At 65.5% G+C, this 56,900-nt stretch carries 52 protein-coding genes (2 of these 52 only partly in view); 20 read left to right on the top strand and 32 right to left on the bottom strand.

All coding sequences use genetic code 11. The features are described 5' to 3' along the window. The 3 genes in view from LX70_RS14085 to LX70_RS20780 are tightly spaced (at most 8 nt apart) and all read left to right on the top strand, a layout consistent with a single transcriptional unit that may run on beyond the window. Positions 1–853, top strand: the 3' portion of a protein-coding gene (locus LX70_RS14085; protein ID WP_105515419.1) for a sulfurtransferase. The gene continues 74 nt to the left of window position 1, outside the view; the window shows 853 of its 927 coding nt (coding positions 75–927); the start codon falls outside the window, past its left edge; it ends in the stop codon at positions 851–853. A gap of 8 nt (positions 854–861) precedes the next feature. Beyond that, positions 862–1,989 (top strand): YeeE/YedE thiosulfate transporter family protein, encoded by a 1,128-nt coding sequence (locus tag LX70_RS14080; protein WP_425430594.1) that lies wholly within the window; start codon positions 862–864, stop codon positions 1,987–1,989. Beyond that, a complete protein-coding gene (locus LX70_RS20780) occupies positions 1,986–2,150 on the top strand; it encodes a hypothetical protein (RefSeq protein ID WP_170076201.1) in 165 nt (54 codons plus the stop codon). Before LX70_RS14080 ends, LX70_RS20780 begins: the two co-directional genes overlap by 4 nt. 6 nt (positions 2,151–2,156) lie before the next feature. On the opposite strand, the gene LX70_RS14075 is transcribed toward LX70_RS20780, so the two are convergent. From LX70_RS14075 to LX70_RS14065, 3 genes are read right to left on the bottom strand one after another with little or no spacing between them, the layout of a single operon-like run. Next, the gene (locus tag LX70_RS14075) at positions 2,157–2,915 is read right to left on the bottom strand and encodes a sulfotransferase-like domain-containing protein (protein WP_105515417.1); all 759 of its coding nucleotides are present in this window, start codon (positions 2,913–2,915) and stop codon (positions 2,157–2,159) included. Beyond that, positions 2,912–5,329, bottom strand: coding sequence for a GcvT family protein (locus LX70_RS14070; RefSeq protein ID WP_105515416.1), 2,418 nt, complete (start codon positions 5,327–5,329; stop codon positions 2,912–2,914). Before LX70_RS14070 ends, LX70_RS14075 begins: the two co-directional genes overlap by 4 nt. Continuing rightward, positions 5,326–7,716 carry a GcvT family protein gene (locus tag LX70_RS14065; RefSeq protein ID WP_105515415.1) on the bottom strand — a complete coding sequence of 797 codons (2,391 nt, stop codon included), beginning with the start codon at positions 7,714–7,716 and terminating at the stop codon, positions 5,326–5,328. The genes LX70_RS14070 and LX70_RS14065 overlap by 4 nt, the downstream gene beginning before the upstream one ends. A 160-nt stretch (positions 7,717–7,876) precedes the next feature. On the opposite strand from LX70_RS14065, the gene LX70_RS14060 reads away from it, so the two are divergent. From LX70_RS14060 to LX70_RS14050, 3 genes are all read left to right on the top strand, one after another. Continuing rightward, positions 7,877–8,872 carry a LysR family transcriptional regulator gene (locus tag LX70_RS14060; protein ID WP_105515414.1) on the top strand — a complete coding sequence of 332 codons (996 nt, stop codon included), beginning with the start codon at positions 7,877–7,879 and terminating at the stop codon, positions 8,870–8,872. Between the two features lie 98 nt (positions 8,873–8,970). Next, entirely contained in the window at positions 8,971–10,518 is a 1,548-nt protein-coding gene (locus LX70_RS14055; protein WP_105515413.1) for a trimethylamine methyltransferase family protein, read from the top strand. Continuing rightward, the gene (locus LX70_RS14050; RefSeq protein ID WP_105515563.1) at positions 10,518–11,840 is read left to right on the top strand and encodes an aspartate aminotransferase family protein; all 1,323 of its coding nucleotides are present in this window, start codon (positions 10,518–10,520) and stop codon (positions 11,838–11,840) included. Before LX70_RS14055 ends, LX70_RS14050 begins: the two co-directional genes overlap by 1 nt. A 40-nt stretch (positions 11,841–11,880) precedes the next feature. On the opposite strand, the gene LX70_RS14045 is transcribed toward LX70_RS14050, so the two are convergent. Next, entirely contained in the window at positions 11,881–12,621 is a 741-nt protein-coding gene (locus LX70_RS14045) for a class I SAM-dependent methyltransferase (protein ID WP_105515562.1), read from the bottom strand. Between the two features lie 159 nt (positions 12,622–12,780). Between LX70_RS14045 and LX70_RS14040 the strand changes: the two genes are divergently transcribed. Next, positions 12,781–13,734: a phosphoadenosine phosphosulfate reductase gene (locus tag LX70_RS14040; protein WP_105515412.1), complete on the top strand. Its 954-nt coding sequence runs from the start codon at positions 12,781–12,783 to the stop codon at positions 13,732–13,734. Positions 13,735–13,794: 60 nt separating this feature from the next. Here LX70_RS14040 and LX70_RS14035 read toward each other — a convergent pair whose 3' ends face one another. Beyond that, positions 13,795–15,636, bottom strand: a complete 1,842-nt coding sequence (locus LX70_RS14035) for an FkbM family methyltransferase (RefSeq protein ID WP_105515411.1) — start codon at positions 15,634–15,636, stop codon at positions 13,795–13,797. Next, positions 15,633–17,771 carry a sulfatase-like hydrolase/transferase gene (locus LX70_RS14030; protein ID WP_170076200.1) on the bottom strand — a complete coding sequence of 713 codons (2,139 nt, stop codon included), beginning with the start codon at positions 17,769–17,771 and terminating at the stop codon, positions 15,633–15,635. Before LX70_RS14030 ends, LX70_RS14035 begins: the two co-directional genes overlap by 4 nt. Before the next feature lie 200 nt (positions 17,772–17,971). On the opposite strand from LX70_RS14030, the gene LX70_RS14025 reads away from it, so the two are divergent. Continuing rightward, complete coding sequence (locus tag LX70_RS14025) at positions 17,972–20,230, top strand: hypothetical protein (protein ID WP_105515409.1); 2,259 nt, start codon at positions 17,972–17,974, stop codon at positions 20,228–20,230. 12 nt (positions 20,231–20,242) lie between these two features. Here LX70_RS14025 and fahA read toward each other — a convergent pair whose 3' ends face one another. From fahA to LX70_RS13990, 7 genes are read right to left on the bottom strand one after another with little or no spacing between them, the layout of a single operon-like run. Further along, positions 20,243–21,478, bottom strand: a complete 1,236-nt coding sequence (gene fahA / locus LX70_RS14020; protein WP_105515408.1) for a fumarylacetoacetase — start codon at positions 21,476–21,478, stop codon at positions 20,243–20,245. A gap of 7 nt (positions 21,479–21,485) precedes the next feature. Further along, complete coding sequence (gene maiA, locus LX70_RS14015) at positions 21,486–22,124, bottom strand: maleylacetoacetate isomerase (RefSeq protein WP_105515407.1); 639 nt, start codon at positions 22,122–22,124, stop codon at positions 21,486–21,488. Continuing rightward, positions 22,121–23,476, bottom strand: a complete 1,356-nt coding sequence (gene hmgA / locus LX70_RS14010; RefSeq protein WP_105515406.1) for a homogentisate 1,2-dioxygenase — start codon at positions 23,474–23,476, stop codon at positions 22,121–22,123. The genes maiA and hmgA overlap by 4 nt, the downstream gene beginning before the upstream one ends. Before the next feature lie 6 nt (positions 23,477–23,482). Beyond that, positions 23,483–24,793, bottom strand: coding sequence for a TRAP transporter large permease (locus tag LX70_RS14005; RefSeq protein WP_105515405.1), 1,311 nt, complete (start codon positions 24,791–24,793; stop codon positions 23,483–23,485). Between the two features lie 9 nt (positions 24,794–24,802). Then, positions 24,803–25,294, bottom strand: a complete 492-nt coding sequence (locus LX70_RS14000) for a TRAP transporter small permease (RefSeq protein WP_170076199.1) — start codon at positions 25,292–25,294, stop codon at positions 24,803–24,805. A 1-nt stretch (position 25,295) separates the two neighbouring features. After that, entirely contained in the window at positions 25,296–26,324 is a 1,029-nt protein-coding gene (locus LX70_RS13995) for a TRAP transporter substrate-binding protein (RefSeq protein WP_245885095.1), read from the bottom strand. 42 nt (positions 26,325–26,366) lie between these two features. Further along, the gene (locus tag LX70_RS13990; RefSeq protein WP_105515403.1) at positions 26,367–26,843 is read right to left on the bottom strand and encodes a DoxX family protein; all 477 of its coding nucleotides are present in this window, start codon (positions 26,841–26,843) and stop codon (positions 26,367–26,369) included. A gap of 176 nt (positions 26,844–27,019) precedes the next feature. Between LX70_RS13990 and LX70_RS13985 the strand changes: the two genes are divergently transcribed. Then, positions 27,020–27,508: a MarR family winged helix-turn-helix transcriptional regulator gene (locus LX70_RS13985; protein WP_105515402.1), complete on the top strand. Its 489-nt coding sequence runs from the start codon at positions 27,020–27,022 to the stop codon at positions 27,506–27,508. 6 nt (positions 27,509–27,514) lie between these two features. Here the strand turns inward: LX70_RS13985 and glpK are convergent, their stop codons facing one another. From glpK to glpD, 9 genes are all read right to left on the bottom strand, one after another. Next, entirely contained in the window at positions 27,515–29,005 is a 1,491-nt protein-coding gene (gene glpK, locus LX70_RS13980; RefSeq protein ID WP_105515401.1) for a glycerol kinase GlpK, read from the bottom strand. A 105-nt stretch (positions 29,006–29,110) separates the two neighbouring features. Further along, on the bottom strand, positions 29,111–30,847 hold the full coding sequence (locus LX70_RS13975; RefSeq protein WP_170076198.1) for an ABC transporter substrate-binding protein: 1,737 nt from the start codon (positions 30,845–30,847) through the stop codon (positions 29,111–29,113). A 74-nt stretch (positions 30,848–30,921) separates the two neighbouring features. Next, entirely contained in the window at positions 30,922–31,194 is a 273-nt protein-coding gene (locus LX70_RS13970) for a DUF2160 domain-containing protein (RefSeq protein WP_105515400.1), read from the bottom strand. Position 31,195: 1 nt separating this feature from the next. Next, a complete protein-coding gene (locus tag LX70_RS13965; RefSeq protein ID WP_105515399.1) occupies positions 31,196–31,465 on the bottom strand; it encodes a hypothetical protein in 270 nt (89 codons plus the stop codon). Beyond that, entirely contained in the window at positions 31,465–32,301 is an 837-nt protein-coding gene (locus tag LX70_RS13960; protein WP_211301724.1) for a carbohydrate ABC transporter permease, read from the bottom strand. Before LX70_RS13960 ends, LX70_RS13965 begins: the two co-directional genes overlap by 1 nt. Next, the gene (locus tag LX70_RS13955) at positions 32,301–33,173 is read right to left on the bottom strand and encodes a carbohydrate ABC transporter permease (RefSeq protein WP_105515397.1); all 873 of its coding nucleotides are present in this window, start codon (positions 33,171–33,173) and stop codon (positions 32,301–32,303) included. Before LX70_RS13955 ends, LX70_RS13960 begins: the two co-directional genes overlap by 1 nt. Then, entirely contained in the window at positions 33,173–34,249 is a 1,077-nt protein-coding gene (locus LX70_RS13950; protein ID WP_105515396.1) for an ABC transporter ATP-binding protein, read from the bottom strand. The genes LX70_RS13955 and LX70_RS13950 overlap by 1 nt, the downstream gene beginning before the upstream one ends. A 12-nt stretch (positions 34,250–34,261) precedes the next feature. Continuing rightward, on the bottom strand, positions 34,262–35,350 hold the full coding sequence (locus LX70_RS13945; protein ID WP_105515395.1) for an ABC transporter ATP-binding protein: 1,089 nt from the start codon (positions 35,348–35,350) through the stop codon (positions 34,262–34,264). A 13-nt stretch (positions 35,351–35,363) separates the two neighbouring features. After that, positions 35,364–36,962: a glycerol-3-phosphate dehydrogenase gene (gene glpD / locus LX70_RS13940; protein ID WP_245885094.1), complete on the bottom strand. Its 1,599-nt coding sequence runs from the start codon at positions 36,960–36,962 to the stop codon at positions 35,364–35,366. 267 nt (positions 36,963–37,229) lie between these two features. Here glpD and LX70_RS13935 point away from each other — a divergent pair, with 267 nt between their 5' ends. Continuing rightward, positions 37,230–38,003: a DeoR/GlpR family DNA-binding transcription regulator gene (locus LX70_RS13935; RefSeq protein ID WP_105515393.1), complete on the top strand. Its 774-nt coding sequence runs from the start codon at positions 37,230–37,232 to the stop codon at positions 38,001–38,003. A 14-nt stretch (positions 38,004–38,017) separates the two neighbouring features. On the opposite strand, the gene LX70_RS13930 is transcribed toward LX70_RS13935, so the two are convergent. The 3 genes from LX70_RS13930 to LX70_RS13920 form a co-directional block, all read right to left on the bottom strand. Further along, positions 38,018–38,806 carry a 3-methyl-2-oxobutanoate hydroxymethyltransferase gene (locus LX70_RS13930; RefSeq protein WP_105515392.1) on the bottom strand — a complete coding sequence of 263 codons (789 nt, stop codon included), beginning with the start codon at positions 38,804–38,806 and terminating at the stop codon, positions 38,018–38,020. A 1-nt stretch (position 38,807) separates the two neighbouring features. Then, entirely contained in the window at positions 38,808–39,116 is a 309-nt protein-coding gene (locus LX70_RS13925; RefSeq protein ID WP_105515391.1) for a MocE family 2Fe-2S type ferredoxin, read from the bottom strand. A 63-nt stretch (positions 39,117–39,179) separates the two neighbouring features. Further along, positions 39,180–40,259, bottom strand: coding sequence for a fatty acid desaturase family protein (locus LX70_RS13920; protein WP_105515390.1), 1,080 nt, complete (start codon positions 40,257–40,259; stop codon positions 39,180–39,182). Between the two features lie 142 nt (positions 40,260–40,401). Between LX70_RS13920 and LX70_RS13915 the strand changes: the two genes are divergently transcribed. Together LX70_RS13915 and LX70_RS13910 are read left to right on the top strand one after the other, a co-directional pair. Continuing rightward, positions 40,402–41,433, top strand: coding sequence for a LacI family DNA-binding transcriptional regulator (locus LX70_RS13915; protein WP_105515389.1), 1,032 nt, complete (start codon positions 40,402–40,404; stop codon positions 41,431–41,433). Between the two features lie 55 nt (positions 41,434–41,488). After that, positions 41,489–42,007: a trimethylamine methyltransferase family protein gene (locus tag LX70_RS13910; protein ID WP_281260451.1), complete on the top strand. Its 519-nt coding sequence runs from the start codon at positions 41,489–41,491 to the stop codon at positions 42,005–42,007. A gap of 48 nt (positions 42,008–42,055) precedes the next feature. Here LX70_RS13910 and LX70_RS13905 read toward each other — a convergent pair whose 3' ends face one another. From LX70_RS13905 to LX70_RS13880, 6 genes are all read right to left on the bottom strand, one after another. After that, positions 42,056–43,318, bottom strand: coding sequence for a TRAP transporter large permease (locus tag LX70_RS13905; protein ID WP_105515388.1), 1,263 nt, complete (start codon positions 43,316–43,318; stop codon positions 42,056–42,058). Next, complete coding sequence (locus LX70_RS13900) at positions 43,315–43,848, bottom strand: TRAP transporter small permease (RefSeq protein ID WP_105515387.1); 534 nt, start codon at positions 43,846–43,848, stop codon at positions 43,315–43,317. Before LX70_RS13900 ends, LX70_RS13905 begins: the two co-directional genes overlap by 4 nt. A 63-nt stretch (positions 43,849–43,911) precedes the next feature. Beyond that, complete coding sequence (locus LX70_RS13895; protein WP_105515386.1) at positions 43,912–44,895, bottom strand: TRAP transporter substrate-binding protein; 984 nt, start codon at positions 44,893–44,895, stop codon at positions 43,912–43,914. Between the two features lie 35 nt (positions 44,896–44,930). Continuing rightward, the gene (locus LX70_RS13890; RefSeq protein ID WP_105515385.1) at positions 44,931–45,494 is read right to left on the bottom strand and encodes a 3-hydroxyanthranilate 3,4-dioxygenase; all 564 of its coding nucleotides are present in this window, start codon (positions 45,492–45,494) and stop codon (positions 44,931–44,933) included. A gap of 129 nt (positions 45,495–45,623) precedes the next feature. Further along, positions 45,624–46,517, bottom strand: coding sequence for a DMT family transporter (locus LX70_RS13885; protein ID WP_245885093.1), 894 nt, complete (start codon positions 46,515–46,517; stop codon positions 45,624–45,626). A gap of 10 nt (positions 46,518–46,527) precedes the next feature. Further along, on the bottom strand, positions 46,528–47,481 hold the full coding sequence (locus LX70_RS13880) for a dihydrodipicolinate synthase family protein (protein ID WP_105515558.1): 954 nt from the start codon (positions 47,479–47,481) through the stop codon (positions 46,528–46,530). A gap of 142 nt (positions 47,482–47,623) precedes the next feature. Between LX70_RS13880 and LX70_RS13875 the strand changes: the two genes are divergently transcribed. The 3 genes from LX70_RS13875 to LX70_RS13865 all read left to right on the top strand — a co-directional run bounded on the left by LX70_RS13875 (position 47,624) and on the right by LX70_RS13865 (position 50,903). Beyond that, positions 47,624–48,397: an aspartate dehydrogenase gene (locus tag LX70_RS13875; protein ID WP_105515384.1), complete on the top strand. Its 774-nt coding sequence runs from the start codon at positions 47,624–47,626 to the stop codon at positions 48,395–48,397. 3 nt (positions 48,398–48,400) lie between these two features. Then, positions 48,401–49,372: a LysR substrate-binding domain-containing protein gene (locus tag LX70_RS13870; RefSeq protein ID WP_105515383.1), complete on the top strand. Its 972-nt coding sequence runs from the start codon at positions 48,401–48,403 to the stop codon at positions 49,370–49,372. Positions 49,373–49,466: 94 nt separating this feature from the next. After that, positions 49,467–50,903: an NAD-dependent succinate-semialdehyde dehydrogenase gene (locus tag LX70_RS13865; protein ID WP_105515382.1), complete on the top strand. Its 1,437-nt coding sequence runs from the start codon at positions 49,467–49,469 to the stop codon at positions 50,901–50,903. Between the two features lie 14 nt (positions 50,904–50,917). On the opposite strand, the gene LX70_RS13860 is transcribed toward LX70_RS13865, so the two are convergent. Then, a complete protein-coding gene (locus LX70_RS13860; protein ID WP_105515381.1) occupies positions 50,918–51,925 on the bottom strand; it encodes a LacI family DNA-binding transcriptional regulator in 1,008 nt (335 codons plus the stop codon). Positions 51,926–52,055: 130 nt separating this feature from the next. Here LX70_RS13860 and LX70_RS13855 point away from each other — a divergent pair, with 130 nt between their 5' ends. The 5 genes in view from LX70_RS13855 to LX70_RS13835 are tightly spaced (at most 15 nt apart) and all read left to right on the top strand, a layout consistent with a single transcriptional unit that may run on beyond the window. Then, entirely contained in the window at positions 52,056–53,114 is a 1,059-nt protein-coding gene (locus tag LX70_RS13855) for a sugar phosphate isomerase/epimerase family protein (protein WP_105515557.1), read from the top strand. Between the two features lie 3 nt (positions 53,115–53,117). Then, the gene (locus tag LX70_RS13850) at positions 53,118–54,248 is read left to right on the top strand and encodes a Gfo/Idh/MocA family protein (RefSeq protein ID WP_211301723.1); all 1,131 of its coding nucleotides are present in this window, start codon (positions 53,118–53,120) and stop codon (positions 54,246–54,248) included. Beyond that, a complete protein-coding gene (locus LX70_RS13845; protein WP_105515380.1) occupies positions 54,245–55,741 on the top strand; it encodes a sugar ABC transporter ATP-binding protein in 1,497 nt (498 codons plus the stop codon). Before LX70_RS13850 ends, LX70_RS13845 begins: the two co-directional genes overlap by 4 nt. After that, positions 55,734–56,711: an ABC transporter permease gene (locus LX70_RS13840; protein ID WP_105515379.1), complete on the top strand. Its 978-nt coding sequence runs from the start codon at positions 55,734–55,736 to the stop codon at positions 56,709–56,711. The genes LX70_RS13845 and LX70_RS13840 overlap by 8 nt, the downstream gene beginning before the upstream one ends. 15 nt (positions 56,712–56,726) lie before the next feature. Next, positions 56,727–56,900, top strand: the 5' portion of a protein-coding gene (locus tag LX70_RS13835) for an ABC transporter substrate-binding protein (protein WP_105515378.1). It continues 792 nt past the right edge of the window; only the first 174 of its 966 coding nucleotides appear in the window; the start codon lies at positions 56,727–56,729; the stop codon falls past the right edge of the window.

The raw sequence follows: 56,900 nt of genomic DNA, 5'->3' as shown, positions 1-56,900 counted from the left end.
CCCGCTGATCGACCCCGCCACCCTTCAGGCCGATCTTGACGCCAACCCGCCGCTGGTCCTCGACATTCGCGGCAAGGCCTATGGCGAAGGCCATATCCCCGGTGCCGTCTCGGCCCCCTATGGCGATTTCCGGGGCCCGAAGGACAACCCCGGCCAACTGGTCCCGGAAGACCAGCTTGAGGCGACCCTGCGCGGCCTTGGCGTAACCTTCGACCGCCCCGTCGTGGTCGTGCATGAAGGCGATACCGACAGCGATTTCGGCGCTGCGGCGCGGGTTTACTGGACGCTCAAATCCTCAGGCGTATCGCAGCTTGCGATCCTGAACGGCGGCATGACGGCGTGGGAGGCGGCGAAGCTGCCGCTGGACACCACGGCAACCGCGCCCACCCCCTCTGACATCGACATCAGCTTTTCGGACAAATGGCTGGCCGATACGGATGAGGTCGTCTCCGTCGTGAACGGGCAGGAAACGGCAGTGCTGGTCGATGCCCGCCCGGCCGCCTTCTATGAGGGGAAGAAAGCGCATGACGCCGCCGCGCGACCCGGCACGCTGCCCGGCGCGGTGAACCTTGCGCATTCCTCCTTCTTCAAGGACGGCACCAAGGTCGTCGATGGCACCTCGGCGGCGGAGATCGCGCAAACGCTGGGCCTGACACCGGGGCAAGAGGTCGTGTCCTTCTGCAACACCGGCCACTGGGCCGCGACCGACTGGTTCGCGCTGTCCGAGCTTGCGGGGATCGAAAACGTGAAGCTCTACCCCGACTCGATGGTCGCCTATTCGAAGACGGATAACGAGATGGCGAACACGCCGGGCCTGATCGGCAACCTGCTCCGCCAGGTCACGGGCAACTGATGAGCGCGCTGACCGATACCACCAGACCCGCCCCCGTTCTGGGGCGGGTCCTGCGGCGCGGGGGCCTTGTGCTTGCCGCGCTGGTCGCCGTGATGGCGGTCGCGGTTCTGGCGGGCGGGCGTTTTGGCGTGATGCTGGCCATCGGGCTTGGCCTTGGGATCACGCTGGAAGGCTTGCGCTTCGGTTTTGCCGGTCCGTGGCGGGCGATGATCCTGCGGCGGGAACCGGCAGGCCTTCTGGCACAGCTTCTGGCCATCGCGCTGGTCGCCACCGTCGCGATCCCGCTCTTGCAAAGCCATTCGGGGGAACTGGTGGGCGCGCTGGCGCCGGTCGGCTGGGCCATGGTCGGCGGCGCCTTCGTCTTTGGCGCGGCGATGCAGGTTGTCCTTGGCTGCGGCTCGGGGACGCTGGTGAACGCGGGCAGCGGCAACCCGGTCGGCCTGCTGGCCCTGCCCTTCTTCGCCATCGGCAGCTTTTTCGGCGCCTATCACCTTCTGTGGTGGACCGATCTCGGCGCGCTGCCGATCATCGTCCTGAAAGGCCCGCAGGGGCTTGCCATCACGCTGGGCCTTCTCGGCGCGGTCGCGGCGTTCCTGCTGTGGCGCGCGGCCCCCGGCACGCGCAAACTGCCGCCGCGCCTGATCGCGGCCGCGCTGCTGCTGGCCGTCTTCGCCATTGCCAACCTTCTGGTCGCGGGGCAGCCCTGGGGCGTGGTCTATGGCCTTGGCCTTTGGGTCGCGAAGGGGGCGGTCGCTGCCGGGGCCGACCTTGGCGGGTCGGGCTTCTGGTCCGCGCCGGGCAATGCCGCGCGGCTGGGGGAAAGCATCCTGACCGACTACACGTCGCTGACCAATTTCGGGCTGATCGCGGGGGCCTTCCTTGTCGCGGCATGGCGCACGGGTGGCCTTTCCACCCCCCTGCCCCGGCTGCCGATGCGGGCATGGGTGGCGACGGTGGTGGCCGGGCTGCTGCTGGGCTATTCCTCGCGTCTGGCCTTCGGCTGCAATGTCGGGGCGTTCTTTTCGGGCATCTCGACCGGCAGCCTGCATGGCTGGGTCTGGTTCGTGGCGGCCTTTGCCGGGTCCTGGCTGGGCATCCGCCTTAGACCCCATCTCGGGCTGGAGGCGCGGACATGACCCGCAAAGTGACCGCATCGGCCGCGATGGCGTTGCTGCTTCTTGTCATCGCCTTCGACATCAGCGTGGCGAAGCCGAACCCCTACGCCGCCCCGCCGCTCTTCGCCTTCGGCTCCGGTCAGGCGCAATCGGGCGGGTTCTGCGCCGCGCTGCCGGACTGACGCCGCTCAGGGTTTCAGCGCCTGTGCCGCAAGGTGCCGGTAGAACGGCCGGTGGTGATCGAGGAAGTCGCGCATCCGGGGGGCCTTCGCGGCCAGCGCCGCGAATTTCTCCTCCTGCGCGGCCAACTCTTGTTCGCCAAGCGGCCGGATACCCGTGGCGCTGCTGACCGCGCCATGCCAGCCGCCGACCTGCTCCCAGTCCTTCGGTGCCTCGCGCTGCCAGTCGAAGGCCTCGGGCCTGTGCGTCAGCCCGATGGCGGCCCAAAGCGCGCCCATGACGCCCTCGGTATCGGCGCGGACATCCTCTGCCGTGATGACCGGCGGCGTCTGCCCCGCCGCCCGCAGCGCATCGTAATGGCGGGCCTGCGCCTCAAGCCCGATCTCTTCCAGCGTCAGATCGGGGTCAAGCTTGTGGTAGGACGGGATCGAGGCGACGGGATCGCGGACCAGAAAGACATTGGTCAGTCGGCCGGCGAAGGCGGTATCGCCAAGGATATGCGGCATGACGTAATAGGACATGTCCTTGAAGAAGACCGGCCCCTTTTCGGCGCGCGCAAGGATCATGTCGCGGATCGCGGCGTAGCTGGTCGGGTGGTCCTTCTGCACCTCGAAATGCGGCATCACGCGCACCTGCCGGTGGACATAGTAGTCATACATGAAGGGTTCGTGCAGACAGTCGAGGTCGCCGCGTTCGCGCATGATCCGCTCGATGGCCGTGGACATGGAGCGGGGATGGGACCACATCGCGATGATGGGGTGGATCATGCCTTCATCCTTTCGTTTGTCGGATCATAGGGCGGCGTGTCGAGAACGCGCGCGGGCCGGGGCCTGCCGAGGATTTCAACCGTCAGCCCGTCGCGCAGGTCCCGCTGGCGCAGATAGGCAAGCGCCAGCGTCTGCCCGGTGCGATGGCCATAGGTGCCAGAGGTGACGATCCCGACGGGCTTGCCGTCATGGAGAACGGCATGGCTGTAGAACGGGTCGACGCTGTCTGTCTCAACCGCCAGCAGCACCATGTCCCAGCGGTCCTCTGCCGCCATCCGGCGCAACAGCGCCTCGCGCCCGACAAAACCGCGCCCCTCGGGCCGGATCATCGGCCCGGCGCCGGTTTCGGCCGGGCTACGTTCGGTGGTGAAGTCGGCACCCCAGGCGCGATAGCCTTTCTCGATCCGCATGGAGTTCATCGCATAGGCGCCGAAGAACCCCATGCCGTGCGGCTTGCCCGCCTTTTCCAGCGCGTCGAAAAGCGCAGGCATGTCGCCACGGCTGGCGTGCAACTCCCACCCCAGCTCGCCGATATAGGATACGCGCAGCGCCCGGACGGGGATGCCCGCCACCGTGATCTCCCGCACGCTTAGCCACGGGAAGGCGGCGCCAAGGTCGGCCTCTGTCAGGGCCGACAGGATCGCGCGGGACTTCGGACCCATCAGGGCGATGACGCCAAGGTCCCCGGTCACGTTTTCGATCCGCACGTCATGCCCCGCCACCCGTGCGCGCAAAAGGTCCTCATCCATCTCTTCCGCGGCGGCGGCGGAGGTCAGGTAAAAGCGATCGTCCCCAAGGGCAGAGACGGTAAATTCCGATTGCGTCCCCCCGGCGGGGGTCAGCGCGTGGATCAGGCCAATGCGCCCTGCCTTCGGCGCGCGGTTGGCGCCAAGGCTGTCCACGAAGGCGCGCGCCTCCGGTCCCGTCACCTCGAACTTCGAGAAAACCGACAGGTCGGCGAGACCGGCAGAGGCCGTTACCGTTGCCACCTCGCGCGCGACATGGGCAAACCAGTTGGCGCGGCGGAAGGTCGGCACGGCCTCATCGCCCGCGCGATCCGAAAACCAGTTCGGCCGCTCCCAGCCATAGGCCGCACCCATCACCGCGCCCCGCGCGACCATCCGGTCATGCAGCGCCGACAGACGCTTGCCCCGCGCGGCGGGGCGTTCCTCATAAGGGTAATGGACGCCGAATTGCAGGCCGAAGCATTCCACCGCCTTCTTCACGCGATAGTCCCGGTCCGCCCAGGACCCGAAGCGGCGGCTGTCCACGGCCAGCGCATCCATCGGCGGCGCGCCATAGGTCATCCAATGCGCTAGGAACCAGCCCGCGCCACCACCCTCCATCACGCCCATGGACGACCCGGTCAGAAGCCAGGCATCGGGCAGCCCATGCGCCGGGCCAATCAGCGGATTGGCGTCGGGGGTAAAGGTGATCGGGCCGTTGACGACGGACTTGATGCCCCCGGTTTCCAGCGCCGGAATGCGGGCCATCGCGGCCATGATGATATGTTCCACCCGGTCCAGATCTGGCGGCATCAGCTCGGCCCCGAAATCGGGCGGGACACCGTCGATCGACCAGGGCTGCGCGTCTTTTTCGTAGGGGCCAAGGATCAGCCCGTCTCTCTCCTGCCGGACATACCAGCTTTCCTCCGGGTCGCGGATCATCGGCAGTTCGGGCAGACCCTTGGCGATGCGTTCGGCGACGGCGGGAACCGTGTCGGTGACAAGGTATTGATGCAGCACCGGGACGGACGGGACGTTCAACCCCATCATATGCCCGATCTCCCACCCCCAGGTGCCGGCGGCGTTGACGATATGGCGGGCGCGGATCACCTCTTTCGCGGTTTCCACCCGCCAGTGATCGCCCTCGCGCCGGATCGCGGTCACCGGGTTCTGGCGCAGGATCACCGCGCCCATCGCCCGCGCCGCCTTGGCCATGGCGTTGGTGGCAAGCGAAGGGTCGACATGGCCATCGTCGGGTTCGTAGATACCGCCAAGGATGCCCTCTGTCCGCGCCAGCGGATGCAGGTCCGCCACCGCCTCGGGCGAGGTCAGCAGGCGCAATTCGTAGCCGGTGAACCTCGAAAGGCCCGCGACATGGGCGAATTCGTCCATCCGGTCGGGGTTTGAGGTGATGCGCATCGCGCCGGAAGGGTGAAAGCCGCAGCTGTCCCCGGTCTCTTCCGGCAGGATGTCGCGGTAAAGCCGGACCGAGGTGGCGCGCAATTCCTGGATCGTCGGATTATGCGCGAAATGGGTGCAAAGCCCCGCCGCGTGCCAGGTAGAGCCATGGGTCAGGTCGTTCTTCTCGGTCAGGACGACGTCGCGCCAGCCCGCCTTGGCCAGATGGTACATCAGCGACACGCCCATCGCGCCGCCACCGATGATAAGGACCTGCGCGTCCATCGTCATGCTTTCATCCGTTCACCCTTGGGATCGAAGGGCGGGCGTTCCAGCACCCTGGCCGGGTAAAGCCGCCCCGCGATCTCGATTTCAAAACCCCGCGCCGCCGTGTCGGCGACCCGTTCCCCCGGCGCGATGGCGATCAGCCCAAGGGCAAGGCCCTTGCGGGTCCGCGCCCCCCGCGCGCCCGAGGTCGTCAGACCCACGACCCGGCCACCCTCGCGGATCGGTTCGTCATGCAGGACAAGCGGCCGCCCCTCGATCTCAAACAGATGCAGGCGGCGGGTCAGGCCATCCGCCCGTTGCCGCTCCAGCGCTTGCTTGCCAAGGAACTCCTTGCCCCAGTCCACCGTGAAGCCCAGCCCGGCCTCCATCGGCGTGATCTCTGGCCCCAGGTCGTGGCCCCAGTGGCGAAAGCCCTTCTCGATCCGGCAGCCATCCAGCGCGTAATGTCCAAGCGGCCTCGCCCCCGCGCCATAAGGCGCGTCGAAGACGGCTTTGGCGGCGTCGACCGGGACCGAAAGCTCCCACCCCAACTCGCCAACGAAACTGACCCGCGTGGCGCGGGCGGGGTGGCCTGCGACGGTCACGTCCCTTGCGGTCGCGAAGGGGAAATCGTGCCAGTCATCGGGCGACAGCGTGGTCAGCAGGTCGCGCGATCCCGCGCCCATGACGCCGATGACGACCTCACCTTCCGTGACATCCGTGATGCGCACCCGGCCGCCCGCATTCCGCCGCAGCCAGGCAAGGTCGCGCCCGCGTGTCGCCGCGCCCGAGGTCACGCGGAAACGGTCGGCGCCAAGCCGCGTGATCGTCACGTCCGCCTCGATCCCGCCCTTCGCGTTCAGAAGCGGGGTGTAGACCGCCCGCCCCTCCGCCACATCGACATTCCCGGCGGCAAGATATTGCAGCGCGTGCAGCGCATCCGGCCCGGTCACGTCGAACTTGCCGAAGGGCGTAAGGTCGATCAGCGCGGTGCCGCGGTCCATCACCGCCGCCTCACGATGCACGATCTCCTGCCAGGGCTGTTCGCCGACAGACAGGGGCAGCGACCGCTCCGCATCCTCCGCCGTGTACCACAGCCCGCGTTCCCACCCGGCGGTCAGGCCAAAGACGGCCCCCGCCGCCGCCCAGCGGTCATGCAGCGCCGAGATGCGCAGCCCCCGCCCCGCCTTCGGCTGCTTGAACGGCCAGTGGATCGCGAAGACATCGGCGACCGCCTCTTCCATCCGCGTCTCGACATGGGCGGCGGCAGCGGTCAGCGGATCGACGCGGGCGATGTCGACCTCCCACAGGTCCATCGGCGCCGCGCTTTCTGCCATCCAGTCAGCCAGCACCCGACCGATCCCGGCCGAGGACATGACGCCGACCGAATTCATCCCGGCCGCCACGAAAAGGCCATCCACCTCATTCGTCTGGCCGATCAGCGGGCGACTATCGACCGTAAAACTCTCCGGCCCGTTCATGAAGTGCGCAATCCCGGCCTGTTCCAGCGCGGGGATCAGCGCCAGCGCCGCCTCCATGAAGGGGGTGAACTGGTCCCAATCCTCGGGGAATTCCAGAAACGGCCGGTTGCCCTCCGGCCCGTGCGGGTTCCAGCATTTGGCATGCGGCTCGAACCCGCCGATCACCAGCTTGCCCGCGTCGCCCTTGACATAGATCCCCCGGTCCAGATCGCGCAGCACCGGGTAGGGATGGGGCAGATGGGGCATCGGCTCGGTCACGACATACATATGTTCGACCGCCTGCAAGGGCAGCGCGACCCCGGCTGCATCGGCCAGCTTTTTCGACCAGGCCCCGGCGCAAAGCGCCACGCGGTCGGCCAGAATCTCAACCCCGTCGGCCAGCCGGACGCCCTTGGCGCGCCCGTTTTCCACCAGAAGGGCCGCGACCTCCACGCCCTCGCGTATCTCAACCCCGCCTGCCCGCGCGGCCTTGGCATAGGCCATGCAAAGATCGACCGGGTTGACGTTCGCGTCCTCCTCGACCCTGAGGGCGCCGATGATGCCGGTCGGATCGACACCCGGCACCGCAAGCTCCGCGCCCTCAAGGATCGACGGGGTCAGGCCGAAATGCGCCCCAAGTGCCGCGATGCGGCGCAGCTCATCCATCCGCGCCTCTTCCCGCGCGAACCAGTAGCCGCCGGTCCGGCGATAGCCGGTGGACAGCCCGGTTTCCTCTTCCAGACGCGGGAACAATTCCCCCGCATACATCGCGAGCCGCGTCCCGTTCGGCGTCGCCCGCAACGGTCCGACGATGCCCGCCGCGTGCCAGCTTGTGCCAGAGGTCAGCTGATTGCGTTCCAGCAGGACGATGTCCCGCTCCCCCCGCCGCGCGAGGTGATAGGCAAGGCTGAGGCCAACCGCGCCGCCGCCGATGATAAGTGTCCGTGCCATCCGCCGCCCGAAGGAAATACCCGCGCCCACTGATCCCGCAGGATCGGCATTGATCAAGCCTGCCGAAACAGTATTAAACTTTCTAATGAAAGACAGAACCTTTCCCTGACCCCAACCGCTTCGGGCAGGGCTTCCCTTCGCGCACGGAGCGACCGGCACGATGCCAGACCAGAAGAAATACGCCAAGAAAACGGCCAGTTACCCGGACCTGAACCTGTTCCGCGCGGTCGAGGTCTTTATGGCCGTGGCAGAGATGCAGCAGGTGACGACGGCGGCCCATGCCCTTGGCATGACGCAATCGGCGGCCTCACAGCACCTGAAGAACCTTGAGACCGCCTTCGGGATGACCTTCATCGACCGTTCGCAACGCCCCATCGCGCTGACCCATGCGGGCGGTATCCTGCAACGGCACGGCTATCGCATCCTGAATGAGATCGAGGATCTGCGCGCCAATATCCGCCGCCTGAACGCGACGACCCTGCCGGTGCTTCGCATGGGGCTTCTGGCCTCTATCGCCACCACGCTGACGCCGGGCCTCTTCGACCATGTCGTGCAGGACCTGGGGGTTCCCGAACTGACCCTGTCAGCCGGGCTGGCAAGCGATCACAGGACGGCGCTGAACGCGCGCCAGATCGATCTTGCGGTCACCTCGGAACTGGTGCGCAATGACGACGACCATGTCATCCCGGTGCTGGATGAGCCATTTTATCTTGTCTTGCCAGAGGATTACGACGGCGACACCACCGATATCGACCAGATCGCCAGCCGTCTCTCGCTGGTCCGTTTCGGGGCCGCGACCCCGGTCGGGCGCCGGACAGACCAGCATCTTCAGCGCTGCCGCCTGTTCTTCCCCCGCGCGATGGAGGCCGACCGCGCATCGATGGTCGTGGCGGGGGTTGTCACCGGGAAGTGCTTTGCGATCCTCTCCCCCTCGCTTCTCATCGACGCGGTGGCCGAGGGGATGAAGCTGCGGATCGAACCACTGCCCTTTCCGGGCTTCCGCCGCCGGATACAGGTCCTGTCCCGCGCCGGGGAGTTCGAGACGATTGCCGAAGGGCTGGCGACGCAATGCCGCCGCATCCTGCGCAGCCATTTCGCCCATCGCTTCCCGCGTTTCGCGGAGGAGATCGTCTATCACGACACGCCCACCGGCTAATCGGCAACATTAGTAAAGCCGATGCTGCATTCCGGCACTATCGCGCGGCGGAATTCGCCGCTTAGACTTTGCCGGGAAGTCTTGGGCCAGGATGCGTCATGTTGCAGGACGACGAACGAAAACCGCGCACCGACCGGCGCGAGGGGCGGCGCGAACGGATGAAGGCGCGCGCCGCGCGGACGGGTCTTGCCGCGCCCTATACGCTGCGCCGCACCGGCATCGTCAGCCTGATCGACGAGGAGTCGATCGCCATCATCGAGCGTAACGCCGACCGCATCCTCGACGAGGTCGGGATGGAGTTCCGCGGCGATGCCGAAACGCTTGAGATCTTTCGCAAGGCCGGGGCGCGGGTGGACGGGCAGCGCGTCCGCTTCGATCCCGGCTGGTGTCGCGACAGGATCAGGACCGCGCCGCCGGTCTTTACCCAGCACGCCCGCACCCCCGCCCGGTCGATCCAGATCGGCGGCAACGCGCAGGTCTATTGCCCCAGCTTCGGCCCGCCCTTCGTCTATGACATCGAGAAGGGCCGTCGCTATGCCACGATCGAGGACTTTCGCAACATCACGAAGATCCACCATCAGCTTGGCGCCGTGAACCATTCCGGCGGCGTGGTGGTCGAACCCGTGGACCTGCCGGTCCCGATCCGGCACCTGCATATGGCCCACGCGCATCTGACGCTGAACGACAAGCCGTTCATGGGCGCCGTGACCGCGCCCGAACGCGCCCGCGACACGATCGAGATGTGCAGGCTGGCGATGGGGGCAGATTTCGTCGACCGGAACTGCGTCCTTTATTCCGTCGTCAACACCAACGCGCCCCTGGTGCTGGATGAAACGATGATCGGCGCGCTGAAGGAATATGCCCGCGCCGGGCAATGCACGGTTGTCTCGCCCTTCGTCCTTGGCGGCGCCATGTCGCCCGTCACCATCGCGGCGACGCTGGCGCAGGTTCTGGCCGAGGTGATGGCCTCGGTCGCGCTGATCCAGTTGATCCGGCCCGGCGCGCCCGCGGTCTTCGGCACGTTCTTTTCACCCATTTCGCTGAAAACCGGGGCGCCCACCTTTGGCACGCCAGAGGGGACGCAGTTCCAGATGTGCGCCAAGACGCTGGCCGACCGGCTGGGCCTGCCCTTCCATTCGGTCGGCGCGCTGACCGCGTCCAAGGTGCCGGACGCGCAGGCGGGCTATGAAAGCCAGGCGCAGTTGATGGGCGCGACGCTGGCGGGGGTGAATTTCATCATCCACGCGACCGGCTGCCTCGAAGGGCTGCTGACCACGGGGTATGAGAAGATCGTCATGGATGCCGACCGCTGCTCGGCCATGATGCGCTTCGTTCAGGGCGTCGATTTTTCGGAAACCGCGCAGGCGATGGAAGCGTTTCACGAGGTGCCGCCCGGCGGGCATTTCCTTGGCGCCACCCACACCCAGGCGCATTTCGAAAGCGCCTTCTGGATGGGAGAGATGTCGGACAACGGCACCTATGAACAATGGGCCGCCGAAGGTGCGCTTTGGGAACATGAACGGGCGGCCTTGCGGGTCAGGAAGCTGATCGCCGACTATCAGCCGCCGGAAATGGACATCGCGGTGCGCGAAAGCCTGGACGATTTCGTCGCCCGCCGCAGCCGGGACCTTCAAGGAGAGACATGATGACCCTGCCCGTCGACTGGAACCTTCAGGAAACCGCGCGGCGGCGCGACACCTATTACGCCGCCAGCCAGAAGAAGTTCGTCCCCTTCGCCAAGCCGATGGTCTTCAAGAAGGGGTCGATGCAGTATCTCTGGGATGAGGCGGGCAACAGATATACCGACCTTCTGGGGATGAATGTCTGCATCTCGGTCGGCCATGCGCATCCAAAGGTCGTGGGTGCGGCGATGGCGCAGGCGCAGGACCTGACCCATTGCACAACGATGTTCTACCACCCCGTCCCCGCCCATTTCGCCGAGGAACTGGCAGCCGTGATGCCGAACCCCAAAGGCGACATCGAATGGGTGGTGCATTTCACCAATTCCGGGGCCGAGGCGGTGGACCTCGCCCTGACCATGGCGCGCGACTATACCGGGAATGCCGACATCCTAGCCCTCAGGACCGCCTATCACGGCCCGACGGCGGCGGCGCAATCGGTGACCGGGATCGCGGGCTGGCGCCATGCCGGGATGCCCGGCAACGTCGCCTTCGTCGCCGAGCCGAACCAGTATCGCGGCATCTTCGGCGAAAACGCGGGCGCCGCCCCCTATCTGGATGAAATCGGGCGCACCATCGCCACCGCCACCACCGGCCGCATCGCCGGGATGATCGTCGAAAGCGTGCAGGGCTATGGCGGCATCATCGAGATGCCGAAGGGCTATCTGACGGGCGCTGCGGAACGGACCCGCGCGGCGGGCGGGCTTTTCATCGTCGATGAGGTGCAGGCAGGCTTTGGCCGCACGGGCGATCATATGTGGGGGTTCGAGGCCGACGGGGTGATCCCCGACATCGTCGTCATGGCCAAGGGGATCGGCAACGGCTTTCCGCTTGGCGCGGTGGTGGCGCAGAAACATGTCGCGGCCCCGATGGCGGAAAAGTTCATGTTCCACACCTACGGCGCGAACCCGACCAGTTGCGCCGCAGGCCGCGCGGTGTTGCAGGTACTGCGTGAGGACAGGGTGCAGGACAACGCCCGCACCGTCGGCGCGGCACTGCTTGCGCGGTTGCAGGACCTGAAACAGCGCCATCCGAAGATCGGCGACGTGCGCGGGCGCGGCCTGATGCTCGCCTTCGAGATGGTGAAAGACCGCAAGACCAAGGAGCCCGATCCCGAGACCACCGCCAAGGTGTTCGAGGCCTGCCGCGAAAGCCGGTTGATCCTGTCGAAGTCGGGACCCTATCAATCCTGCCTGCGCATGGTGCCGCCGATGTGCCTGACGATGGAGGATGTGGAGACGGTCGCCGAGGGGCTGGACCGCGCCTTCACGCTTGCCGCGCGAGGGTGAGAGGGGGCAAAGCGACGACCTGACGGGGCTTCCCTGCCCCTCAGCCGTCCCACTTCTCGACATAATCCGTCTGGTAGATGCCCCGATCCGCCTCGCGCGGGGTCAGCGGCTTGCGCACCGCATAGACCAGCATCAGGGGGGAATTCATCGGCAGCTTGCCCAGGATACGCGGGCGGACGCCGGTGACATTCGGGTTGGTGGTCTTCGCGGTCCGGTCGATGAAGTTCGGCAGCAAAGGTTGCAACGTGAGGTCGATCACCTCATAGCCCATGCCACGTTCCCAGTAGCCATACACCATCTCGGGGTTGATCTGGTAGAAGGAGTGGTTGATCCAGTTGTTGCAGGGCGAATGCCCGATCAGCACGCCGCCGGGTTTCAGAAGCGCGTCGATATTGGTGTAGGCCATCGGCAGGTCGAAGATATGTTCGGTCGTGCCGCCGTCATAGACCACGTCGAACTGGCCGGTCAGCTCCGCCGGGACGGGCTTGGTCAGATCCTGGACGATGCTTGCGCCTTCGAACCCGGAATAGTCGAGCGAATCGACCTGCGAAAACCCCAGCGCCTCAAAGAACCGCTCGCTATAGATGTCTTCGGCGTTGTGAAGGTCGGCCTCGGTCTTGCCGGGGAAGTACTTCCCGATAGCGGCCGTCAGCGCGCGGGCCGAGGCCCCCTTGCGCGACCCGACCCAGCGCTGGCGACCCAGCATGACGAAGCGCCCGCCAAGATCGTTGTCCTTCACCACCTCCATCAGACGGACAAGCAGGGTATCGGGCAACGCCATGGCAATCTCCATTCACGCGATCTTAAGGCAACTTGGGACTGCTTGGCCTTTTTGGGGCCGCCAGTCAAACGGTTACGATCGGGGCGGGCCAGCGGCATTGACAGAAGCAGGGGACCCTTGGCAAATCGCATCAGGGGCCGGAAAGGACCGGGTAGGACGTTGACAAGCAGCCAGAACACCGAATGGGATGCCACGCTGGACCGCATCACGGCGGAGGGCGACGGGTTTCACGAAGCCCTCGGCCCCCGGCACCGCGCGGTCTTCATCCGCAAGGGGCCGACCCTTGTCGTCAGCTTCGACAATCTCGACGATGTCCGCCAAAGCCCCGACCGCATGCCCTGGGGGGTGGAGTTCGTGACCGCGCAGGGCTGGTCCTCGCTTGGGCTGATGGCGCATGGCTCAACCTGGTATCGCGACGACGCGGTCCATGACTTCTTCGACCGGCTCCGCGATCAGGGGTTCTTTCGCCAGTTCGACAGGGTGGTTTTTTACGGCACCTCCATGGGCGGCTATGCGGCCTGCGCCTTTTCCCTGGCCGTGCCGGGGGCGGTGGTGATGGCCGTCAATCCGCAGGCCACGCTTGACCGTGACATCGCCGGGTGGGAACGGCGGTTCCGTCCCGCCTGGCGGCAGGATTTTTCCGGCCGCTATGGCTATGCGCCCGATTGCGTCGCGGGGGCGCGGAAGCTCTGGCTGTTTTACGACCCCACCATCGTGGCCGACAGCATGCATGCGGCGCTGTTTCAGGGCGCGCATGTCGAAAAGATCCGCTGCCCGCTGATGGGCCATGGTGTGCTGTCGGTCTGGCGCGACATGGGTGTGCTGAAGGCCATCTCCGCCGGGGTGATCGAGGGGACGGCGACGCGGATGGAGATCCTGCGCCATCTGCGCGCCCGGCACGGATCGCCCCGCTATCAGAAGCTGTTGCTGATCCACCTGCTGAAGGCGGGGCGCGACGCGCAGGTCATCCGGCTTTGCCGCTGGGTCCTGAACCGGGCCGACCGTCCGCATTTCCGCGCCGCGCTGGCGCAATCGCTGGAGAGGATGGCAAAGGCCGGGCGCCGTCCGCCGGGCAGCGAAAAGCCCAAAAATGCTGCGCAGCATGATCTTTAACAGACTGCTATCAAACAGTTTTCACTATTTACTGAAAATACGGGTTTTTGATCTCCAGCCCTATTCGGCCGCCCGTCCCGGAAAATAGGTCGCCCTGATCCACTCACGCAGTTCCGCAAGTTCCGGCCGCGTCTCGATCTCCGCAATCCGCGCTTCATGCGCCGCGACGGTCTGGCGGTGCAGATCCGCCACCTTGCCGTCGCGCATCAGCGCCGCCCATTCGGCCCGCGCCTGCGGCAGTATCCGCGCGATGTGGTTCTCGCTCTGCCCGCCGATGGACCGGCGGCGGAAATAGTGGTGATCGACATTGCGCTTCGGCGTGACGACATCGCCGCGATCGAACTTCATCAGGTAGGACTGGACCGAGCGGATCGGGTGATGGTCCAGCTGCACCAGCTCATAGCGCCCGCGCCGGTCGATGCCGTTTTCGTGCTTGGTGATGAACTCCGCCGGCACCTGCCTGCCCGACCCGTCAAGCCAGACGTACCGATCCTCAAGCCCCGCAATCGCGCCGGGGCGGTGGACCGGCCAGGTGGCAAAATTGTCGATGCCGTGGATGATCGACTTCACCCCGCGCCGCGCCTGCCAGTGGCCCGGCGCAAAGGTCTCATGCTCCCGGAACGTTTCGGTGATCCAGGTATCGGCAAAATCCCATTGCCCGGCGGAGTTGAAGTTGACCTCGGACACCGACAGCACATGGAACGGCCCGGCCGCCTTCAGCAGGTCACGCAAGTGACCTTTCCCGGCGCGGATGGTGATGAATTCATCGACATCGGTCTGGATGAAATAGTCCGCCCGGCGGATCACCGGCATCTGGACGGCGTATTTCATCGCCAGCGGCTGAAAGAAGGTCGACCCGGCCACCACGGCCGGATTGGGCAGGTGGGTGACCACCCCCATTTCATCCAGCCGGTCCAGCAGACGGTCGCTGCCATCGGTGCAATCGTTGGTGAAGACGACGAAATCCTGCACCCCTATGGCGCGGTGATAGGCCAGCCATTCAAGGATGAAGGGCCCTTCGTTCTTCATGCATGTGGCGATGGCAAAGCGCGGTTCGGCCGTGTCATGGGCCGGGTCCGACAGTCCGCGCTGCCCTACGGGGGCGACGACGGCGGGTTTCGCGATCTCGCGCGACAGGACCCAGACGCTGCCCGCAAGGTAGCGTTCATCCGGGTTGAACCCCAGCGAGGCGAGGTGGTCGAGGATGCGCTGCTCCCCCGCCTTGCCGTAAACCGCCGGATGAAGCTCGATGATGATGACCCGGACGCCGTCCAGCGCGACGCCGTCGAAGACCTCGATCTCCCCGCCCTCGATATCGGCGGAGATGACGGTGGGGTGAAGTTCCGCGATCAGGTCGGCCAGCGGCCATGGATAGAGGGACACCACCCGGTCATAGGGGCGCGACTCCGGCTCCATGCTCGATGCCCAGAAATCCGGGCGCAGGTAAAACTCCACCGGCCCGGCGCCCTCGCGCACCACCACGCCGTTGCGCAGTTCCACGTTCTCCACCCCGTTGATCCTGTGTGTTTCTCGGATCAGCGGTAGAAGGTCGGGGTTGGCCTCGATTGTCACGACCTTTTCGACGCCCGGAACCTGCGCCGCGACGGTGGAGACGAGGCCGACTCCGCCGCCCAGTTCCAGAACCCGGTCGCCCGCGCGCACCATGTCGCGGGTGGCCATGACCTCCCCCCCCTCATAGCGCCCGGCGCGCATCGGGCGTTCGATGCGCGGCGTGATGATGGCGGATACGAAGGGGATCGACACGCCCTGCACGGTCAGGGTTTCGGTATAGCTGAGCTTTGGCGCCTTCTTCGTGGGTCGCTTCGGTGCGGGTTTGGCGGCGGGCTTGGCCGCTTTGGTCGGCTTCACTGTCGCGCGCGCGGTCGTTTTCGTCTTGCTCATGCGAATTTCTCCGCCCCGGTGATCGCCGCTTCGATCTTGTCGTAGTCGCTATCGGTAAACATCACCCTTTCGGTCCCGCAGGTCAGCGCGGCACCGTTCCCCTCGCGCGCCAGCACCGGCGGCCCCATGCCGATCCAGTCAGAGATGTCGATCTCCCCGGTATCGAACCCTTCGACATATTGTGGCTGCTCGGCGCGCCGGAAGACCAGACGGTTGTTGCCCTCGCCGCACAGGATACGGTTGCGGCCGCCCTCGACCATGACCGCATTGTCCCCCGGCCCGGTCACGATCAGGTTGTCGCCCTGCCCGGAATAGATCGTGTCATTGCCGGTGCCGCCCGTGATGGTGCTGTCGCCCGCGCCGCCATGCACCTCATTGTTGCCGGCATGGCAGTTGATAACATCGGCCCCGGTGCCGCCCCATATCACGCCGTCCGAAACACCGGCATGCACCAGATTGTCCCCCGGCCCCAGCCGCACTGACAGCGCATCATGCGAGGCGGTGATGGTATCACCTCCCATCCCCCCGGTTATATCGAGGTCAAAGCGCCGATGCCCGCCGAGAAAGGCGATACGGTTGCCTTCGTCGTTGCAGGTCACGCCGAACTTTTCGACCCCGCCCGAGGCGTCGGATGCGAAAAGCAACTCCCGCACGCCGGGCGCGACGGCCATCGTGCCATCCCCGGCAAGGGTCGCGAATTGCCGCCGGTAGCCGGGGCTGGCATGGTCCGGCGCGACGCCGCCCACCGTGACCAGACCGTTCGTCGGAAGTTCCGCCGGGGACGCGGCGCCCTGATGCAGCGAATAATAGCTCGCCGCCTCGGTCGCCTCTTCCCCCGCCTCCACGATCACCAGACCGTAGTCGCGGCAGGTCTCATGCAGGGCCTGGCGCATCGGTTCATAGGCCACGTCCCTTCCCGCGAGGTTCCGGGTCAGCCAGGGATCGTCGACCACGTCATGAAACTCGGCGCTGCCGTCCTGATAAAGCGTCGTCCGCCAGCGCCCCTTGCGGATGGAGGCAGAGCCATACCAGAAGGTCGGCACCGCGCGGTCGGGATCGCGCGCGCCTTCGACCAGCGGGCGAACCGACCTGCCCGGCGAATGGCGCATCGGGCGGACGCCGGCATAGTCAAGGACCGTCGGCCCCATATCCAGCAGCGCCACGGGATCGTCGATCACCCGCCCCGGCTGGTCGGGATCATGCACGATGAACGGCACCCGCGTCGCCTCTTCCCAAAGGGTGAACTTGCGGAAACGGTTCTTGTCGCCAAGGTGGAAGCCGTGATCGGAAAAGACCACGACGATGGTGTTGTCGGCATGGCGCGACGCCTTCAGCGCGTCCCAGATGCGGCCGATATGGTAATCGACATGGCTGTAGGCAGAGAAGTAGTTGCGCACCGACGCCTTCCAGTAGTCGACCGCCTCGGCCGTCTCCATGTTCTCCTGCATGAAATTGGCGGTGAAGGCCGACAGGTCGAAACCGCCCGCCCAGTCCTGCGGCTGGATGAAGGCGTCGACGTCGTACATCGTCTTGAAGCGGTCGGGCGTGCGATAGGGCAGATGCGGGTGGTGAAAGCCCGCCTCGCGGTAAAAGGGCGCGTCGCCGTCATAGTCCTGCAAGAAGCGGATCGCGTGATTGGCCGACCGTGCATCGTAATACTTGGCATCGTCACGCGGATCGGTCGTGCCTGCGCCCCCGGTGATGCCGCCATGCTTCACATGCGGCGCGTTGCGGGGCGGGCCGAAGAAGACATGCGAGGCCGGGTGGGAATAGAGAACGTCGTGGATCTCGGGCGGCAACGGGCGGTAGCCGTGATGGATCTTCCCGGCGGTGGAACAGTAGTAACCGTCCTGCCGCAGGCGGAACTGCCACATCTGTTCCGGCGTCATCACCTCGAATATATTGGTGTAATTGTCGAAAACGCCGGTGTCATGCGGCGCCATCCCCGACATCGCCGAGGCGCGCGAGGGGCCGCAGACCGGCACCTGGCAATAGGCGGCATCAAAGACCGACGACACGGCGGAAATCCGGTCGAGGTTCGGTGCCTTCAGTTCCACCCCGAAGGCGGTGCGATAACGCCAGTAGGCAAAGGCATCATCCATGCCCAGAAGAAGGATGTTCTTGCGCCTGCTCACCGTTACCGCCTCTGCCGGACCTTGCGGCGCAGAGTAGTGGCTTCCCCCATGGCCGGGCAAGACCCGCATCGCCGCAGGGTAGACGCATCGTTGCATCACCGCACCGCGAACCTGTCCCCAGCCCCCCGGACCGGCTTCCAAACCCATGGGCTTTGTGGTCTTTTCGCGCGCAAAGCCCACCTTTCGAAGAGGCCATACCAGTGTCCGACACCCCGACCCCGGAACAGCTTTGGGCCGAACATGACCGGGTGCCGAACTGGTATGCCGAGATCTTCCCCGCAGGGAAGCACGACGGGTTTTATGAGCGTCTGGGCGAACATGCGCTGTCCTTCGTCGAACGCAGTACTCAGCAACTTGTCGTCTCTTTCGACAACCTTTCCGACGCGGGCTATCCCTATCACGACGTCACCCCCTGGGGCGAAAAGATGATCCGCGAGAACGGGTGGAGCCATCTTGGCGTCTATTCCCGTGGCCCGTCCTGGTATCGCGATGCCCGGATCATCGCGCGGCTTGAGAAACTTGCGGCGGACGGGTTTTTCGCGCGGTTCGACCGGGTGGCGCTGATCGGCACCTCCATGGGCGCCTATGCCGCGCTGGCCTTCGCCGACCTTGCACCGGGCGCGACCGTGGTGGCGCTGTCGCCGCAATCGACGCTGGATACCGGGATCGTGCCTTGGGAAACCCGCTTCGTGAAGGGTCAGGCGCGGGACTGGACCCTGCCGCGCGCCGATGCCGCGACGACGCTTGGCGGCGTCGGCAAGGCCTATGTCCTTTACGATCCGTTTTTCGGACCGGACGTGGCCCATATCGCCCGCCTGCCGCAGGACCGGCTTGTCCATCTGCGCGCGCCGGGCCTTGGCCACAAGTCGGCGGTCGTCCTGCGCCGGATGGAGAAGCTGCGCAAGGTCATGGAGGCGGCGATCGCCGGGACGCTGACCCCGGTCGGCTTCGCGGCGATGATCCGCAACCGCAAGGACGTGCTGCTGTACCGCCGCAATATCGAGGCGTATCTGGCCGAACGGGACCGGGACAGCCTGATCCCCCGCTTCACCGCCGCCTTCCGCCAGCGCCGCCTTCAGGCCGCGGCCGAGGCCGCCGCCTCGGAGGGCTGGGGGGAGGATGGCGACGACAAGGAGGGGGAGCCTGAGGCACGCGCCCCCTCCGCTCCGCCCCCTGCCCCGGCGCGTACCGCCGCGACCAGCCATAGTGCCACAGCGCCGGAGCCTTCACCCGGCCACACACCCGCCCGCGCGCCCCGGACGCGGGGGAATGTCTGGATGCTGGAAGAAACCCCCACCGGCGTGCTGCGCTTCATGTCCGATCTTGACGGGGGCCGCGTCGAAGGGTTCGAGGATCGCGGCGGCAAGGTATTGCCCCAAAGCGCCGACCTGGCGCTGGCAACGGTGCATTTCGGCGGCGGCGGCGGAAATATCCCCCGGCCCCTGCCCGAACGCTTCCCTTACCACGTCATCGACCCGGCGCTGGACGGCAACGCCCCGGACGGCGCCGCCCGCGCCCAGGGTGCGATTGCGCAAAGCTATCACCGCGCCGCCGGTCTCGCCCTGCCGACGATCATCGCGGTGGCAGGCGACCGCCCCGGCCTGACGGCGGCCGAGGCCGAGGGCAAGGCCGCGCCCTACCGGAACCTGCTGGAGGGGATCGAAAATGCCCGCCACGCGCTGCGGCCCTGGGACAAGGCGCTGTTCGTCGACCGGGTCACGCTGGCCCTTCTGGCGGCCGAGGCGCTGCGCGGCGCGGATGGCCCGGATGAGGGCGCGGCGGACGCCCATTATGCCGATGTGGCGCAGCGCCTGCGCCGCGACATCACCGCGATCACCGGGCAGGCGAGCTTTCCGCCGCTGATCGTCGCGCAATCGGCCGGCAGCCGCAAGGACGGGCGCGCGGGCGTGATCCTTGCCGAAGGGCGGCTTTCCGTCGACCATCCCCGGCTGGGCTTTATCGTGGCGACGCCGAAATACCCCTTCGCGATGTCCCCCGACCTGCCCGCCAGCCACACGCCCGAGGCGCTTCTGGCCATCGACGAGCTTTGCCACCTCGCCCTGGCGCAGATCCGCGCGGGGCGGCGCTGGCAATGCCCGCTGATGCGGTTCGCGGGCCTGTCCGCCCGCACGGTGACGGCAGAGTTTTCCGCCCTCGGCGATCTGGTGCTGGGGGACGGGCCGCATGGCTTTGCCATCGAAGGCGCGGTGAACGATCCCAGGATCACCGCCGTCCATGCCGAGGGGCGCAAGGTGAGGCTGGTCCTGAACAAGGCGCCCGAGGGAGAGGGGCTGCACCTTGCCTACGCCTTCGGGATGCAGGCCGACGGCAGCGCGCGCCATGCCGCCAATCAGGGGGCGCTGCGCGACGACTGGGGTCAGGCCAGCCTTGTGCAGCCGGGCCTGACGCTGCGCCGCCATGCGCTGTCGGCGCGGGTAAAGATCGTCCGCACCGCCTGACCGGGCGGCGCCTTATTCCGCGGGCAGAACCTGTCCGGTGCAGGTGCCAAAGCCGACGACATAGCCGTCACCCACCGCCCGGCCCGACAGGGTCAGCGTGTCGCCGTCCTGAAGGAAGGTCCGCGTCTGGCCGCCGTCCAGTTGCACAGGCTCCGTCCCGCCCCAGCTGAGTTCCAGCAGCGACCCCCGGCTGCCCTTCTCGGGTCCCGAGATCGTGCCGGAGCCGAGCAGGTCGCCGGTCCGCATCGGGCAGCCGCAGCTTGTGTGATGCGCAAGCTGCTGGGCGGCGGAATAGTACATCTCGCGGTAATTGGTGCGGATGATGGTGGTGGCGTCATGGCCTTCGGGCGCGAGGGTCACGGCAAGGTCCACATTATAGAGCATCGGCCCCGGTTCCTGAAGATAGGGGAGCAGCGGGCGGAGGCGCGGCGGGGTCGGGGCGCGAAACGGCTCAAGCGCCGCCCTGGTCACGATCCACGGGCTGATCGTGGTTGCCGTCGCCTTCGATTGAAACGGGCCGAGCGGTTGGTATTCCCAGGCCTGAATGTCGCGCGCGGACCAATCATTCAGAAGGACATAGCCGAAGATCATCCGGTCCGCGTCGGCCACCGAAACCGGCCCGTCAGACGGGATGCCGACGATTGCGCCCATCTCAAGCTCGATATCAAAACGCGCCGAGGGGGCGAAGCGCGGCAGGTCGTCCTCCGGCCCCTTCACCTGCCCGCGCGGGCGGCGCACCGGCGTGCCTGACACGACGACGGAGGAGGCGCGGCCGTTATAGCCGATGGGGATCGACAGCCAGTTCGGCGGCAGCGCGTTTTCCTTGCCGCGAAACATCGTGCCGACGTTTTCGGCATGGTGGCGGCTGGCGTAGAAATCGGTGTATTCGGACACGCGAAAGGGCATGTGCATCCGCGTCAAAGGCATCGGGACAAGGTAGGGCGAAAGCCGGTCGGCATCGGCCCCCTCGGCCAGCATCGCCTGCAACTTCGCGCGGTAACCGTCCCAGACATCCGGGCCAAGCGCCATGAAATCGTTCCAGCCGTCATCGCCCAGCACCGGCTGCGCCGCCGCCGTCAGAAGCCCCGCCGCCTCAAGCGCTGTCAGGTCGAGGATACTGTCCCCGATGGCCGTCCCGCAGCGCCGCGCTCCGTCTTCGGTGGAGAAGACGCCATAGGGCAGGTTGTTGAGGGGGAAGGGGCCATCCGGGTCGTTGGCCGAGGGGATGCAGGATCTTAGCAGGGGCATGGTTTTCTCAGGTTAACACGGAATCTGGTTGGGCTTTGGGCGCCGCGTCTCGGAAGGCGGGGATCTGCGCGGCGGCGGCGTCGATCTTCAGAAGCGTCGGATAGGGCCGCAGGTCCATCTCCCAGCGGCGGGCGTTGTAAAGCTGCGCGACAAGACAGATGTCGGCAAGGGTGGGCGTCTCGGTGAAGGCGAAGGCGGTCGCAGGGTCCACCTCGCGTTCCAGCAGGTCGAGGCCGAGCCGCATCCAGTGGCGCATCCACCCTGCCCGCTGCGCCGCCGTGGCGTTGAAACGCTGCCCCAGCGCCTGCACCACACGCAGGTTGTTGATGGGATGAATGTCGCTTGCGATCACCTGCGCCATGGCCAGAACGCGCGCGCGAAGCAGCGGATCGTCAGGCACCAGCGCGGGGGTCGGATACCGTCCCTCAAGCCAGTCGATGATCGCCAGCGATTGCGTCAGGACCGTGCCGTCCTCCAACTCAAGCGCGGGCACCAGACGGGCCGGGTTCAGGCCCGCGTAGTCCACCCGGTTCTGATCCCCGCGCGACAGATCGACGGCCACGTTGTCGTAGCGCACCCCCTTGAGGTTCAGCGCGATCCGAACGCGGTAGGCGGCCGTCGAACGCCAGTAGCCGTAAAGCTTCATTTCTTGCCCGGCGTGCCGTCGAACTTTTTCTCGATGCTTTCCCAGCAGTCGATGTAGTCGTCCTGCAACGGCGCCTCTTTCGCGGCGAATTCGGTCAGGTGCTGCGGGAAGCGGGTTTCAAACATGAAGGACATGGTGTTGTCGAGCTTTTCGGGCTTCAGCGCCGTATTCGACGCCTTGTCGAAGGCCTCGCGGTCTGGCCCGTGGGGCAGCATCATGTTGTGCAGGCTCATCCCCCCCGGCACGAAGCCCTGCGGTTTCGCGTCATACTGGCCGTAGATGTTGCCCATCAGTTCGGACATGACGTTCTTGTGGTACCAGGGCGGGCGGAAGGTGTTTTCCATCACCATCCAGCGTTCACGGAACAGGACAAAGTCGATATTCGCGGTCCCCGGCACGCCGGAAGGCGCGGTCAGGACGGTGAAGATCGACGGGTCGGGGTGATCGAACAGGATCGCGCCGACGGGGCAATAGGTGCGCAGGTCATATTTCACCGGCGCGTAGTTCCCGTGCCATGCCACGACGTCGAGCGGGCTGTGGCCGATCTTCGTTTCATGAAACTGGCCGCACCACTTGATCGTGACGGTTGAGGGCGCCTCGCGATCCTCGAAGGCGGCGACGGGGGTCTTGAAATCGCGGCGGTTGGCCATGCAGTTGGCGCCGATGGGACCGCGGCCGGGCAGTTCGAATTTCTGCCCGTAGTTCTCGCAGACGAAGCCGCGCGCCGGGCCGTCGATCAGCTCCACCCGGTAGAGAAGCCCGCGCGGCAGGATGGCGATTTCCTTCGGCTCAAGGTCGATGATGCCCAACTCGGTGCAGAAGCGCAGCCGCCCCTCCTGCGGGACGACGAGCAATTCGCTGTCGGCGGAGTAGAAATATTCGTCCACCATCGACGCGGTCACCAGGTAGATGTGGCTGGCCATGCCCACCTGGGTGTTGACGTCCCCCGCCGTGGTCATGGTCCGCATGCCCGTCAGCCAGGTCAGCGTTTCGTCCGAGTGCGGCACCGCGTCCCAGCGGTATTGGCCCAGAGAGATCACATCATCGACGACATGGGGCGCGCTTTGCCAATAGGGCAGCGCGATCTTCTCATAGCGCGAGGAATGCTTGACCGAGGGCCGGATGCGGTAGCACCAGGTCCGTTCGTTCTGATGGCTCGGCGCGGTGAAGGCGGTGCCGGAGAGCTGCTCGCCGTAAAGCCCATAGTTGCATTTCTGCGGCGAATTCATGCCCTGCGGCAGGGCGCCCGGCAGCGCCTCCGTCTCAAAATCATTGCCAAAGCCCGGCATGTAGCCCTGATGCGGGCCGGGGAGCGAGGGGGCGACGGTCATCGGGTTCAGGGGGTCGGTCATGTTACCTCAGCCTATGAGAAGAAGGGAAACCACGGGCAGTGCGATCAGGATGGCAAGGCGCAGAAGGTCCGCGATCCAGAACGGCAGGATACCCTTGAAGATAGTGCCCAGCGGCACGTCGGTCAGCACGCTGCGCAACACGAAGACGTTAAGGCCGATCGGGGGGGAGATCAGGCTGATCTCGGTCACGACCACAACGAGGATGCCGAACCAGATCGCGACATGCGACGGGTCCGACAGCCAGCCACCGCCGAAGTCGAGCGACATCACCAGCGGGTAGAAGACAGGCACCGTCAGCAGGATCATCGACAGGCTTTCCAGCACCGCACCAAGAACGATGTAGATCACGACCAGCGCGAAGATCACGGTATAGGGGCCAAGCTGCATCCCCGTGACCCATTCGAGGATCGCGGCGGGCAGGCCCGCATAGCTGACGAAGTTCGAAAAGACCTGCGCGCCGATGATGAGGGCGAAGATCATCGCCGTCGTCCGGGCCGCGTCGGTGCAGGCGCCCAGCATCCGGCCCGGCGTCATCTTCGGTGTCGTCGCCGCGATGATGGCCGAGGACAGCGCGCCGATGGCTGCCGCCTCGGACGGGCTGAAGATGCCGCCGTAAATCCCGATCATGATGACCGCGAAGAGCGCGATCACAAGGATGACGCCGCGCAGTTCATGCCCGGTCATCGGTGTGCTGTCGGCCTCGGTCGGGGCAAGGCCGGGGCGCAGGCGCACCGTGACCGCGACGGCAAGGACATACATCACCACGCCCAGAAGACCCGGCAGGATGCCCGCGATAAAAAGCTTGCCGATGTCGGCCTCGGTCAGAAGCCCGTAGATGATGAGGACGACCGAGGGCGGGATCAGGATGCCAAGCGTCCCCCCCGCCGCGATGGAGCCGGTGGCAAGGCTGTCGTCATAGCCCGATTTCCGCATCGTCGGCATCGCGACCTTCGACATGGTCGCGGCGGTGGCCAGCGACGATCCGCAGACAGCGGAAAACCCGCCGCAGGCCACGACCGTCGACATGGCCAGCCCCCCGCGCAAGCGGTGCAAGAGCCTGTGCGCCGATGAAAAGAGCGCATCCGACACACCGGAGATGGTCAGGAAGTTGCCCATCAGGACGAAAAGCGGGATCACCGCCAGCGTGAAGGACAGGACCGTGTCAAAGGCCGCATTGCCGGTCAGCGTCAGACTTGCATGCCAGTTTCTCAGCGCCGCGAACCCGGCCGTGCCGACGAGGATCATCGCGAAAGCGATGGGGATGCGCAGCAGGACGAGGGCGAAGAGCGCCGCAAAGCCAAGGATCGAAGCGAGCATGAAGGCCCCTCAGGAACGCGGATTTCGGACAAGGACCAGCACCGCCACGCAAAGCGCAGAGCCGAAGGCGGCGATGTAGCCCACATAGGCAAGCGGTATCTGGAGCGAGTTGGTGACCTGACCGTATTTCGCCATCCGGCCGGCATAGGCAAAGATCTCGACCGCCAGCAGGCCGAAGACGGCGATCCCGCTGAGTGTTGCGATCGCGCCCAAAAGGCGGCGCCTGGCGCGCGATTTGGGGTCGAAGAGTTCCACCTCGATATGTTCGCGCGCGCCTGTGGTGATCGGAAGCGCCGTGAAGACAAGGCAGGCCAGCAGGATCTCGGTCAGCTCAAACGCCCCCCGGATCGGCGCATTGAAGACATAGCGCGCGATAACATCGGCCCCGGTCAGGCACATCATCGCGACCAGAAGGAGCGCGCAGAGAAGGCCAAGTCCCTTCTGGACGGCAGGCCAGACCCTTTGGGTCCGGCCATCCCTTGTGTCAGGCGGCAGCGCCATATCAGTCGGCCGCCAGTTCGCGGATCCGGGCCAGCGCGGCCGGACCGTCAAACCCCTGCGCCGCCAGCTTTTCCGACCAGGCGGCTTCATGCGCCGCAGCGATGGTCTGGATATGGGCCAGAACCTCGGGCGGTGCGTCGTCCATGGAAACCTTGGCCGCCTCTGCTGCCGCGATACCGGCCTGATCGGCCTCATCCCAGACGACACCGGCCTTGGCCGAAAGCGTGGCACCAGAGATGCCCTCGATCGCGGCCTTGTCCTGATCGGACAGCCCGTCCCATCTGCCCTCGTTCATCACCAGAAACCAGGTGGTGTTGTAGATCCCGCCATCGACCTTCAGCGTGTTGGTCAGATGCGGGGCGAGGTTGAAGGAGTTCAGCGCCTCCATCGGGAAGGTCACGCCGTCGATGACGTGGTTCGACAGCTTCTCGAACACCTCGCCCGGCCCCATGAACTGTGTCGTGGCGCCCAGCTCGGCGACAAGATCGGCGATATAGCCGCCCGGCACGCGGATCTTCAGGCCCTGAAAATCCTCGGGCTTTTCGATCTTGCGGGCGTTGTTGTGGAACATGCCCGGCCCGTGAACCCACAGCGACAGAAGCTTTGTCCCCTGATGTTCGGCCTGCGCGTCCAGATCGCCCGCATAGACCGTCCAGAACGCGGTCGAGGTCTTTTCGGCGGTGTTGCCGAGGAAGGAGAATTGCCCGATCTCCGACCGCTGGAACCGCGCGTCCTTGGAAAAGGACTGAAGCCCGTAGGTGATGTCCGCGATCCCGTCGACGGCCAGGTCGAAGGCGGCGGGCGGCGGGCCGAGGGGGCTTGGCAGGATGCGGACGGTCACGCGGCCTTCGGTGACCTTCGCGACCTCATCGGCCCAGGGCTGCATGACCTTCGTGACCAGCGGATGCGTGGGCGGCAGCCAGGAGGACATCACGAGTTCTTCCGCATGTGCGGCGCCGACCATAAGGCCGATTGCCGAAACGCTTGCGGCCATCAGTGACCGCAGCACCCTGTTCTTTTCGTTCTTCATGTGCGTTTCCCATTGTTGAACTTTGGTGTCGTTGAAGGCTGCTCAGAACTCCCGCCCGAGCTTGCGGTCGATGGACAGGGCGCCCCCGCCCCGGATGGCGAAGAAAAGCGCGGCCATGCCCCAGAACAGCGGATATTCGAACCCCTTGGCGATCCAGAAGAAACCGTTGGCCGCATGGAACTGAACCGCGAAGGCCATGAAGATCGCCACGGCGATGGCGGCCGGGCGGGTCAGGAAGCCGAAGACCAGGCACAGCCCGCCAAAGAACTCGATGACACCGACCAGAAGCGCCATGAAAGATGGCGCGGCATAGCCGACGCTTTCGAAGAACTTCGCGGTCCCGTCCAGCCCGCCGCCACCGAAGGCGCCAAAAAGCTTCTGCGCCCCGTGCGGCAGCAAAAGCGCGCCGGTCACGACCCGAAGGCCCAGCCAGGCGATGTCCTGCAAACCCGCATAGACGGGCGCAAGCCCCGGCAGATAGAGTTGCTGCGCCGTTTCGGGCGCCTCGTTGATCGACATTCTCTCCTCCCCTGTCGCATTTGGTGGTCTGTGCCACCGTCTGACAACGGCAAAAGTAGTTTCATCTGAAACTATGTCAACAGGAAATTTCAGCGGAAACCACTTTTCAACCGGAGGGGCGACCGATAGCATCGCCGCTGGTGAGGGGTACGGGATCGGGAAAAGACCGGGTGGATATGGATCAGTCAGCGGATACGAAAAGCCACGGGGCAGCCGGGACCCCCGATTTCATGTTGCAGGCCTTCTTTCCCTATCTCGCGCGGGTCTTCTACACCCATGTCAGCGGCGCGGTGTCGGGGCTTTACGAAGAACCCTTCGGGATGAAGCGCTATGAATGGCGGACCATGGCGATCCTTGGCCAGAACCCCGCGATGACGGCCAGCGACATCGTCGCGGCGTCGAGCATGGACAAGGTTTCCGTCAGTCGCGCGATCACGGCGCTGCGCGGGCGCGGCTGGATCGCGGAACGCGCCAACAAGGCCGACGCGCGGAGCCGTCTGCTTCGGCTGTCACGCAGCGGGCGGGAGGTTTATGAGACGCTGGTCCCGCAGATGATCGCGCTGGAAGAAAAGCTTCTGGCTGATCTGAGCGATACGGAAATCGGGACTTTGAAGGCACTGATGGCGCGTGTCGCCGCCTCGGCCGCGGCGCTGCGGGACGGATAGCGCGGCCTATTCGGCGAAGGACAGGGTCGCCGCGACGGCGCGTTTCCAGGCCGCGTAGCGGACCGCCCGCGCGCCTTCCTCCATCTTCGGCTCGAACCGCGTGTCGGCGGTCCAGCTTGCGGCGAATTCCGCCATGCCGGGCAGGATACCGGCCCGCTGACCGGCCAGCCAAGCGGCGCCCATCGCGGTCGTCTCAAGGATGCGCGGGCGTTCGACCGGCGCGTCGATGATGTCGGCCAGGAACTGCATGGTGAAGGCAGACGCGCTCATCCCGCCATCCACCCGCAGCGCGGTGTCACCCGCCCCGGTCCAGTCGGCGCGCATCGCCTCAAGCAGGTCGCGGGTCTGGAAGCCGACGCTTTCCAGCGCGGCGCGGGCCAGTTCGGCGGGGCCGGAATTGCGGGTCAGGCCAAAGACCGCGCCCCGGCTTTCCGCGTTCCAGTAGGGCGCGCCAAGGCCGGTGAAGGCGGGGACGAGTATGACCTGCTGGCCAGGGTCGGCGCGTTCGGCGAGGCCTTGCGTCTCCCCCGCATTGCCGATGATCTTCAGCCCGTCGCGCAGCCATTGGACCACGGCCCCGGCGATGAAGATCGACCCTTCCAGCGCATAGGTTGGCTTGCCGTCAAGCTGATAGGCAATCGTCGTCAGAAGCCGGTTCTTCGACCGCACCGGCACCTCGCCAGTATTCAGAAGCGCGAAGCAGCCCGTGCCGTAGGTGGATTTCATCATGCCGGGCTTGAAACAGGCCTGCCCCACGGTCGCCGCCTGCTGATCGCCCGCGATGCCGAGGATCGGGATGGGGCGGCCGAAGAGGTCGGGCCGGGTTTCGCCGAAATCGGCGGCGCAGTCGCGCACCTCGGGCAGCATCGCCATGGGGATGTTCAGCCGGTCGCAGATCGTCCGCGACCAGCGCCCCTTGCGGATGTCGTAAAGCAGCGTCCGCGCGGCATTGGTCGCGTCGGTGACATGCGCCTTGCCCCCGGTCAGGTTCCACACAAGCCAGCTGTCGACCGTGCCGAACAGCAGGTCCCCGGCTTCGGCCCGCGCGCGGGCGCCGTCGATGTTGTCGAGAATCCAGGCCAGTTTCGTCCCCGAGAAATAGGGGTCAAGCAGCAGCCCGGTCCGTTCGGTCACGACATCCTCGAACCCTTCGGATTTCAGCGCCTTGCAAAGATCGGATGTGCGCCGGTCCTGCCAGACGATGGCGTTGCAGACCGGCTTGCCGGTCTTGCGGTCCCAGACGATGGTCGTTTCCCGCTGGTTGGTGATGCCGATGGCCGCGATCCGTTCCGGCCCCGCCCCGGCGCGGTCGATCGCCGCGCGGCAGGTAGAGGCGGTCGTGGTCCACAGGTCCATCGGGTCGTGTTCGACCCAGCCGCTTGCGGGGTAATGCTGCGTGAATTCTTCCTGCGCCGAGGCGACGGCTGACAGGCTGCCATCGAAAAGGATCGCCCGTGTCGAAGTGGTTCCCTGATCAATGGCCAGAATCTGGGTCATGTCTTTCCTCAATGCGCCTTTTCCCAAGGCATAGCAGACCGTCGCGCGGCCCTGGGACGAAAAGTGTCGGCCGGGACCCGATCAAAGGCCCCGGCCGGGATAAGCTTACTGCCAGGACTTGATCAGCTCATCATAGCTGACCGTTTCCGGCGTCGGCTTTTCGTTTTCCAGCTTCTCGCGCGGGGCAAGGGTGCCGTTTTCCTTCGCGACATTGGCCCAGTAGGCGAGGTCGTGTTCCTCGTTCAGCTTCGGCCCCTTGTCGCCCTGGACACCGGCACGCTCAAGCCGCTCAAGCACCTTTTCCTGATCGGCGCAGAGCGAATCCAGCGCTTCCTGCGGGCTCTTGGCGCCCGACATGGCGTCACCGATATTCTGCCACCAAAGCTGCGCGAGCTTCGGATAGTCCGGCACGTTGGTGCCGGTCGGCGACCACTGAACGCGCGCGGGCGAGCGGTAGAACTCGATCAAACCGCCCAGTTGCGGCGCGCGATCAGAGAAGTGCTGGCTGTCGATGGTGGATTCGCGGATGAAGGTCAGGCCGACGTCCGATTTCTTGACGTCCACGGTCTTGGACACCACGAACTGCGCGTAAAGCCAGGCGGCCTTGGCGCGGTCCACCGGGGTCGACTTCATCAGCGTCCAGGAACCGGCATCCTGATAGCCGACCTTCATGCCCTGTTCCCAGTACGCACCATGCGGCGAGGGGGCCATGCGCCATTTCGGCGTGCCATCGTCGTTCATCACCGGCAGGCCGGGCTTGACCATGTCGGCGGTGAAGGCGGTGTACCAGAACATCTGCTGCGCGACCTCACCCTGCGCCGGAACCGGCCCGGCCTCGGAGAAGGTCATGCCGGCGGCGGCGGGCGGCGAATACTTTTGCAGCCAGTCCACCGCCTTGGTCACGGCATAGACGGCGGCGGCATCGTTGGTCGCCCCGCCGCGCGCCACGCAGGAGCCGGTCGGCTGATCCTGATCGTTGACGCGGATGCCCCATTCATCGACCGGCTTGCCGTTCGGCTCGCCCTTGTCGCCCATACCGGCCATGGACATCCACGCATCGGTATAGCGCCAGCCAAGCGAGGGGTCCTTCTTGCCATAGTCCATGTTGCCATAGGCGCTTTTCGGGCCGCCCATATAGGACATGTCGCGCCCGGTGAAGAACTCGGCAATATCCTCATAGGCCGACCAGTTGACCGGAACGCCAAGGTCGTAGCCATACTTGGCCTTGAAATCGTCCTTGGTCTTCTGGTCGTTGAACCAGTCGTAGCGGAACCAGTAGAGGTTCGCGAACTGCTGGTCGGGAAGCTGATAAAGCTTGCCGTCCGGCGCGGTGGTAAAGCTCGCCCCGATGAAATCGGCGATGTCGAGGCCGGGGTTGGTGACATCCACACCCTCGCCCGCCATCCAGTCGGTCAGGTCGCGGACCTGCTGATAGCGCCAGTGGGTGCCGATGAGGTCGCTGTCGTTGACATAGGCGTCATAGATGTTCTCGCCCGACTGCATCTGGGTCTGAAGCTTTTCGACGACGTCGCCTTCGCCGATCAGGTCATGGGTGATCTTGATGCCGGTGATGGCGGTGAAGGCGGGGGCAAGCACCTTCGATTCATACTCATGCGTGGTGATGGTTTCCGAAACCACCTTGATCTCCATCCCCGCGAAGGGCTTGGCGGCGTCGATGAACCATTGCATCTCCGCTTCCTGATCGGCGCGCGACAGGGTGGAGACATCGCCGATCTCGGCGTCGAGGAAGGCTTTCGCCTCATCCATGCCGGCGAAGGCCGGTCCCGAAAGCAGCATGAGCGCGGCGCCCATGGCCGTTGTTGACTTGAATCGCAGTTTCATTCGTTCCTCCCGTTGAAAAGCCGTTCGTTAATTGGCGCACCGGACCGCGGTCCGGGACGCCGGGTTAAGCCCTCTCAGACCCAGCGAAAGACCGCTGCGGCGTAGATCAGGCAGACGATCAGCGCGCCCCATTGCGGCGCGCTGACAAGACCGAGCCAGGCCAGATTGATGAAGGCCGAACCCAGAAGCGTGATGAAAAGGCGGTCACCCCGCGTCGTCTCGATCCGAAGCACGCCGACACGCGGCGTTTCGGGAAACTTGATCGCGAGGATGGTGAAGGTGATGAGCAGACAGGCGATGACGGCGAAGAAGATCGCGGTCGGTACGGTCCAGGCCATCCAGTCCATTTCAAAGTCTCCGATATTTCACTTTGGAGTTCCCGATCTCGGAACCGCCTACCTCTTCGATGTGGGCCAATACCCCTTGGTCATCCTCACCCCTCACCGCCTGCCTGATGGCCTGACCGAGCATCCCGCGTTCACCACCGGCGATTTCAGTGTTCCATTCGCTCGTAAAAACCTCGCGAACGCTGAACACCCGACCCCGGCCAAGGGACCGCGTGCGTTCGGCAAACACATCGCCCCAACGACGCCAGAGCCGCTCCGCGCCTTCGTTCATCACACCCTCCCCAGGGCAAAGCCCTTGGCGATGTAGTTGCGGACGAAGTAGATCACGAGCGCGCCCGGCACGATGGTCAGAACCCCGGCGGCGGCCAGCACGCCCCAGTCGAGGCCCGAGGCCGACACCGTGCGGGTCATCGTCGCGGCGATGGGCTTGGCGTTGACCGAGGTCAGGGTGCGGCTTAGCAGCAGCTCGACCCAGGAGAACATGAAGCAGAAGAAGGCGGCGACACCGATGCCGCTTGCGATCAGCGGCATGAAGATGCGGATGAAGAAGCGGCCAAAGCCGTAGCCGTCGATATAGGCGGTCTCATCAATCTCTTTCGGGACGCCGCGCATGAAACCTTCAAGGATCCAGACCGCCAGCGGCACGTTGAACAGGCAATGCGCCAGCGCCACGGCGATATGCGTGTCGAAAAGGCCAACCGAGGAATACAGCTGAAAGAACGGCAGCGCGAAGACGGCGGGCGGTGCCATGCGGTTGGTCAGGAGCCAGAAGAACAGGTGCTTGTCGCCCATGAAGGAATAGCGGCTGAACGCATAGGCGGCGGGCAGCGCGACCGTCAGCGAAATGACGGTGTTCATCACGACATAGATCAGGCTGTTGACATAGCCCATATACCAGCTCGGGTCGGTCAGGATCGTGCGGTAATTCGCGAAAGTCAGGTCGCGCGGCCACAGCGAAAAGACGTTCAGGATCTCCGAATTGGTCTTCAGGCTCATGTTCAAAAGCCAGTAGATCGGCAAGAGCAGGAAGACGAGGTAGAGCGTCATCACCACGGCCTTGCCGTTCAGTCGCAGGCCCGTGCCACGCGCGGCGCTTTGTGCGGCCATCACTTGCCCTCCCGTTTGTCGAGGTTCGTCATCACGGTGTAGAACACCCATGAAATCAACAAGATGACGAGGAAATACATGATCGAGAAGGCGGCGGCGGGGCCAAGGTCGAACTGCCCGATGGCCATCTTCACAAGGTCGATGGACAGGAAGGTCGTCGCATTGCCGGGACCGCCGCCGGTGACGACGAAAGGCTCGGTATAGATCATGAAGCTGTCCATGAAGCGCAACAGGATCGCGATCATCAGGACGCCCTGCATCTTCGGCAGCTCGATATAGCGGAACACCTTCCAGCGGCTCGCCTGGTCGATCTTGGCGGCCTGATAATAGGCGTCGGGGATCGACTGAAGCCCGGCATAGGCCAGAAGCGCCACCAGCGAGGTCCAGTGCCAGACATCCATGACGATGACCGTCACCCAGGCATCGAGGACGTCGCTGGTATAGTTGTAGTCGATGCCCATCGCCTCAAGCGTGTGGCCCAGAAGGCCGATATCGACGCGGCCGAAGATCTGCCAGATCGTGCCGACCACGTTCCAAGGCACCAGAAGCGGCAGCGCCATGAGGACAAGGCAGAGCGAGGACCAGAAGCCCTTCTTCGGCATGTTCAGCGCGACGAAGATGCCCAGCGGCACCTCGATCGCCAGGATGATGGCCGAGAAGATGATCTGCCGACCCAGCGCGTCCCACATCCGGTCGCTGTGCAGCATCTCATCGAACCATTCGAGGCCGGCCCAGAAGAACTGGTTGTTTCCGAACGTGTCCTGCACCGAGTAGTTGACGACCGTCATCAGCGGGATCACCGCCGAAAAGGCGACGAGGATCAGCATCGGTATGACGAGGAACCACGCCTTCTGGTTCACGGTCTTTTCCATCACGCGGCCTCCCCTGCGACGCGCCAGTCATCGGCGTAGACGTTGATGTGATCGGCATCGAAGATGACGCGGTTCATGTCGGCGCTGACGGCGTCCTCCTCGCGCGCGATGATGTTGATGTCGCGGCCGAAGAATTCCGCCCGGATGATCTTGTGCCGGCCCACATCCTCGATCCGGCGCACGGTCACCGGCAGCCCTTCGGACTGCGACAGGCGGGCGAATTCCGGGCGCACGCCGATCTCAACCTTGCCGGAAAGGCCCTTGTAGCCCCGCCCCAGGGGGATTTCCGCGCCCTCGATCCGGGCGGTCGTGCCGTCGACCGTCGCCGGGATCAGGTTCATGCCGGGGGAGCCGATGAAATAGCCGACGAAGGTATGTTCGGGCCGTTCGAACAGTTCCTCGGGCGTGCCGATCTGCACCACGCGGCCGTCATACATGACCACGACCTTGTCGGCGAAGGTCAGCGCCTCGGTCTGGTCGTGGGTGACGTAGATCATCGTATGACCGAAATCGTGGTGCAGCTTCTTCAACTGGGTCCGAAGCTCCCATTTCATATGCGGGTCGATCACGGTCAGCGGTTCGTCGAAAAGAAGCGCGTTCACGTCCTTGCGCACCATCCCGCGACCAAGCGAGATCTTCTGCTTCGCATCCGCCGTCAGGCCGCGCGCCTTGCGATCCAGCATGTGTTCCATGCCGATCATATGGGCGATTTCCTGAACCCGTTCGGCCACATAGCCTTCATCCCGGCCGCGATTGCGCAGCGGGAAGGCCAGGTTGTCGCGTACCGTCATCGTGTCGTAGACGACCGGGAACTGAAACACCTGGGCGATGTTGCGTTCCGCCGTCGGCGCGTCGGTCACATCCTGCCCGTCAAACAGGATGCGCCCCTGCGAGGGCCGTAGAAGGCCCGAGATGATGTTGAGAAGCGTGGACTTGCCGCAGCCCGACGACCCCAGAAGCGCATAGGCCGCGCCGTCCTGCCAGTCGTGGTTCAGCTCCTTCAACGCGAAATCGTCCTCGGAGGCCGGGTTGGGCAGGTAGGAATGCGCCAGGTTCGACAGCGTGATCTTTGCCATTCTCGCTTCTCCTCAGGCTGCCATGGCGTAGGCGGCCGGCGTGACCAGCCTGCCATCCTCGGCAAAGACATAGACGTGGCGCGGGTCGAGCCAGACATCCAGCCGCTCCCCCAGGCGCAGGTCGTGGACGCCGTGGATCAGGCCGACCCAGCGGTCGCCGAAATGGTCGAGATGCACGAAGGTCTCCGACCCGGTCAGTTCGGTGACGGTCAGCCGGGTGACGAACTGCATCGCCTGCGGCGCATGTTGGTGGATCTCAAGATGGTTGGGCCGGAACCCGGCCGTGTAGCGGCCATCGGGCAGCGCCGCGATCTGGCCGGTGGCGGCGGCAGTCTGCCCATCGCCGAAGCGCAGCCTGTCGCCTTCCTTGACGATCTTCAGGAAATTCATCGGCGGGTCTGAGAAAACCCGCGCCGTCGTCGCATCGACCGGGCGGCGGTAGACCTCGGGCGTGGGGCCGAACTGGGTCACCCTGCCCTCCCACAGTGTCGCGGTATTCCCGCCCAGAAGCAGCGCCTCTTCCGGTTCGGTCGTGGCATAGACGAAGATGGAGCCGGAGGCCTCGAAGATCTTCGGGATCTCCACCCGCAACTCCTCCCGCAGCTTGTAGTCGAGATTGGCGAGCGGTTCGTCCAGCAGGACAAGGCCCGCGTTCTTGACCAGCGCGCGGGCCAGCGCGCAGCGCTGCTGCTGGCCGCCCGACAGTTCCAGCGGCTTGCGATCCAGCATCGGGGTCAGCTTCATCAGCTCCGCGCTTTCGCGGACCCGGCGGTCCACCTCTTTGGCGTCCACCCGCAGAAGTTTCAGCGGCGAGGCGATGTTGTCATAGACGCTCATCGACGGGTAGTTGATGAACTGCTGGTAGACCATGGCGACCTTGCGGTCCTGCACCCGCATCCCGGTCACATCCGTGCCGTTCCAGAAGATCTGCCCCGTCGTCGGCACATCAAGCCCGGCCATCAGACGCATGAGAGAGGTCTTGCCCGAAAGCGTCGGCCCAAGCAGCACGTTCATCGTGCCGTTCTCAAGCACCAGGTCGGTCGCATGGATATGCGTCTGCCCCTCGACGGCCTTCGATACGCCTTTCAGTTCCAGCGTCACTTGCGTCTCCCTCTCATTCCGCCGCGGTCGAGGCGGACCGGCATCGTGCCGCCATCCATTCGTCCAGGGTTTCGACCTGCGCGGGCGTCAGCCGCAGCCCCAGCTTGCTGCGCCGCCAGACGACATCCTCGGCAGTGCGGGCAAATTCGCTGTCCATCAGCCAGATGACCTCGGCCTCGGTCAGGGAGGCGCCGAAATCCTGACCCAGATCGGCGGCGGTGGCCGCATCACCCAGCACCAGCGCCGCCTCGGTCCCATAGGCGCGCACAAGGCGGCGGGCGTGGACATCGTCGAGGAAGCCGAAGCGCGCCTTCAGCCCGGCCACAAGATCGGCCACGCCATCAACCGGGAAATCCCCGCCCGGCAGCGGCACGCCCGCCGTCCAGGGTTGCCCGTGCGGCCCCAGATGCGCCGCGACCTTTTCCAGCGCGCTTTCGGCAAGCCTGCGATAGGTCGTGATCTTGCCACCAAAGACGTTCAGCACCGGCGCGCCGCCTTCGGCATTGACCTTCAGCGTGTAATCCCGCGTCGCCGCCGTCGCGCTGCTGGCACCGTCGTCATAAAGCGGTCGCACGCCGGAATAGGTCCAGACGATGTCGGCATCCGTGATGGATCTGGCGAAATACTGGTTCGCGAAGTCGATCAGATAGCGGCGCTCCTCGGGCGTGCAGACAGGGCGCGTGTCGGGGTCGCCATGTTCGGCATCGGTGGTGCCGATCAGGGTAAAGTCGCCTTCATAGGGAATGGCGAAGATGATCCGCCCGTCGGTCCCCTGAAAGAAATAGCACTTGTCATGATCGTAAAGCCTGCGCGTCACGATATGCGAACCGCGCACAAGCCGGACCCCTTCGGGGGAGTTGATGCGCACGGTGTTGCGAATGATCTCCCCCACCCAGGGACCGCCCGCGTTGATCAGCATCCGCGCGCGGTGGATCTGCGTTTCGCCAGAGCCGTGCCGCCGCGTCTCGATCCGCCACAGATCGCCTTCCCGCTCGGCCGCGATGACCTCGGTCCGGGTCATGATCCGCGCGCCGCGCGCCGCGGCGTCGCGGGCGTTCAGGACCACCAGCCGCGAATCCTCGACCCAGCAGTCGGAATACTCATAGGCCTTGAGGAATTTCGGGTTCAGCGGCGCCCCTTCCCGCGTGCCGTTCAGCGACAGGGTCGTGGTGCCGGGCAGGATCTTTCGCCCGCCCAGATTGTCATACATGAACAGTCCCAGCCGGATCAGCCAGGCGGGCCGCCGCCCCTTCATCCAGGGCATGACGAAGCTGAGGAGTTTCGAGGTCGGCGTTTCGGCCTCGAACCGCATGTCCTTGTGATAGGGCAGCACGAAGCGCATCGGCCAGCTGATATGCGGCATGGCGCGCAGCAACACCTCGCGTTCGATCAACGCCTCACGGACAAGGCGGAATTCGAAGTATTCGAGATAGCGCAAGCCGCCGTGGAACATCTTGGTCGAGGCAGAGGAGGTGGCCGAGGCAAGGTCGTTCATCTCGGCCAGAACCACGGACAGTCCCCGCCCCGCCGCGTCGCGCGCGATGCCGCATCCGTTGATGCCGCCGCCGATGATGAAAAGATCGGCTGTCTGACTGTCAGGCGTCTGGTTCACGAAATCCCCCCGGTCCCCTCCCAAGGACCTTTCGGCGCTAACATGACCCAAAGCGAACATTATCGCAATAGATTCGCATTCGCTTTTCTTCGCTTTTAGTAGTACATTGATCTTTATGGGAAAATCTCGCGCTACGGATGTATTCCCTGCGGCGGAGGAGCCAAATCGACCGGGAATCGCCGGAAAATTTGCGTTTCCGTGCGCCAGATGCTCTGCTGTGGTTCAAAGATTACCGAAGCGCGACTGACAGAAAGAAAGAGAACGCCCGTGTCGCAATCGTTTCGCCAGCCCGATATCCTCGAAATCGCGCATCGCGATGGCAAGGTGACCGTGGAGGGACTCGCCAGCCATTTCGGCGTGACGCTTCAGACCATCCGCCGCGACCTGACCGAGCTTGCCGAGGCCGGGCGGCTGGAACGTGTCCATGGCGGGGCCATCCTGCCGTCGAACACCACGAACATCAGGTATGAGGAGCGCCGCTCGCTCAACCCCGCCGCCAAGGCCGCGATTGCCCGCGCCTGCGCCGCGCGCATCCCGAACGGGGTGTCTCTGTTTCTCAACATCGGCACCTCGACCGAGGCCGTGGCACGCGAGCTTTTGAACCACCGCGACCTGATGGTGGTGACGAACAACATGAACGTGGCCAATATCCTTGCCGGAAACCCGGATTGCGAGATCGTCGTGACCGGCGGCCATCTGCGCCGGACCGATGGCGGGCTGATCGGCAATCTCGCGGAATCGACGATCCGGCAGTTCAAGTTCGACCTGGCCGTGATCGGCTGTTCGGCGCTGGACCGGGACGGCGACATCCTCGATTTCGACATTCAGGAGGTCAGCGTCAGCAAGGCGATCCTGAAAAGCGGGCGCAAGACCTTTCTTGTTGCCGATCACACGAAGTTCTCGCGCAGCGCGCCCGCGCGGATCGCCTCGCTGGCGGAGGTCGATACCTTCTTCACCGACGGCCCCCTGCCCGCGGGCCTTGAAACCGCCTGCGCGGAATGGGGGACGGAGATTTCGATGGCGGGGGGCGCGCGGCCCTGAAGGCCGGGGCGCGGTCAGAGGCCCGCCAGAAACGCCTCGAATTCAGCATCCTCTATCGGCACGACATGTTCCGCCGCCGGATAGGCGCCGCTTTCGACATCGGCGCGAAACTCACCGAATGCCGCGACCCGCTCGGCCTGAAGGCGCGCGTATTCGGCGGCGAAGTTCCGGTAGGTCCTTGCATGCCTCGGCCGGTGGCCGCGCGTGCAGCCCAGCACATCCTCGGCGAACAGGTACTGCGCATCGGCGCCCGACCCGGCCCCCATGCCCAGCATCACCAAGGGCGTGCGGCGGCTGATCTCGGCCGCGACGCGGTCGGGGACGACCTCAAGCTCTGCCCCGAAGGCGCCCGCCTCTTCCAGTTGCCGGACATGGCGCCAGACCGACAGCGCGCTGTCGGCCGTCTTGCCCACCGCCTTGAAGCCGCCGGTCCAGGTCGCCTTTGACGGGATCAGGCCGACATGGCTGACCACGGGGATGCCATCTTCGGCCAGCGCCCGGATCGTGCCGAGGGACGAGGCACAGTAAACGCAATCGCCACCTATCTGCATCGCCCGATGGGCCGCGCGCAGGTAATCCTCGGCGGTGACAAGCTGGCCGTAAAGCAGCCCGACCTGTACGAAGCAATCGCCCGCCGCCGCGCGCATCCGGGGCGTCCAGAGCGGGTCGATGATCGACAGCATGTCGATCCCGGCGGCGGCTGCCGCTTCGGCCTCTTCGACCGTTTCAACGTAAAGCATGGTCAGCGGACGCTTGCCCTTCAGCGCCCTGATATCTGCGACGGTCGGCCGTGTCCCCCTCATGTCACAGCTCGATCCACACGCGGCCGTCTTCGACCTTCACCTTGTAGGTATTCAGGTTGACACAGGCCGGGGCGCGCTTTGCCTCACCCGTGCGATAATCGAAGGTCGCGTTGTGCTTGGGACACTCGATCTCATACTCCATGACCAGGCCGCCCTCCAGATGCACCTCCTCATGGGTGCATTTGCCATCGGTGCAGAAGAATTCCCCGTCCGGGGAATGGTAGATGGCAAAGGTCCGGTCGCCGTGGTCGAAGCGGATCAGGTCCTCTTCGTCGATCTCATCGGTTGCGCAAGCGTCAATCCAGGGCATTGTCCTGTGTCCTCCTGTTCCTGTTGGGGGGTGGCGGCCCGGCCCGGACCGCCTGCCTGCCGGTCATTCGGCGGCGGCGCCAAGGGCCGCGCTGTGGAAATCCTCGCGATAGGGCCGGGCCGAGGCGGGCAGTTCGCGCAGAAGAAAGAAATCCTCATACCGCAGCTGCCGCTTCAGCGCTGGCCACATCTCGGCAAAGCCTTCGGCGATCGAGCGGTTCGGCGCGGGCAGGTCGTGCCTGATCGCCGCATGGAGCGCGGGCAGCTGGTGGTATGGCACCATCGGGAACATGTGATGTTCGACATGATAGTTCATGTTCCAGTAGATGAAGCGCGAGACCGGGTTCATGTAGACGGTGCGCGAGTTCAGCCGGTGGTCGATGACGTTGTCGGCCAGCCCGCCATGCTGCAAAAGCCCGGTCATTACATGATGCCAGGCCCCGTAGAAGCGCGGCAGCCCGATCACCATCAGCGGCAGGATCGAGCCGGTGGCAACCGCAAGGCCGATGGTCGCGGCATAGATCGCGACCCAGATCCGCGCCACGCGGATGACCTTCGGCTGTTCCTGTTCGGGGATATAGTCGGCCTCTTCGGGGTGAATTCGGCCCATGGCGTTGGTGACCATCCGCGCCCAGCCCTTCGGCGCGTCGAGCAGGCCGAAAAAGTTCAGGATCACCCGCGCCAGCGCCGGGGGACGCATCAACACGATCTCGGGGTCGCGTCCGACGATGATCGTATCGGTGTGATGGCGGGTATGGGACCAGCGCCATGAAACCGGGTTGCGGACCATGCAGAAGCTGGCGATCTGATAAAGCCAGTCGTTGTAATGCCGGGTCTTGAACGCGGTCCCGTGGCTGCATTCATGCCAGCGCGAATCCATGGCCGAACCGTAAAGGACGCCGTAGGCCAGCCAGAAGGGCGCGGACCACCAGCCTGGCCAAAGCGCGATGCCGATCCCGGCGAAAAGGGCCATGGCGGCGAAGAGAAGGATCGTGTCGCGGATGGCGGGGCCATCGGCGCGTTTCATCAGGTCCTTCATCTCCTTGCGGGGGATGTCGGTATGATACCACTCGGCGGCGGCCAGACCCGTCTCCACCGCCCGCCTGGCATCCGGCCCCAGCATCGAATAGTCGCGCGTCGCCATCGGCTCCTCCCTCCCGTCAGCGTCCTGTCGGGGGAACGGTAGCGGCGGCGGTCCCTTCGCCAAAGAATTGCCGGTTGAAATTCCATCAAAACCCATCAAGGGTGAAGGGCGTCGCTGATGAAATCCCCTCAACGGATGCGAGATGGCCCGCAAGCTGACGATCACCGCCCTGGCCCGTGCGGCGGGCCTTGGGGTCGCTACCGTCGACCGGGTCCTGCATGACCGGCCGAATGTGTCGCCCCGCGCGCGGATGCAGGTGGCCGAGGCGGCAGCGCGGATCGGCTACCCCCTGCCCGCCGCGCTCAGGGGCGCCGCGACGGGCGATCTGGCTGAGGTGACGCTGGGTTTCGTGCTGCACAAGCGCGGCCAGCCCTTCTACCAGCGTTTCGCGGCAGAGATCGGACGCGCCTGCGCGGCCCGCGCCGATCTGCGCATCCGCCCGCAGATCAGGTTTTCGCCCTCACAGGCCCCCGATGACTTCGCGAAGGAAATCGGGGCGCTGGCGGGGGACTGTCAGGCCATCGCGGCGACCGCCGTGAACCATGCCAGCCTGTCGCGCCTTGCGGGCGATCTGGCCCGGCGCGGCCTGCCGGTCTTTTCCATGCTGAACGATTTCGCCGGGTCGTCGGGCAGCGGGTATCTTGGCCTCGACAACCTGCGGGTGGGGCGCCTGGCCGGATGGATGATGGCGACGCGCCTGCAAGCGCCGGGCAAGGTCGCGGTCTTTGTCGGCGGCACGCGCTGGCACGGGCAGGCGATGCGGGACACGGGCTTTCGCGCCTGTCTGCGCGATCATGCGCCCCGGATCACCGTCCTTGACACCGCCGTGAACCTTGAAACGCGGGCCGTGACCTATGAGGCGACGCTGGACCTTCTGGAACGGGTGCCGGACCTTTCGGGCCTTTACGTCGCGGGCGGCGGAATGGAGGGCGCGATTGCCGCGCTGCGTGCGGCGCGCCCGCCTGACAGGCTGACGCTGATCGTCAATGAGCTGACCCCGGACAGCAGAAGCGCGCTGGCTGACCGCTATGTCACGATGGTGATCGCCACGCCGCTGGAGCAGCTTTGCACCGATCTGGTCGACCAGATGGTCCGCTCTGTCCTGACGCCGGGTGCGAAGCGCCCCCCGCCACGCAAGCCCGACCCGCTGCTATACCTGCCCGAGTCGGTCTGACCCTGCCCCCCGCGTCGCATTTTGGACGCTTCGCTTCGCAGACATGACTGCCGGAATGGCCCGGCAGAACCACTCTCCGGCAACCTATTTCAGCGAAGATCAGGGTGCGAAGGTCGAGGGGGAGCGGGTCTACCTCGATCGCGGTCTGGTGCGGGAGCTTATTTCCTCCATCCCCTCGGGCTGGACCTACCGGGCGGGGAACCCCGAACGGTTCCTTCCATTCCGCGGCAAGCATTCGATCTTTGTCCCGATGACCGGCGCGCCCTTCATCCGCGACCTTGACGACGTGCGCCGCTGGCCGACGATGGCCGACCTGAACATGTTCCACAAGCTCGCCCATATGTCGCCGGCGCTGCATTCTACCGCGCATCACATCGTCGAGCCGATGGACATGAAGGTGAGCCACCGCCACCTCGCCATCACCTGTTCGTCGATGAAACATTCCGACAAGACCTTCATGGGCATGACGACCAGCGGCAAGAACGCCGAGGACGTGATGGACATGTGGGAGATTCTCTTTGGCGCCGATGTGATGGAAGAAACGCCCGGCGGTGGCGGCGGTGGCGCGAAATAGCCCTGCGACCTGCCTGTCCGGCATCGGGGAGACCGCCCCGGTGCCGCCCTACGAATGAAACGCCGTCGACAGGATCGGGTAGCGGCTGAGCAGCACAAGGACCACCGCGACGGCCAGAAGGAACGGCCAGAGCGAGCGCAGGATCTGGCCGGGCTTCACCCCGCTCATCGAGCTACAGATGTAAAGCCCCACGCCCACCGGCGGCGTCAGGAGGCCCAGCACGAGGTTGAGGCACATCACCACCCCGAACTGATAGGGGCTGATGTCATAATTGCTCATCGCGATGGGCAGCAGGATCGGGGTGATGAGGATCACCGCCGCTATCCCGTCGATCAGCATTCCCACGACCAGCAGGATCACATTCACGATCAGCAGGAACAGGAACGGATCGGAGGTCAGCGAGGTGATAAGGGCTGCCAGTTTCTGCGGCAGCGCCTCATATATGATGACCCAGCCAAAGACATTGGCCGTCGCGATCATGAAGATGATGACCGAGGCGTTGACAGCGGTGCGCCGGAACATCTCGAACAGCGCGGCGGGCTTGAGTTCGCGGTAGACCAGCCAGCCGATGAAGAAAGCGATCAACGAGGCGACCGCGGCGGATTCCGTCGGCGTCGCCACGCCAAAAAGGATGCCGCCGATGATCGCAACCGGGATCAGCGCCGCCGGAAGGCATTGAAGAAGGGCAAGGATCGCCTCGCGCCGGGTGAACCAGCTTCCCTTGGGAAAGCCCCGCCAGAAGCCGATCAGCGCGATCACGGCGGCGAAGCAGACCGCCAGAAGCAGCCCCGGCAGGATGCCCGCCAGAAACATGTCGCCGATCGGGATCTGTGCAAGGACGCCGTATATCACGAACATCATCGAGGGCGGGATGACCGGCGCCAGAAGTCCGCCCGCGGCGGTCGTCGCGGCGGCGAAGCCCTTGTCATACCCCTCGCGTTCCATCTCCGGCACCATGGCGCGGGCCATCACCGCGATCTGCGCCGTGGCCGAGCCGATGATCGCGGCCATGAACATGTTGGCCAGCAGGTTGATATAGGCCAGCCCGCCCCGGAAGCCGCCGACAAAGACCCGCGCCGCGTTGATGAGACGCCGGGTCATGCCGCCTTCGTTCATCATCTCGCCGGTCAGCATGAAAAGCGGGATCGCCAGCAGGCCGTAATTCTCGATCCCCGCGAACATCTTCTGGGCGAAGCTCTGGAACAGCACCGTGTTGCCGCTTTCCCAGATGTACCAGATCGCGGTCAGCGCCAGCACGATGGCAACCGGAATGGCGGCCAGAAGGCCGATGATGAAGACGACCGGCGTCATGCGGTGACCCTGCCCCGCAGATGGGTGGCAAGATTGGCAAGACCGTGCAGCACCATCCCCAGCGAAAAGGCCCACATGACCAGCCAGACCCAGGATTTGGCGATGCCCAGCGTGGTGGTCGGCTCGGCATAGATGAAGTTGAAGGTCGCCGCCTGAAACGCGCCGGTGTCGAAGCCGTGCCGCATCAGGTCCAGCGGCGCGAACCAGATCCAGCAGAACCAGACCATCGCAAGGGCAAAGCCGAGGATCACGATGTCCACCCCGATGGTCACGGCCCGCCGGACCGGGGTCGGCAACACGTCGGTGACAAGGGTGATGGCGACGGAATGGCCGAAATGGATGGCGGCAGAGGCGCCAAGGAAGGTCATCCAGGCCATCGCATAGATCGCCAGTTCATCGACCCAGAAGAGGGCCGCGCCCATGTTGCGGGTCACGACGTTGAGCAGGATCAGGAGCGTCACCGCAAGGGCCAGTCCGGCGGCCAGAGCAATCTCGACCCGCGCCCAGAGCGCGGAAATCCGGTAGAGCATCGCCCCCTCCCCAAGACAGCCGGGGCGGCTGTGCATTCGCCCCGGCCTTGTCCTTGCCGGCCGTTATTCGGCCGTTGCCTTTGCGGCGGCGCGCAGGCTTTCCAGCGCGGGCGCCTTGGCGGCCCAGATCGCGTTCCACTTCTCGACCGCGTCGCCGAAGAAACCGGCATCCACCACCTTGTAGGTTTTGCCCGTCGCCTTGATCTCGTCAAGCCATGGCTGTTCGTTGGCGATATAGCTGTCGATGGTGCCGTCGACATGCTTGGCCATCAAGGTGCCGATCATCGCGCGGTCCTCTTCGGACAGCCCGGCCCAGACCTTGCCGGAGACAAGGCCGACCATCGGGAACATCATGTGGTTGGTCTGCACCACTGTGTCGGCGTGTTCATAGTATTTCAGCACCCAGATCAGCTCGGCATCCATGTCGATCGCGTCGACCTGGCCATTGGCCAGCGCGTCATAGACATCGGGCAAGGGCATCGGCGTCGGGGCCGCGCCAAGCGCGTTGTAGAAGTCGAGGATCGGGGCGAAGGGGGTGATGCGGATCTTCTTCCCCGCAAGGTCGGCGGCGCTGTCGACGCTGCCGCGCGCCACGATCTGACGCAGCCCCGCCATGCCATAGCCGGTGCCGACGACCCCCACCGTGGCCGGAAGCTGATCGAGAAGCGTCCTGGCCTCATCCGTGCGCAGAAGACGGCCCGCATGGTCGATGTCATTGACCAGGAAGGGCGCATAGAAGGCGCCGAAATCCGGCGCCCGGTTCGACACTTCGGCCACGGTCATGAAGGCCATGTCCAGCGCGCCGGTCTGCAATTGCTGAAGCATCTCGGCCTCATTGCCAAGCTGCTGGGCCGGGAACACGGTCAGGCTGTGCGCGCCGCCGCTTTGTTCGGCCAGTTCGGCGCCGAAGGCCTCGGCCGCCTTGGTCCAGATATGGGGTGGCGGGGTGATGAGGCCGAGGCGGAAATCCTCTGCCCCGGCCGCCGTCACCGAAAAGGCCATGGCGATACCGGCCGCGCCCGAAAGCGCCCTGATGCTGAATGTCATGATCGTCTCCCTGTTTTTGTCGTCTTTTGCCGCGGTCAGAGGTTGACCCAGCCTGCGGGCGGCTTGCCACGGCCGGGATGAAGGGTGCCGCAATGCGGGCAGGTGCGCGCCTCGGTGCTGTTGTGGAACGCCTCATAGATCTTGGGCAATTCGGTCACGATACCTTCCGGGCTGTCCAAAGCAACCTCTTCGCGGTGGACGCGGCCTTCGCAGTTGAAGCAGTACCATTCAAACCCCTCTACCATGCCGGGCTGGCGCGGCGCCTCGACGACGATGCCGATGGAGCCTTCCTGCGGGCGCTGCGGCGCGTGGCGGACATGGGGCGGCAGCATGAAGACCTCGCCCTCGCGGACCGGCACGTCATAGATCTTTCCGCCATCGGCGATCTTCAGCATCATGTCGCCCTTCTGCTGGAAGAACCATTCCTCCACCGGGTCATCGTGAAAGTCGACCCGCGTGTTCGGGCCGCCGACGACCATGACGATCATGTCGCCGTCCTTGTGCAAAAGCTGGTTGCCCACCGGCGGGCGCAGCTTGTCGGCGTTGTCCTCGACCCATTTCTTGAAGTTGAAGGGCTTCAGCGTCGGATGTGCGGCCATGGGGTCCTCCCGTCTCTGGTTCCGATCCGCGGGACCGGGGCATGTCTCCTCGGCATCAAACCTATGGGAGGCTGGTCAAAACAAATATTTGTTTCTGGGAAAGTGGGTATCCGTATTGCTGATACCCTGTCACCCCAGCATCAGCACGGCGGTCCCCGTCAGGGCAAGCGCCGCGGCCAGAAGGAACCGGCCCCGCGCGACGGGTTCGGAAGGCTGGAAAAGCAGGATCAGAAGGGCGGTAAAGACCACCTCCAGCGCGCCGAGGATCGACACTGCCGCGACGCTGGCCGATTGCAGCGCGAAGAACTGGAGCATCTGGCCGACACTGAGCGCGACCGCCGTCAGCCAGTGCCACGGCCCCCGGTCCAGGATCAGCGCGCGGACACCCCGACCGGGCCGCAGCGCCGCGGCGGCCATCATCCAGACACCCCCGGTCAGCGCGCCCAGACAGGTGCCAAGCGCGGCATCCGGCACCCCGTCAAGGCCCATCCGCCGCAGGATATAGGACAGCGCGTAAAAAAGCGCCGAGGCACCGCCGATGGCGAGGCCCCAGGGCGGCAGGGGCCGCGAACCCGCCTTCGACGGCGCCAGATACAGCAGCACCCCGCCCAGAATGACCGCACCGCCCAGAAGCGTGCTGGCGCGCGGCACCTCGCCCAGCAGCACGACGGCGAAGAGGATGGCGAAGACGGGCGTCAGGCGGCGCAGAAGGCTCGCCCGGACGGCGCCAAGCGCCACCGTCGCGCGATACATGGTCATCCGTCCCAACACGATGGAGGCCAGACCGGCCAGCGCGAAGATCCCCAGCGACGGCAGGCCCCCGCCCGTCAGGACCGCGCGCAGCGGGACGCGGCCCGCCACCAGCCACAGCAGGCAGGACAGCGCCGCCGTCACCACGACCGACAGGAACACCCCGTTATCGCCCCGCGCCGTCGCCTGCCCGCGCAGGATCGACAGACCGGCAAGGCCATAGGCCCCGGCGCCGAGAAGCGCCAGCGCCTCGCCGATCATCGCCGGGGGCATCGCGACTGGCTCACAGCGTCAGTCCACACCCTTCGAACGCGGCGCGGGTCGCGGCCTTTTCACCGTCGGTCAGTTCCAGCATCGGATGGCGGACCCGGCCGCCGGTCTGGCCCAGAAGGCTCTGCCAGTACTTGCCATGCGCGGTGGGCTTGCCGCCCGGCTTGGTGTCGCGGATCGCGGCGCGCACCGGGTTCAGGCTGTCGCGCACCCGCCGCGCCTGATCGAATTTCCCGGCAAAGGCCAGTTCGGTATATTCGTGCATCCGCCGGTCCTTTGCGGTCTGCAACAGGTAGGGCGGCGAGGAGCAGAGGTAAAGCTGCCAGCCCAGTTCCTCGATATTGTCCAGCCAGTCGTCTTCTGCCGAGGTCGAGACAAGGATCCTGTCGCCCACCATCCGGGTCAGCCGCACATACATCTCGCGCGGGACGGAATACTTGATCGCCATGATATTCGGCAGTTCCGCGATCCGCGCGCAGGTTTCCGGCGCCATCAGGTAGCCGCTGTCAGGATGGCTCCACATCGCGATGCCGATGTCGAGACGGTCGCAGAGGTACTTGTAGTAATTGTAAAGCACCTCATCCCGGTCGTGACAGAAGCTGAGCATGGGCGCGTGGACCACGACGTAATCCGCGCCGCACGCCTGCGCGTGGCGGCCAAGGTCCAGCACCGTGTCGACGTTCTGGTCCGAGATCGACATGATCGTCCCGGCCTTGTCGCCGCATTCCTCGGCGGCGACGGTCATGTTGCGCTTGCGTTCCTCAAGCGACATCGACCAGAACTCCCCCTGCTTGCCGGCGATGAACAGGCCCCGGATGCCCAGATCGTCGATCCAGTGGCGGATGTTGCGGCGCAGCCCCATCTCATCCAGCCGCAGGTCGGCATCGAAGGGGTTCAGCGCGGCGGCCCAGATACCGCGCATGGTTTCGCGGGCATGGGCCTTGGCATCCTCACGGGCGTATTTCATCACGGCATCTCCGGTGGTTTGGGGCGCATTCAGCCGCCAGGGCGGCGGAAAGGCCACCCTCATTGCATCGAAGTGGGTATCCAAATTTTCTATACCGGACCGGGCTGGCTTTCCGATATTCAGAAAGGAAAGAGAGGATCCCATGACCATCGGTATCATCGGCGAAGGCGCCATCGCGGGCTATGTGGCGGCGCATCTGGCGGAAACGGGCGCGGCACTGCGGGCCATTCTGGTCCGCCCGGCGCGGCTGGAGGGCGCAGGCCCGCCGCGTGTCGCCTCGGCGGCCGATCTGCCCGAGGGGCTGGACATGATGGTCGATTGCGCGGGCCATGCGGCGCTGGCCGAACACGGACCCGCCATCCTTGAACGCGGGATCGACCTTGTGACCGTCTCGCTGGGCGCGCTGGCCGACCGGGCGCTGCATGACCGGCTTGACGCGGCGGCGAAATCCGGGGGCGCGCGGCTGCATCTTGCCAGCGGGGCGATCGGGGCGCTGGATTGCCTTCAGGCGGCGCGCGTGGGCGGGCTGACCGGGGTGGTCTATACGGGCCGCAAACCGCCCGCGGGCTGGAAGGGGTCGGCGGCGGAAGAGGTGCTGGACCTCGACAGCCTGACCGATCCCGCGCCCTTCTTCGAGGGCAGCGCCCGGCAGGTGGCGCTGGCCTATCCGAAGAACGCCAATGTCGCCGCCGCCGTCGCGCTGGCCGGGGCCGGGTTCGACGCCACCCGCGCCCGGCTGATCGCCGATCCCACGATCACCGCCAACATCCACGAAATCCACGCCGAGGGCGCCTTTGGCAGTTTTCATTTCCGCATCGAGGGCCGCGCCCTGCCTGACAACCCCCGAAGCTCCGCCCTTGCCGCGATGAGCGTCATCGCCGCCATCCGGCGCGCGCAGGACCGGATACGGATCTGAACCATGGTCACCCGCCACACCCGCATCGTCGAACGCGCCCTGACCCGGCTGAAACTGCGCCAGCTGCGGCTTCTGGTGGCGGTGGGCCAGCATGGCAACATTCAAAGCGCGGCGCGCGATCTCGGCATCTCGCAGCCCGCCGCCACGAAGATGATCCAGGACCTTGAGCTGGACTTCGAGGTCAGGCTGTTTGAACGCAACAACCGGGGCGTGGTGCCGACGGTCTTCGGCGAATCCCTGATCCGCCACGGCAAGCTGATCTTCGCGCAGGTGTCGAACGCGGCGCAGGAGCTGGACGACCTGAACGAAGGCAACAGTGGCCGCGTCGTGATCGGCACGCTTCTTGCCGCCTCGCCCATGCTGCTTCCGGTCGCGGTCGAGATGCTTTTGAAGGACCGCCCCAAGGTCGCGGTGAAGATCGTCGAAGGCACGAATGAGGTCCTGATGCCTGCACTGCTGGCGGGGGAGATCGACATGGTGGTGGGCCGCCTGCCCAGCCACCGCCACCGTGCCAAGATTCAGCAGGAGAAGTTCTATGACGAACGGGTCGTGGCCGTCGTCGGGCCGGATCACCCGCTCGCGCGGCGGCGCACTGTCGCGTTCGAGGATCTTACCGGCTATGGCTGGATCCTGCCGCCGGTGGAAACCACGCTTCGGCGGCAGACCGACCAGTTCTTCGTCCGGCAGGGGCAGTTCGTGCCTGCCATCGCCATCGAATCCGTCTCTTACCTCGCCAACCGCTCGCTTCTGCGGTCGCATGATTTCGTCGGGCTGATGCCCGCGCAGGTGGCAAGCCTCGATATCGAACGCGGCTTGCTGACGGCGGTGGACTGGACCGTACCCTTCGGCGCGGGGCCGGTCGGCGTGTCCTACCGGACCGGCGACAGCTTGTCGCCCGCGGGCGCGGCGATGGTGCTGGCCTTGCGCCATTCGGCGTCATGGGTTCAGGCCCCCGCCCCCGCGCCCCTGCCCTGATATCGGCAAAACGGATACCTGTATTTCCCCAATTCACTTGAGATTGAGGCCCCGCAGACCCAGCCTTGGCGGCAGGACGACCTGCGAGGACTTGATGACCCAGTACCCGGACCTGCATCTTTATATCGGCGGCGAGTGGCGCAAGACCCCGGACAGCCTTGCCGTCCTGAACCCCGCCACCGAGGCAGAAATCGCTCGCCTGCCCCATGCCCGCCGGTCCGATCTTGACGACGCGCTGGCAGCGGCGGAAGCGGGGTTCCGGCTCTGGCGCAGGACCGCGCCGCGTGACCGGGCCGACATCATCCTGAAGGCCGCCGCGATCATGCGGGCGCGTCAGGAAGAGATTGCGCTGGCGATCACGGCGGAACATGGCAAGCCGCTGGCACAGGCGCGGCTTGAGGTCATCCGGGGCTGCGAATTCCTGGAATGGGATGCGGGCGAGGCGGTCAGGACCTATGGCCGTGTCATCCCCTCGGCCCCCGGTGTGCGCTATATCGTCCATCATCAGCCGGTCGGCGTCGTTCTGGGCCTCTCGCCCTGGAATTTCCCGATGAGCCAGCCGTGCCGCAAGGTCGCGGGCGCGCTGGCGTCGGGCTGTTCCATCATCCTCAAGGCCGCCGAGGAAACGCCCGCCGGTGCGCTGCATATCGCCCGCGCCTTCCATGATGCGGGCCTTCCGCCGGGCGTGCTGAACCTTGTCTTCGGGACGCCCGCGATGATCTCCGACCACCTGATCCGGCAGGATGCGGTGCGTCTGGTGGCCTTCACCGGATCGACCGCCGTCGGGCGGCATCTGACGACGCTGGCCTCGGAACACATGACGCCGGTTCTGATGGAGCTTGGCGGCCATGCCCCGGTGATCGTCTGCGAGGATACCGATGTCGAGGCCGCCGCGATCAGCAGCGCGGTGCGCAAGTATCGCAATGCCGGGCAGGTCTGCACCTCTCCCACCCGGTTCTTCGTGCATGAGGGCGCCTATGACCGCTTCCTGACCACCTTTGTCGACCGCGCCGCGCGCACCGTCACCGGCAACGGGATGGAGGCAGGGGTGGAGATGGGGCCGCTGGCCAACGAACGCCGCCTGCCCGCGCTTCAGTCCCTGGTGGAGGATGCCGTGGCGAAAGGCGCGAAGCTTTGCACCGGGGGCGCGCGGATCGGCAATCAGGGCTATTTCTTCGCCCCCACCGTCCTGACCAATGTCCCCGCCCATGCCCGCGTGATGCAGGAGGAGCCCTTTGGCCCGCTTGCCGTCATCAACCCGGTCACCTCGCTGGACGAGGCCATCGCCAAGGCCAATTCCGTTCCCTACGGTCTTGCCGCCTATGCCTTCACCAACCGCGCCGATTATGCCGACCGGATGACGGATGAGGTCGAGGCGGGCAACCTTTCCTTCAACACGCTTGAGGCATCCCTGCCCGAAACCCCCTTCGGCGGCGTGAAATCCAGCGGCTACGGGCGTGAGGGCGGGACCGAGGGGCTGCTCAATTACATGGTGGTCAAGACCGTCTCGCACAGCATGACGATCGTCTGAACCGGGCGCGTCCCCTACCCCGTCCGGCCGACGCGGCAGGTGCTGGCGCGGACGACCAGTTCGACCGGCAGGATCGTATCCTCATCGACGGGGTCGCCGACGATCTTCGCCAGAAGCCGTTCCGCCGCGCGACGGCCAATGTCGGTGCGCGGTTGCCGTATCGTGGTCAGCGGCGGGGAGATATGGGCGACAAGTTCGATATCGTCGAAGCCGACCACTGACACATCCCGCGGCACCGAAAGGCCCCGGTGCTGCACCTCGCCGATAAAGCCGCAGGCCATGGCGTCGGAGGCGAAGAAAAGCGCCGTGGGCCGTGACGTCGCGGGCTGGCCCAGCCATGTATCGGCGACGGCCTGACCGGATTCGATGCTGAAATCGCCGGAATAGATCGCGTCATCGGTCAGGACCAGATGCCGGGCCGCCAGCGCCGCGCGGGTGCCGGTCAGGCGGGATTCGGTCAGGACATTGCCGCGCGGGCCGGTGACATGGCCGATGCGGCGATGGCCAAGGTCGTGGAGATGGCCGATCGCCAGCTCTGCCGCCGCGAGGTTGTCGATCCTGATGCGCGGCGCGGCAAGGCCGGGGACCCATTCGCAGGCCTCGACCAGCGGCACCCTGCCCCGAAGCGCATCGGCCGACAGGCGGCCGTCCAGCACGATCAGCCCATCGGCCCGCGACGGTTCGGCATAATCCAGAAGGCTGTCCGCCCCCGCCGTTTCGGTATCGGCCACCAGAAGGTTGTAGCCCGCCGGGCCGAGGACCGAGGCGATGCCCGACAGGATCTGCGAGAAGAACGGGTTGGCGAGGTTCGGCACCAGCGCCACGATACCCCCGGTCCGGCGGCGGCGCAGGTTGCGCGCGGCGTGGTTCAGGCGATAGCCGGTACTGTCGATGGCGGCCTGCACGGCGGCGCGGGTTTCCACGCTGACGCGGTCGGGGCTGCTGATGGCGCGGCTGACCGTCGCGGTCGAAACGCCCGCGATCCGGGCGACATCGCTGATCTTTGGCCGCTCATGCTTCATGGTTCCTCTTACGCGGTAGATGGCAGCCGCTCAATCCGCTTCTACGCGTCAGGAATCATCTTGCAACCGATTACATATCAGGTCTACCCTCATGGCAAACGATTACATCCGCGGACTTTCGGGAGGGGACATGCGGACGATCAAGGGACCGGCGCTTTTCCTCGCGCAGTTCGCGGGTGACGAAGCCCCGTTCAATTCCTGGGCCTCCATTACCGAATGGGCCGCCGGATGCGGCTATGTCGGGGTGCAGGTGCCGACGAACGCGCCGCAGTTCATCGACCTCGACCGCGCCGCCGGGTCGAAGACCTATTGCGAGGACTGGGCCGGGCAGGCGCGTGAGAATGGCGTCGAGGTGACGGAGCTGTCCTCCCATATCCAGGGCCAGCTTGTCGCGGTCCACCCGGCCTATGACACGATGTTCGACGGCTTCGCCCCCGCGTCCTTGCGTGGCAACCCCAGGGGCCGGACCGACTGGGCGGTCGATCAGGTGAAAAAGACCCTGACAGTGTCGAAACACCTCGGCCTGACCGCGATGGCCACCTTTTCCGGCGCGCTGGCCTGGCCCTATCTCTACCCATGGCCGCAGCGCCCCGCCGGGCTGATCGAAGAGGCGTTCGACGAACTCGCCCGGCGCTGGCAGCCGATCCTTGATCATGCCGAGGCCTGCGGCGTCGATGTCTGCTATGAAATCCACCCCGGCGAGGATCTGCACGACGGCGACAGTTATGAGATGTTCCTCGACTGCGTCGGCGGCCATGCGCGGGCCTGCATGCTTTACGATCCGTCGCATTACGTCCTGCAACAGCTCGACTATATCGACCATCTCGACATCTACGCCGACCGCATCCGCATGTTCCATGTGAAGGATGCCGAGTTCAACCCGACCGGGCGCAAGGGGGTTTATGGCGGCTATCAGGGCTGGCTGAACCGCGCCGGGCGCTTCCGCAGCCCCGGTGACGGACAGGTCGATTTCGCCACCATCTTCTCGAAACTCGCCGCGATGGATTTCGCGGGCTGGGCGGTCGTCGAATGGGAATGCTGCCTGAAACACCCCGAGGACGGCGCGCGGGAAGGGGCGGAATTCGTGCGCGCGCATATCATCCGCGTCACCGACCGCGCCTTTGACGATTTTGCGGCGGCCGGAACCGACCGGGCCGCCAACCGGCGGCTTCTGGGGCTGGAGGGCTGAACGATGGAGCCGATCCGGCTGGGCATGGTGGGGGGCGGACAGGGCGCGCTGATCGGGTCGGTGCATCGGCTGGCCGCGCGGATGGACGGACATTTCCGTCTGGTCGCCGGGGCGCTATCCTCAACCCCCGAACGGGCGCGGAAATCGGGCGCGGAAATCGGGCTTGATCCGTCGCGGACCTATGACGACTGGAAGCGAATGGCCGGGCGTGAGGCGCGCCGAAAGGACGGGGTTGAGGCGGTGGCCATCGTCACGCCGAACCACATGCACGCCGCCCCGGCGATCGAGTTCCTCAAGCGCGGCATCCACGTCATCTGCGACAAGCCGCTGACCGCCACGATGGCCGAGGCGAAAAAGCTGGCCGCCGCCGCCGAAAAGGCAGACGCGCTCTTTATCCTGACCCATAACTACACCGGCTATCCGCTGGTCCGTCAGGCGCGGGCGATGATCGCGCGGGGGGACATTGGCCAGATCCGGCTGGTGCAGGTCGAATACGCGCAGGACTGGCTGACGCATGAGGTTCACAACAAGCAGGCCGAATGGCGATCGGATCCCGCGCGCGCGGGCATCGGCGGGGCGCTTGGCGACATCGGCACCCACGCCTATAACCTCGCCGCCTTCGTCGCGGGGATGGAGCCTGAGGCGCTGGCGGCTGACGTGACCGCCTTCGTTGCGGGGCGAAAGCTTGACGACAACGCCAATGTCCTGATGCGCTATCCGGGCGGCGCGAAGGGGATGCTTTGGGCCAGCCAGGTTGCGCCGGGCAACGAAAACAGCCTGCGCATCCGGGTCTTTGGCGATCAGGGCGGGCTGGAATGGGCGCAGGAAGAGCCGAACAAGCTCTGGTTCAGCCGGTTTGGGGAACCAAAGCAGCTTTTGACGCGGAACGGCGCCGGGGCGCTGCCCGAGGCGCAGCGGGTCTGCCGTGTACCGGGTGGCCACCCCGAGGGGTATCTTGAGGCCTTCGCCAATATCTACGCCGAGGCCGCGCAGGCGATCCGCGCCCGGCAGGCCGGGTTGCCGGTGCCGGACGGCGTGACCTACCCCACCCTGTCCGACGGCCTTGCAGGCATGCGGTTCGTCGCCGCCTGCGTGACCTCGGCCAGGCGCAACGCGGGCTGGGTCACCCTATGACCGAGATCCTCGCCCTTCGCGATGTCCACAAAAGCTTTGGCCCGATCGAGGTGCTGCATGGCGTGGATTTTGCCCTTGCGGGCGGTGAGGTCCACGCCCTGATCGGCGAGAATGGCGCGGGCAAGTCGACGATCATGAAGATCCTTGGCGGGTTCCTTGAACCGACGGCGGGCGGTGTCCTTCTTGACGGTGAACCCGCGCCATATCGTTCGGGCGCCGAGGCCGAGGCGCTTGGCGTCGTCGTCATCCATCAGGAATTCAACCTCGCCCAGGATTTGACGGTGGCCGAGAACATCTATCTCGGGCGTGAGATCGGCGGGCTGTTCCTGAACCACAAGGCGATGCGCAAGGGCGCGCAGGACCTGCTTGACCAGTTGGAAAGCCATGTCAGCCCCGACGCGCGCATCCGCGATCTGCCGGTGTCCGACCGGCAGATGGTGGAGATCGCGAAAGCGCTGTCGCGCAACGCCCGCGTGTTGATCATGGACGAACCCTCCGCCGTGCTGACCCACCGCGAGGTGCAGATCCTCTTCCGCCAGATCGACCGGCTTCGGGCCGCCGGGGTGGCGCTGCTTTACACCTCGCACCGGCTGGATGAGGTCAGCCATATCGCCGACCGCATCACCGTCCTGCGCGACGGCGCCGTCGTGCGAAGGGCCGAACGGGGGGAGTTGACCGAGGACGGGATGGCCACCGCGATGGTCGGCCGCGACCTGACCGACATCTTCCCGCCGCGCCGGACGGAGTTCGGCTGCGTCGCGCTGGAACTGCACGATTTCGCCGTGCCGCCGCTGGTGGAGGGCATATCGCTCAGCCTGCGGCGGGGTGAGGTTCTGGGCATCTCCGGCCTTGTCGGATCGGGGCGAACGGAACTGGCCGAGGGGCTGGTGGGGCTGCGTCCGCATGGCGGGTCCGTCTCGCGCAGCGGCGCGCCGATCCGCATCCGTTCGGTCACCGACGCCGCTAAGCACGGCATCGGCTATCTGACCGAAGACCGGAAGGAACGCGGGCTTTTGCTGGAAAAGTCACTGCGCGTGAACCTGACCCTGCCCGACCTGCCGCGTTTCGGCGCGCCCCTTCTGTCGCGCGCGAAAGAGGAAGCGGCGCTGACCCAGGCCATCGCGGATTTCGACATCCGCGCGCCGGAACGGGGGATGGAGGTTGGCAACCTGTCGGGCGGGAACCAGCAGAAGCTGCTTCTGGCCAAGACCATGCTGCCCGACCCGGAAGTCGTCATCATCGACGAACCCACCCGCGGCATCGACATCGGCACGAAAAGCCAGATCTACGCCTTCATCGACCGTCTCGCCCGCGAAGGGCGCAGCGTCATCGTCATCTCCTCTGACATGCCGGAAATCCTTGGCCTGTCGGACCGGGTTCTGGTGATGCGGCAGGGCCGTGCGGCGGCGGTGCTGGAAGGGGATGAGATCACCGAACACGCCCTTGTGCGGGCGATCATGGGGACACGGGAAAGGACGACCGAAGATGCTTAAGGGACGGCTTTCCCTCTCAACCCTCGGGCCTTTGGCCGCGCTTCTGGTGCTGATAGCGCTGGGGGCGTTCCTGAATTCGAACTTCCTGTCGTCGGGCAATATCACCAATGTCCTCGCCCGGTCGGCCTTTATCGGGATGATCGCGGTGGGGATGACCTTTGTCATCACCTCGGGCGGGCTGGACCTCTCTGTCGGCTCGATGGCGGCCTTCATCGCCGGGATGATGATCCTTGCCATGAACGCGATGCTGCCGACGCTGGGCATCGGCGTGCCGCTTGTGCTGGCGGGCATGGCCGTGGCGCTGATCGTGGGCGTTCTGGCGGGGCTGACCAACGGCTTGCTTGTCACGCGGGCAAGGATCGAACCCTTCATCGTCACGCTGGGGACCATGGGCATCTTCCGCTCCCTCGTCACCTGGCTGGCCGATGGCGGCACCATCTCCCTCGATTTCGAGGCGCGGCAGTTCTACCGGCCGGTCTATTACGATGGCATCTTCGGCATCACCTGGCCGATCATCACCTTCGCCCTTGTCGCCGTCGCAGGCCAGGTCGCCATGCGCCACACCCGCTTTGGCCGCTATTGCGAGGCGATCGGGTCGAACGACAAGGTCGCGCGCTATTCGGCGGTGAAGGTCGAATGGGTGCGGCTGATGACCTATGTCATGCTGGGCATGCTGGTGGGGCTTGCGACCATCCTCTACGTCCCGCGCCTTGGCTCTGCCTCCGGTTCCACCGGCGTCTTGTGGGAGCTTGAGGCCATCGCCGCCGTCATCATCGGGGGGACCGCGCTGAAGGGCGGCTACGGCCGCGTCTGGGGGACGGTCGTCGGTGTGCTGATCCTTAGCCTGATCGACAACATCCTCAATCTCGCCGACCTCGTCTCGCCCTATCTCAACGGGGCGATCCAGGGGGTCATCATCGTACTCGCCGTTGTGCTGCAACGCGGGAAATCATCCGCCGAGGGGCGGTAAACAGGGAGGAAGACCATGAAACGCAGAGAGTTCTTCGGCGCCACCGCCGCGATGGCCGTGACCGCCGGTCTGGCCGCGACGACCGCCGCCGTGGCCCAGGATCAGACCTACACCATCGGCGTGTCGATCCCGTCGGCGACGCATGGCTTCATGGGCGGGCTGAACTGGCACGCGCAGGAAACCATCAAG

Origin of the sequence: Albidovulum denitrificans (assembly GCF_002973535.1) — a bacterium.
Classification (GTDB): domain Bacteria; phylum Pseudomonadota; class Alphaproteobacteria; order Rhodobacterales; family Rhodobacteraceae; genus Albidovulum; species Albidovulum denitrificans.
This window is presented reverse-complemented; position numbering and strand designations above follow the sequence as displayed.

Bases quoted from the DNA above. Each gene is read 5' to 3' on its own strand.
- LX70_RS13870 (WP_105515383.1), top strand. From the start codon at position 48,401: ATGGTCACCCGCCACACCCGCATCGTCGAACGCGCCCTGACCCGGCTG.
- LX70_RS14050 (WP_105515563.1), top strand. From the start codon at position 10,518: ATGACCCTGCCCGTCGACTGGAACCTTCAGGAAACCGCGCGGCGGCGC.
- hmgA (WP_105515406.1), bottom strand. From the start codon at position 23,476: ATGACCGACCCCCTGAACCCGATGACCGTCGCCCCCTCGCTCCCCGGC.
- LX70_RS20780 (WP_170076201.1), top strand. From the start codon at position 1,986: ATGACCCGCAAAGTGACCGCATCGGCCGCGATGGCGTTGCTGCTTCTT.
- LX70_RS13900 (WP_105515387.1), bottom strand. From the start codon at position 43,848: ATGCTCTACCGGATTTCCGCGCTCTGGGCGCGGGTCGAGATTGCTCTG.
- LX70_RS14035 (WP_105515411.1), bottom strand. From the start codon at position 15,636: ATGAGCAAGACGAAAACGACCGCGCGCGCGACAGTGAAGCCGACCAAA.
- LX70_RS13915 (WP_105515389.1), top strand. From the start codon at position 40,402: ATGGCCCGCAAGCTGACGATCACCGCCCTGGCCCGTGCGGCGGGCCTT.
- LX70_RS14055 (WP_105515413.1), top strand. From the start codon at position 8,971: ATGTTGCAGGACGACGAACGAAAACCGCGCACCGACCGGCGCGAGGGG.
- LX70_RS13845 (WP_105515380.1), top strand. From the start codon at position 54,245: ATGACCGAGATCCTCGCCCTTCGCGATGTCCACAAAAGCTTTGGCCCG.
- LX70_RS13895 (WP_105515386.1), bottom strand. From the start codon at position 44,895: ATGACATTCAGCATCAGGGCGCTTTCGGGCGCGGCCGGTATCGCCATG.
- fahA (WP_105515408.1), bottom strand. From the start codon at position 21,478: ATGCCCCTGCTAAGATCCTGCATCCCCTCGGCCAACGACCCGGATGGC.
- LX70_RS13995 (WP_245885095.1), bottom strand. From the start codon at position 26,324: ATGAAGAACGAAAAGAACAGGGTGCTGCGGTCACTGATGGCCGCAAGC.
- LX70_RS14060 (WP_105515414.1), top strand. From the start codon at position 7,877: ATGCCAGACCAGAAGAAATACGCCAAGAAAACGGCCAGTTACCCGGAC.
- LX70_RS13985 (WP_105515402.1), top strand. From the start codon at position 27,020: ATGGATCAGTCAGCGGATACGAAAAGCCACGGGGCAGCCGGGACCCCC.
- LX70_RS14045 (WP_105515562.1), bottom strand. From the start codon at position 12,621: ATGGCGTTGCCCGATACCCTGCTTGTCCGTCTGATGGAGGTGGTGAAG.
- LX70_RS13905 (WP_105515388.1), bottom strand. From the start codon at position 43,318: ATGACGCCGGTCGTCTTCATCATCGGCCTTCTGGCCGCCATTCCGGTT.
- LX70_RS13975 (WP_170076198.1), bottom strand. From the start codon at position 30,847: ATGAAACTGCGATTCAAGTCAACAACGGCCATGGGCGCCGCGCTCATG.
- LX70_RS14075 (WP_105515417.1), bottom strand. From the start codon at position 2,915: ATGATCCACCCCATCATCGCGATGTGGTCCCATCCCCGCTCCATGTCC.
- LX70_RS13865 (WP_105515382.1), top strand. From the start codon at position 49,467: ATGACCCAGTACCCGGACCTGCATCTTTATATCGGCGGCGAGTGGCGC.
- LX70_RS13990 (WP_105515403.1), bottom strand. From the start codon at position 26,843: ATGTCGATCAACGAGGCGCCCGAAACGGCGCAGCAACTCTATCTGCCG.
- LX70_RS13920 (WP_105515390.1), bottom strand. From the start codon at position 40,259: ATGGCGACGCGCGACTATTCGATGCTGGGGCCGGATGCCAGGCGGGCG.
- LX70_RS13885 (WP_245885093.1), bottom strand. From the start codon at position 46,517: ATGCCCCCGGCGATGATCGGCGAGGCGCTGGCGCTTCTCGGCGCCGGG.
- LX70_RS13910 (WP_281260451.1), top strand. From the start codon at position 41,489: ATGGCCCGGCAGAACCACTCTCCGGCAACCTATTTCAGCGAAGATCAG.
- LX70_RS13880 (WP_105515558.1), bottom strand. From the start codon at position 47,481: ATGAAATACGCCCGTGAGGATGCCAAGGCCCATGCCCGCGAAACCATG.
- LX70_RS14065 (WP_105515415.1), bottom strand. From the start codon at position 7,716: ATGGCACGGACACTTATCATCGGCGGCGGCGCGGTTGGCCTCAGCCTT.
- LX70_RS13860 (WP_105515381.1), bottom strand. From the start codon at position 51,925: ATGAAGCATGAGCGGCCAAAGATCAGCGATGTCGCCCGGATCGCGGGC.
- LX70_RS13970 (WP_105515400.1), bottom strand. From the start codon at position 31,194: ATGGACTGGATGGCCTGGACCGTACCGACCGCGATCTTCTTCGCCGTC.
- LX70_RS14070 (WP_105515416.1), bottom strand. From the start codon at position 5,329: ATGACGATGGACGCGCAGGTCCTTATCATCGGTGGCGGCGCGATGGGC.
- LX70_RS13930 (WP_105515392.1), bottom strand. From the start codon at position 38,806: ATGAGGGGGACACGGCCGACCGTCGCAGATATCAGGGCGCTGAAGGGC.
- LX70_RS13890 (WP_105515385.1), bottom strand. From the start codon at position 45,494: ATGGCCGCACATCCGACGCTGAAGCCCTTCAACTTCAAGAAATGGGTC.
- LX70_RS13840 (WP_105515379.1), top strand. From the start codon at position 55,734: ATGCTTAAGGGACGGCTTTCCCTCTCAACCCTCGGGCCTTTGGCCGCG.
- LX70_RS14005 (WP_105515405.1), bottom strand. From the start codon at position 24,793: ATGCTCGCTTCGATCCTTGGCTTTGCGGCGCTCTTCGCCCTCGTCCTG.
- LX70_RS13875 (WP_105515384.1), top strand. From the start codon at position 47,624: ATGACCATCGGTATCATCGGCGAAGGCGCCATCGCGGGCTATGTGGCG.
- LX70_RS13960 (WP_211301724.1), bottom strand. From the start codon at position 32,301: ATGGCCGCACAAAGCGCCGCGCGTGGCACGGGCCTGCGACTGAACGGC.
- LX70_RS13950 (WP_105515396.1), bottom strand. From the start codon at position 34,249: ATGGCAAAGATCACGCTGTCGAACCTGGCGCATTCCTACCTGCCCAAC.
- LX70_RS13855 (WP_105515557.1), top strand. From the start codon at position 52,056: ATGCGGACGATCAAGGGACCGGCGCTTTTCCTCGCGCAGTTCGCGGGT.
- LX70_RS13965 (WP_105515399.1), bottom strand. From the start codon at position 31,465: ATGAACGAAGGCGCGGAGCGGCTCTGGCGTCGTTGGGGCGATGTGTTT.
- LX70_RS13850 (WP_211301723.1), top strand. From the start codon at position 53,118: ATGGAGCCGATCCGGCTGGGCATGGTGGGGGGCGGACAGGGCGCGCTG.
- LX70_RS13955 (WP_105515397.1), bottom strand. From the start codon at position 33,173: ATGGAAAAGACCGTGAACCAGAAGGCGTGGTTCCTCGTCATACCGATG.
- maiA (WP_105515407.1), bottom strand. From the start codon at position 22,124: ATGAAGCTTTACGGCTACTGGCGTTCGACGGCCGCCTACCGCGTTCGG.
- LX70_RS13925 (WP_105515391.1), bottom strand. From the start codon at position 39,116: ATGCCCTGGATTGACGCTTGCGCAACCGATGAGATCGACGAAGAGGAC.
- glpK (WP_105515401.1), bottom strand. From the start codon at position 29,005: ATGACCCAGATTCTGGCCATTGATCAGGGAACCACTTCGACACGGGCG.
- LX70_RS14000 (WP_170076199.1), bottom strand. From the start codon at position 25,294: ATGGCGCTGCCGCCTGACACAAGGGATGGCCGGACCCAAAGGGTCTGG.